At 68.1% G+C, this 52568-nt stretch carries 45 protein-coding genes and 1 pseudogene (1 of these 46 running past the window's edge); 18 read left to right on the top strand and 28 right to left on the bottom strand.

Going from position 1 to position 52568, the window contains the following annotated elements:
• Window positions 1–13 precede the first annotated feature (13 nt).
• From C4B30_RS09270 to C4B30_RS09260, 3 genes are read right to left on the bottom strand one after another with little or no spacing between them, the layout of a single operon-like run.
• Window positions 14–325, bottom strand: a complete 312-nt coding sequence (locus C4B30_RS09270) for an AtuA-related protein (RefSeq protein WP_027784161.1) — start codon at window positions 323–325, stop codon at window positions 14–16.
• Complete coding sequence (locus C4B30_RS09265) at window positions 325–1683, bottom strand: acyclic terpene utilization AtuA family protein (protein WP_105132428.1); 1359 nt, start codon at window positions 1681–1683, stop codon at window positions 325–327. Before C4B30_RS09265 ends, C4B30_RS09270 begins: the two co-directional genes overlap by 1 nt.
• A gap of 40 nt (window positions 1684–1723) precedes the next feature.
• On the bottom strand, window positions 1724–3022 hold the full coding sequence (locus C4B30_RS09260) for a CitMHS family transporter (protein WP_105132427.1): 1299 nt from the start codon (window positions 3020–3022) through the stop codon (window positions 1724–1726).
• 98 nt (window positions 3023–3120) lie between these two features.
• Here C4B30_RS09260 and C4B30_RS09255 point away from each other — a divergent pair, with 98 nt between their 5' ends.
• A complete protein-coding gene (locus tag C4B30_RS09255) occupies window positions 3121–4017 on the top strand; it encodes a LysR family transcriptional regulator (protein WP_105132426.1) in 897 nt (298 codons plus the stop codon).
• A gap of 33 nt (window positions 4018–4050) precedes the next feature.
• Here C4B30_RS09255 and C4B30_RS09250 read toward each other — a convergent pair whose 3' ends face one another.
• Entirely contained in the window at window positions 4051–4635 is a 585-nt protein-coding gene (locus C4B30_RS09250; RefSeq protein ID WP_105132425.1) for a flavin reductase family protein, read from the bottom strand.
• Between the two features lie 132 nt (window positions 4636–4767).
• On the bottom strand, window positions 4768–5193 hold the full coding sequence (locus C4B30_RS09245) for a VOC family protein (protein WP_105132424.1): 426 nt from the start codon (window positions 5191–5193) through the stop codon (window positions 4768–4770).
• A gap of 112 nt (window positions 5194–5305) precedes the next feature.
• Between C4B30_RS09245 and C4B30_RS09240 the strand changes: the two genes are divergently transcribed.
• The gene (locus C4B30_RS09240) at window positions 5306–6196 is read left to right on the top strand and encodes a LysR family transcriptional regulator (RefSeq protein WP_105132423.1); all 891 of its coding nucleotides are present in this window, start codon (window positions 5306–5308) and stop codon (window positions 6194–6196) included.
• Window positions 6197–6210: 14 nt separating this feature from the next.
• On the opposite strand, the gene C4B30_RS09235 is transcribed toward C4B30_RS09240, so the two are convergent.
• From C4B30_RS09235 to C4B30_RS09220, 4 genes are read right to left on the bottom strand one after another with little or no spacing between them, the layout of a single operon-like run.
• Window positions 6211–6960, bottom strand: coding sequence for a hypothetical protein (locus tag C4B30_RS09235; protein WP_105132422.1), 750 nt, complete (start codon window positions 6958–6960; stop codon window positions 6211–6213).
• A gap of 56 nt (window positions 6961–7016) precedes the next feature.
• Complete coding sequence (locus C4B30_RS09230; RefSeq protein WP_105132421.1) at window positions 7017–9584, bottom strand: TonB-dependent siderophore receptor; 2568 nt, start codon at window positions 9582–9584, stop codon at window positions 7017–7019.
• Between the two features lie 53 nt (window positions 9585–9637).
• A complete protein-coding gene (locus tag C4B30_RS09225; RefSeq protein ID WP_105132420.1) occupies window positions 9638–10621 on the bottom strand; it encodes a FecR domain-containing protein in 984 nt (327 codons plus the stop codon).
• Between the two features lie 3 nt (window positions 10622–10624).
• Window positions 10625–11134, bottom strand: coding sequence for a sigma-70 family RNA polymerase sigma factor (locus C4B30_RS09220; protein ID WP_105132419.1), 510 nt, complete (start codon window positions 11132–11134; stop codon window positions 10625–10627).
• 480 nt (window positions 11135–11614) lie between these two features.
• On the opposite strand from C4B30_RS09220, the gene C4B30_RS09210 reads away from it, so the two are divergent.
• Both C4B30_RS09210 and C4B30_RS09205 read left to right on the top strand, forming a co-directional pair.
• Complete coding sequence (locus C4B30_RS09210) at window positions 11615–12775, top strand: porin (RefSeq protein ID WP_105132418.1); 1161 nt, start codon at window positions 11615–11617, stop codon at window positions 12773–12775.
• 405 nt (window positions 12776–13180) lie between these two features.
• Window positions 13181–14404, top strand: coding sequence for a lytic transglycosylase domain-containing protein (locus C4B30_RS09205; protein ID WP_105132417.1), 1224 nt, complete (start codon window positions 13181–13183; stop codon window positions 14402–14404).
• A gap of 31 nt (window positions 14405–14435) precedes the next feature.
• On the opposite strand, the gene C4B30_RS09200 is transcribed toward C4B30_RS09205, so the two are convergent.
• The 3 genes from C4B30_RS09200 to C4B30_RS09190 all read right to left on the bottom strand — a co-directional run bounded on the left by C4B30_RS09200 (window position 14436) and on the right by C4B30_RS09190 (window position 16374).
• Complete coding sequence (locus tag C4B30_RS09200) at window positions 14436–14915, bottom strand: DUF3304 domain-containing protein (protein ID WP_105132435.1); 480 nt, start codon at window positions 14913–14915, stop codon at window positions 14436–14438.
• Between the two features lie 86 nt (window positions 14916–15001).
• Window positions 15002–15337, bottom strand: a complete 336-nt coding sequence (locus tag C4B30_RS09195; protein ID WP_105132416.1) for a hypothetical protein — start codon at window positions 15335–15337, stop codon at window positions 15002–15004.
• Between the two features lie 290 nt (window positions 15338–15627).
• Complete coding sequence (locus C4B30_RS09190) at window positions 15628–16374, bottom strand: MipA/OmpV family protein (RefSeq protein WP_105132415.1); 747 nt, start codon at window positions 16372–16374, stop codon at window positions 15628–15630.
• Between the two features lie 245 nt (window positions 16375–16619).
• Between C4B30_RS09190 and C4B30_RS09185 the strand changes: the two genes are divergently transcribed.
• Window positions 16620–17345, top strand: a complete 726-nt coding sequence (locus tag C4B30_RS09185; protein WP_105132414.1) for a response regulator — start codon at window positions 16620–16622, stop codon at window positions 17343–17345.
• Window positions 17346–18731 (top strand): ATP-binding protein, encoded by a 1386-nt coding sequence (locus C4B30_RS09180; RefSeq protein WP_105132413.1) that lies wholly within the window; start codon window positions 17346–17348, stop codon window positions 18729–18731.
• 46 nt (window positions 18732–18777) lie between these two features.
• Here the strand turns inward: C4B30_RS09180 and C4B30_RS09175 are convergent, their stop codons facing one another.
• From C4B30_RS09175 to C4B30_RS09150, 5 genes are all read right to left on the bottom strand, one after another.
• On the bottom strand, window positions 18778–19818 hold the full coding sequence (locus C4B30_RS09175; RefSeq protein WP_105132412.1) for a FecCD family ABC transporter permease: 1041 nt from the start codon (window positions 19816–19818) through the stop codon (window positions 18778–18780).
• Window positions 19815–20819 (bottom strand): ABC transporter substrate-binding protein, encoded by a 1005-nt coding sequence (locus C4B30_RS09170; protein WP_105132411.1) that lies wholly within the window; start codon window positions 20817–20819, stop codon window positions 19815–19817. The genes C4B30_RS09175 and C4B30_RS09170 overlap by 4 nt, the downstream gene beginning before the upstream one ends.
• Window positions 20816–21601 carry an ABC transporter ATP-binding protein gene (locus C4B30_RS09165; RefSeq protein WP_027784141.1) on the bottom strand — a complete coding sequence of 262 codons (786 nt, stop codon included), beginning with the start codon at window positions 21599–21601 and terminating at the stop codon, window positions 20816–20818. Before C4B30_RS09165 ends, C4B30_RS09170 begins: the two co-directional genes overlap by 4 nt.
• An 11-nt stretch (window positions 21602–21612) precedes the next feature.
• A complete protein-coding gene (locus C4B30_RS09160) occupies window positions 21613–23703 on the bottom strand; it encodes a TonB-dependent receptor (protein WP_105132434.1) in 2091 nt (696 codons plus the stop codon).
• 521 nt (window positions 23704–24224) lie between these two features.
• Entirely contained in the window at window positions 24225–25148 is a 924-nt protein-coding gene (locus C4B30_RS09150) for a LysR family transcriptional regulator (protein WP_105132410.1), read from the bottom strand.
• A 118-nt stretch (window positions 25149–25266) separates the two neighbouring features.
• Between C4B30_RS09150 and C4B30_RS09145 the strand changes: the two genes are divergently transcribed.
• Window positions 25267–26148, top strand: a complete 882-nt coding sequence (locus tag C4B30_RS09145) for an intradiol ring-cleavage dioxygenase (protein WP_105132409.1) — start codon at window positions 25267–25269, stop codon at window positions 26146–26148.
• Between the two features lie 14 nt (window positions 26149–26162).
• A pseudogene (locus C4B30_RS09140) lies at window positions 26163–26345 on the top strand (Dabb family protein); the annotation flags it as partial.
• 83 nt (window positions 26346–26428) lie between these two features.
• Here C4B30_RS09140 and C4B30_RS09135 read toward each other — a convergent pair.
• Both C4B30_RS09135 and C4B30_RS09130 read right to left on the bottom strand, forming a co-directional pair.
• Window positions 26429–26869 carry a nuclear transport factor 2 family protein gene (locus C4B30_RS09135; RefSeq protein WP_089499967.1) on the bottom strand — a complete coding sequence of 147 codons (441 nt, stop codon included), beginning with the start codon at window positions 26867–26869 and terminating at the stop codon, window positions 26429–26431.
• A 46-nt stretch (window positions 26870–26915) separates the two neighbouring features.
• Window positions 26916–28940, bottom strand: coding sequence for an oxidoreductase (locus C4B30_RS09130; protein ID WP_105132408.1), 2025 nt, complete (start codon window positions 28938–28940; stop codon window positions 26916–26918).
• Window positions 28941–29092: 152 nt separating this feature from the next.
• Between C4B30_RS09130 and C4B30_RS09125 the strand changes: the two genes are divergently transcribed.
• On the top strand, window positions 29093–29629 hold the full coding sequence (locus tag C4B30_RS09125; protein ID WP_027784134.1) for a PadR family transcriptional regulator: 537 nt from the start codon (window positions 29093–29095) through the stop codon (window positions 29627–29629).
• 158 nt (window positions 29630–29787) lie between these two features.
• On the opposite strand, the gene C4B30_RS09120 is transcribed toward C4B30_RS09125, so the two are convergent.
• The 3 genes from C4B30_RS09120 to wecB all read right to left on the bottom strand — a co-directional run bounded on the left by C4B30_RS09120 (window position 29788) and on the right by wecB (window position 34166).
• Window positions 29788–30768: an NADPH:quinone oxidoreductase family protein gene (locus C4B30_RS09120; protein WP_105132406.1), complete on the bottom strand. Its 981-nt coding sequence runs from the start codon at window positions 30766–30768 to the stop codon at window positions 29788–29790.
• A gap of 142 nt (window positions 30769–30910) precedes the next feature.
• A complete protein-coding gene (locus C4B30_RS09115) occupies window positions 30911–32740 on the bottom strand; it encodes an acyl-CoA dehydrogenase (protein WP_105132405.1) in 1830 nt (609 codons plus the stop codon).
• A 208-nt stretch (window positions 32741–32948) separates the two neighbouring features.
• On the bottom strand, window positions 32949–34166 hold the full coding sequence (gene wecB / locus C4B30_RS09110) for a non-hydrolyzing UDP-N-acetylglucosamine 2-epimerase (RefSeq protein ID WP_105132404.1): 1218 nt from the start codon (window positions 34164–34166) through the stop codon (window positions 32949–32951).
• Between the two features lie 1184 nt (window positions 34167–35350).
• Between wecB and C4B30_RS09100 the strand changes: the two genes are divergently transcribed.
• The 9 genes from C4B30_RS09100 (at window position 35351) to C4B30_RS09060 (ending at window position 47867) form a co-directional block, all read left to right on the top strand.
• Window positions 35351–36904 (top strand): glycosyltransferase family 2 protein, encoded by a 1554-nt coding sequence (locus C4B30_RS09100; RefSeq protein ID WP_105132403.1) that lies wholly within the window; start codon window positions 35351–35353, stop codon window positions 36902–36904.
• A 3-nt stretch (window positions 36905–36907) separates the two neighbouring features.
• Complete coding sequence (locus C4B30_RS09095) at window positions 36908–37903, top strand: polymer-forming cytoskeletal protein (RefSeq protein WP_105132402.1); 996 nt, start codon at window positions 36908–36910, stop codon at window positions 37901–37903.
• Between the two features lie 10 nt (window positions 37904–37913).
• Complete coding sequence (locus tag C4B30_RS09090) at window positions 37914–38927, top strand: YaiO family outer membrane beta-barrel protein (RefSeq protein WP_105132401.1); 1014 nt, start codon at window positions 37914–37916, stop codon at window positions 38925–38927.
• A 13-nt stretch (window positions 38928–38940) separates the two neighbouring features.
• Window positions 38941–39711 (top strand): hypothetical protein, encoded by a 771-nt coding sequence (locus C4B30_RS09085; protein ID WP_105132400.1) that lies wholly within the window; start codon window positions 38941–38943, stop codon window positions 39709–39711.
• Between the two features lie 334 nt (window positions 39712–40045).
• Entirely contained in the window at window positions 40046–42190 is a 2145-nt protein-coding gene (locus C4B30_RS09080; protein WP_105132399.1) for a polysaccharide deacetylase family protein, read from the top strand.
• A 93-nt stretch (window positions 42191–42283) separates the two neighbouring features.
• Window positions 42284–43372 carry a hypothetical protein gene (locus C4B30_RS09075; protein ID WP_105132398.1) on the top strand — a complete coding sequence of 363 codons (1089 nt, stop codon included), beginning with the start codon at window positions 42284–42286 and terminating at the stop codon, window positions 43370–43372.
• 49 nt (window positions 43373–43421) lie between these two features.
• Window positions 43422–45242 (top strand): glutamine--fructose-6-phosphate transaminase (isomerizing), encoded by a 1821-nt coding sequence (gene glmS / locus C4B30_RS09070; protein ID WP_105132397.1) that lies wholly within the window; start codon window positions 43422–43424, stop codon window positions 45240–45242.
• 254 nt (window positions 45243–45496) lie between these two features.
• A complete protein-coding gene (locus C4B30_RS09065; RefSeq protein ID WP_105132396.1) occupies window positions 45497–46573 on the top strand; it encodes a glycosyltransferase family 2 protein in 1077 nt (358 codons plus the stop codon).
• Window positions 46574–46589: 16 nt separating this feature from the next.
• Window positions 46590–47867, top strand: a complete 1278-nt coding sequence (locus C4B30_RS09060) for a glycosyltransferase family 87 protein (protein WP_442778455.1) — start codon at window positions 46590–46592, stop codon at window positions 47865–47867.
• Here C4B30_RS09060 and C4B30_RS09055 read toward each other — a convergent pair.
• The 6 genes in view from C4B30_RS09055 to C4B30_RS09030 are tightly spaced (each overlapping or abutting the next) and all read right to left on the bottom strand, a layout consistent with a single transcriptional unit that may run on beyond the window.
• The gene (locus tag C4B30_RS09055) at window positions 47831–48871 is read right to left on the bottom strand and encodes a TadG family pilus assembly protein (RefSeq protein ID WP_105132395.1); all 1041 of its coding nucleotides are present in this window, start codon (window positions 48869–48871) and stop codon (window positions 47831–47833) included. The genes C4B30_RS09060 and C4B30_RS09055 overlap by 37 nt on opposite strands.
• Window positions 48864–49292 carry a TadE/TadG family type IV pilus assembly protein gene (locus C4B30_RS09050; RefSeq protein WP_027784120.1) on the bottom strand — a complete coding sequence of 143 codons (429 nt, stop codon included), beginning with the start codon at window positions 49290–49292 and terminating at the stop codon, window positions 48864–48866. The genes C4B30_RS09055 and C4B30_RS09050 overlap by 8 nt, the downstream gene beginning before the upstream one ends.
• The gene (locus tag C4B30_RS09045) at window positions 49289–50146 is read right to left on the bottom strand and encodes a tetratricopeptide repeat protein (protein ID WP_105132394.1); all 858 of its coding nucleotides are present in this window, start codon (window positions 50144–50146) and stop codon (window positions 49289–49291) included. Before C4B30_RS09045 ends, C4B30_RS09050 begins: the two co-directional genes overlap by 4 nt.
• Window positions 50143–51087 (bottom strand): type II secretion system F family protein, encoded by a 945-nt coding sequence (locus C4B30_RS09040; RefSeq protein WP_105132393.1) that lies wholly within the window; start codon window positions 51085–51087, stop codon window positions 50143–50145. The genes C4B30_RS09045 and C4B30_RS09040 overlap by 4 nt, the downstream gene beginning before the upstream one ends.
• Complete coding sequence (locus C4B30_RS09035; RefSeq protein WP_105132392.1) at window positions 51084–52061, bottom strand: type II secretion system F family protein; 978 nt, start codon at window positions 52059–52061, stop codon at window positions 51084–51086. Before C4B30_RS09035 ends, C4B30_RS09040 begins: the two co-directional genes overlap by 4 nt.
• On the bottom strand, window positions 52058–52568 hold the final stretch of the coding sequence (locus C4B30_RS09030; protein ID WP_442778454.1) for a CpaF family protein. 941 nt of this gene lie beyond the right edge of the window; 511 of the gene's 1452 nt are visible here — the last part of the coding sequence; its start codon lies off the right edge, out of view; its stop codon occupies window positions 52058–52060. Before C4B30_RS09030 ends, C4B30_RS09035 begins: the two co-directional genes overlap by 4 nt.

Raw genomic sequence — 52568 nt, 5'->3', positions numbered from 1 at the left:
CACTACGCCAGCGTCACGCCGGATCGGGCACCTCGATCGCCAGCAGCGCCGAACTGACCGACTTGCCGTGCGCGTCGAGCGCGAGCGAGCGCGTCACGCCGCCGCCGAGCGCATCGCGCAGCACGAAGTTGAACGCGCCGAGCGCCGGCAACTCGTAGCGCACGACGTCGCCGTGCACGATGCCCGCAAGCCATGTCTTCACCGTTGCCGCATCCAGATGCGTGCGCAGATGGTCGTAATGACGCGGATCGCGGCAGATGACCGACACGTTCAGCGTATTGCCCTTGTCGCCGGTGCGCGCATGCGCGAGTTCACGCAGTTGCATCAGGCCTCCACGAATGAAAACGACGGCGTCACGGCCGCGCGCGGCAGCAGCACCGACTGCACGGCGATGACCTCGCGCGTCGACTTGAACGCGCCGCCGCCGCCGGCCGGCCCGTTCGTATAGAGCGTCTCGACTTCGTTGCCGATCCGCGCGGCTTCCGCCGCGTTCGCCGCCCGGCCGGCCACTCGCACGCGCACCTCGGCCGGCTCGCCGCGTACGGCCGGCGTCGCGTCGCCGTACAGCGCATCGACGCCGATCAGGTCGAAGCGCAGCTCGCTCGCGGCGACGCCGGTCAGCGCGAGCCGCTCGCGAACGATGTCGAGCGCAAGACGCGCACGCGCGAGCGCGCCCGGGCCGCCGTACGAGATCTGGCCTTCGCCGATGTAGCCGTCGATATAGGCCACCGACACCTTCAGCGTATCGGGCCGCGCGGCGCCGCGCCCGCCCGTCACGCGCACACGATCGGCCGCCTCCTCGGCGACCGCCACGCGCGTGAAATCGGCCACGACGTCGGGCTGCAGATATCGCGCCGGGTCGTGAATCTCGTAGAGCAGTTGTTCCTTGCAGGTGGCCGCGCTCACGCGGCCGCCCGCATGCGGCACCTTCGTGATCACGACCGAGCCGTCGGCCGCGACCTCGCCGATCGGGAAGCCGAGCCGCGCGAGATTCGGCACGTCCTTGTAGCCGGGATCGGCGAAATAGCCGCCCGTCACCTGCCCCGCGCATTCGAGCAGGTGGCCGACGACGGTCGCCTGCCCGAGCGTGTCCCAGTCGTCCATCCGCCAGCCGAACGCATGGATCAGCGGCGCGGCGAACAGCGACGGGTCGGCGACGCGCCCGGTCAGCACGACGTCCGCTCCGGCCGCGAGCGCGTCGACGATCGGCGCGGCGCCGAGATACGCGTTCGCGGATACGATGCGGTCGCGATACGCGGCGACTGCGTCGCCCGATTCCTCGAAACGGAACGCCCCGCGCAACACGACGTCGAGCACGTCGTCGCCTTCGACCGCCGCGACTTTCAGCCCCGCGATGCCGAGCGACCGCGCGATCTCCGCGGTACGCCGCGCGGCCGCGCGCGGGTTCGCCGCGCCCATGTTCGACACGATCCGCACGCGCCTGGCCGCCGCGACCGGCAGCACCGCCTGCATCCGCGCGTCGAGCAGCGGATCGTAGCCGCGCGCGGGATCGTTGCGGCGCGCCTGCTGCGCGATCGCGATCGTGCGCTCGGCCAGGCATTCGAACACCAGATAGTCGAGCTGCCCGTGTTCGGCGAGTTCGACCGCGGGCTCGATCCGGTCGCCCGAGTAGCCGGCGCCCGCGCCGATGCGCACGCGCCGTTCAGGTTGCTTTGCTGTCATGTCCGTACCGTCGTCCGGCGGCGCGCACCGCCGGGAAGAATCAAAAGATGCCGAGCACGACGCAGGCGATCGTCATCACGATCGACGCGCCGAACAGCAGCGGAAACGTGAATTTCTGGTGCTCGGCCAGCTCGATCCCGCACAGGCCGACGACGAGGAACGTCGCGGGCGTGAGCGGGCTGACCGGGAACCCCGTCGTCATCTGGCCGAGCAGCGCCGCCTGCCCGACCTGCACGGCCGGCACGCCGAGCTGCCCGGCTACTTCCGCGATCACTGGCAGCACGCCGAAGTAGAACGAATCGGGATCGAACAACATGCTGAGCGGCATCGATGCGAGGCCGAGCACGACCGGAATGTGGCCGGCCATCGACGGCGGCACGAAGCCGACCGCCGCCTGCGCCATCGCCTTCAGCATCCCGCTGCCCTGCATGATCCCGGTGAACACGCCGGCCGCGAGCAGGATGCCGGCCATCATCAGCGCGGCGCGTGCATGCGCATCGATGCGCTTTCGCTGCATGTCGACGTCGGGGTAATTCACCATGAGCGCGATGCACAGCCCGACCATGAACATGATCGCGGGCGGAACCTTCTCGCCCATCACGACCATCGTGCCGAGCACGACGAGCGTCAGCACGAGGTTGAACCAGAAGAGATGCGGCCGACGCAGCGCCTGCTCGTCGGCGGTCAGCTCGCGTTTGGGCAACGGAATCGACGCATCGTCGCGCGACAGCCCGAGCCGCTTCTCCTCGCGCCGCCCGAGCCAGTATGCGACGCCGAACACGAACACGAGCCCGATCGCCTGCACCGGGATCAGCGGATTGAACAGCGCCGACACCGGCAGGTGCAGCGACGCGGACGCGCGGATCATCGGCCCCGTCCACGGCAGGAAGTTGATGCCCGCGGCCATCGACACGGCGGCGGCCAGCACGCGCCGGTCCATCTTCAACCGGTCGTACAGCGGCAGCACGGCCGGAATCGTCACGAGAAAGCAGACGGCGCCCGAGCCGTCGAGATGGATCAGCAGCGCGAGCAGCGTCGTGCCCATCACGATGCGCGTCGGCCGCGTGCCGACCGCGCGCAGGATGCGGTCGATGATCGGGTCGAGCGTGCCGGCGTCGGTGATCGTCCCGAAATACAGGATCGCGAACACGAACATCCCGACGACGGGCGCGAGCCCCTTCAGCCCGTCGACGACGAACTTGCTGGTGTGCAGCCCGAAGCCGCCGAGCAGCGACGCGGCGATCGGCACGATGATCAGCGCGACGAGCGGCGACATCCGCTTCGACAGAATCGCGGCCAGCAGCACGACGATCGTGCCCAGCCCGAGTAACGGCAGCATCGGTTGTCTCCTACCTTGTCTTTTGTTGGAGACCAGCGTAAGGTCGGCGCAGCAATAGCACAATTGAAATGATTTGATCGCAGCAATCACGAACCATTATGGATCTGAATCTTCGCGACATTCGCGCGTTCGTTACCGTCGCGCACGCCGGCAACTTCACGCGCGCCGCCGCGCGGCTGCACCTGTCGCAACCGGCGCTGACCGTGCAGATCCGCCGGCTCGAGGAAATCGTCGGCGCGCGCCTGTTCGACCGCAACAGCCGCAGCGTCGCTCTCACGCAGACCGGGCGCGCACTGCTGCCGTTGTTGCAGCGCTCGCTCGACGACATGGAACGCGTGCTGCGCGATGCGCGCGCGCTCGGCGAAGGCACGAGCGGCACGGTACGGCTCGCGTGTCTGCCGACCTTCGCGTCCAGCGTGCTGCCGGAGCTGATCCAGTCGTTCCGGCGCGACGTCCCGCGTGCGGGCTTCGAGATCCGCGACGGCGTCGCGAGCCTCGTCACCGCGCTCGTGCGCAACGAGGAAGCCGATCTCGGGCTGACCGGCGGCGACGTGTTCGATGCGTCGCTGGAGGTGCTGTATGCGGGCGCCGACCGGCTCGTCGCCGTGTGTCCGAAGGATCATCCGCTCGCGCGCAAGCGCCGCGTGACCACCGCCGACGTCGCCGGCGTACCGCTCGTGCTCACCGCGCAGGGCACGAGCGTGCGCAGCGTCGTCGATGCCGCGCTGGAAGCGGCCGGCTGCACGCCCGACATCGCATGCGAGCCCACCTACATGATGACGGCCGTCGCGATGGTGCGCGGCGGCCTCGGCGTGACGATCCTGCCCGCGACCGCGCGCGAGGTGCGCGCCGAGCCCGACCTCGTCGCGAAGCCGATCGACGATCCCGCGTTCGTGCGGCCGATCGCGCTCATCGCGAAGCGTGGACGCACGCTGCCGAGCGTCGCGCAGGCCTTCGCCGACATCATGCTCGCGGAATTGAAAAAGCGCGCATGAAGCGCGCCCGGTTCGGGACCGTGCGTCCGGCGCTTACTGCGCGTCCGGATCGACGTGCAGCGATTCGCCGATCGCATAGAAATTGCCGCCCGCGATGTAGTGCAGGCTGCGCAGCGCGGGATCGGCCGATTCGAAATACCAGTGGCCGTCGCGGAACACGCGCGTGTCGGACCACGCAGCGACCACCTCGCCGATGAACAGGTCGTAGGTCTGCTGGTTGTGCGGCTCGGGAATCAGCTTGCACGCGAGCCACCCCGAGCATCCTGCAACGAACGGCAGGTCGTGGCCTTCGACGTCGAACAGCGTGACGCCCGCTTCGCGCAGCTTGGTCGGCCGCTCCGCGAGGCTGCGGCTGCCGACCGCATGCGTGAGCTGCAATTGCGCGACCGTCGGCACCTGGATCACGAACGTGCCGCTGCGCTCGACGAGTTCGCGCGTCTTCGCGGATTTGTCGAGCACCACGGTCAGCTTCGGCGGCAGGAAATCCAGCGCGCACGCCCAGGCGGCGGCCATCACGTTGTCGACGCCGTCGTGGCGGGCCGATACGAGCACGGTCGGGCCGTGATTGAGGAGACGGTAGGCTTTCTTCAGCTCCACCGGAGCGATGTGACTGTCCATACGGGTTCCTTGGAGAACGGCGCGCACGGACGGTTGCCGTGCGACGCGACGCCGGCCGTCGCACCTGCGCGCGCTTGGGCCGCCGGCCGCATTCTCGCACCCAATTTCAATCGGCGCTGGCGCCGCTGCCGGTTACTTCGCGAACAGCTGGCCGATGTCGCGGAACGCCTTGAATTCGAGCGCATTGCCGCACGGATCGAACAGGAACATCGTCGCCTGTTCGCCGACCTGCCCCTGGAACCGTACATACGGCTCGATCACGAACGTCACGCCGAACGCGCGCAAGCGTTCGGCCAGCGCTTCCCAGCTCGCCCAGTCGAGCACGACCCCGAAATGCGGCACCGGCACGTCGTGACCGTCGACCGCATTCGTATGCGCGCCTTCCTGCGATGCGGTTTTCGGATGCGCGTGGATCACGAGCTGATGCCCGTAAAAGTCGAAGTCGACCCACTGCGCACTCGAGCGCCCCTCTTCCAGCCCGAACACGCGGCCGTAGAAATCGCGCGCGGCCGGCAGGTCGTAGACCGGAATCGCCAGGTGAAACGGGGAAAGACTCATGATGGCCTCGTGAAGAAACGCTCGCGTGGCGCGAGGACGGCACCATGGTAGACAAGGCCGAGCAAAAATTAAATCAATATATAATTTCGCGATTCACAAACGGAATCGATGAATGATCCGCGAGCTGAAAACCCTCGTCGCCGTCGCCCGTGAAGGCACCTTTGCCGCGGCCGGCAATCGGATCGGGCTCACGCAGGCGGCCGTGAGCGCGCAGATGCAGCGTCTCGAAGCCGAACTCGGCTTCGCGCTGTTCGACCGGCAAGGGCGATCGGCGCGGCTCAACGAGCGGGGCCATCACGTGCTCGACCAGGCGCAGGCGCTGATCGGCCTGTACGAGAACCTGAGCTCGACCGCGCCCGGCGCGCCGGCCGTCGTACGCGTGACGATCGGCGCGATCGCGTCGGTGCAGAGCGCGCTGCTGCCGGCCGCGCTGGCCGATTTCCATCGCCTGCACCCCGCGTGCCGGACGCGCGTGATCCCCGGGCTGTCGATCGAGCTGGTCAACCGGGTCGACGCGGGCGAGATCGACATGGCCGCGATCATCCGGCCGCCGTTTGCGTTGCAGAGCGACCTGCACTGGACGACGCTCGCGCAGGAACCGTTCCGCCTGATCGTGCCGCGCGGCGTGAAGGGCAAGGACTGGGCCGCCCTGCTCGCGAACGAGCCGTTCGTGCGCTACGACCGCGCGTCGTTCGGCGGCCGCCAGGTCGACCGCTTTCTGCGCAAGATGCACATCGCGGTGCGCGACACCTGCGAACTCGACGAGCTCGACGCGATCGTCAAGCTGGTCGAGAACGGCGTCGGCGTCGCGATCGTGCCGCAGACCGCCGTGTATCGCCGCTGGCCGGCCGGCGTGCGCGCGATCGACCTCGGGCATCACACGTTTCACCGCGACATCGGGCTCGTGCATCGCGCGCGGCGCACGATGTCGGAGCCCGCGCAAACGCTGGCGCAACTGATCGACGCGGCGTCGCGACGGCGCCCGCCGCCGCGGGCCGCGTGATCGCGCGCGGCGGCTCAGCGCCGCCCGGCCGCCCAGTCCACCGCCGCGTCGAACAGCGCGACACCGGCCGGCGACAGGTTCGTGAACGTGTCGTTGTCGAGGAAGAACATCACGCGGCGCGCCGGCGCGAGCGTTTCGTAGTCCATCGTCGCGCCCTTCTCGTATGCAAAGATCGCGGCCTTGTCGGGCTGGCCGTACACGGTCGCGATCGTGATCGCGCCGAGCCCCGGCTTGCCCCAGCTCATCGGCGCCTGCTTGCCGTACGCGTTCGTCGCGCCGGCCGGCAGCCCGGCCGCCATCGGATGCGGCGCATTGACGAGCCACAGGTAGCGCTCCTTGCCCGTTTCGCCGAAGTCGACGTCGTGCCGCTTGCCCGTCATCGCGAGATCGTCGAGCAGGTCGTTTTCCCACGTCACGAGCGGCTTGTCGAGCGTGCGCCAGCCGGGCCGCACGTTCTTCGACGATACCGTCGACGAGATCACCACCAGATCGGCGTCGCGCGCCGCATCGGGCGTTGCCGCCTCGTCGATCAGGCGCACCGCGTAGCCGCGTTCGCCGAGATGCTGGCCGATGCGCTCGTCGACCTTCAGGTTCGGGCCGTGCAACTGCACGAGCATCGCGACGCGCGTCGCGGCCTGCGGCGCATCGGCGGCGAATGCGGGCGCCGATACGCCGGCGCCGAGGCCCGCGGACAGCGCGAGCACCGCACCCGCGATCATGCGCAACAGGCGGCGACGCGCACCGGTCTTCGTCTTCAGATTCATCTGGATTCCTCTCCGAAGCCGCGCACCGGCGTAACGGCCGCGCGGCGATTGCATGGTCAGAACTGCAGCGTGGTCAGCAGCGACACCTGCCGCGCGTCGCCGATCGCGACGAAGTAGCGGTTCGCGCTCGACGGGTAGTACGTGCGGTTGAACAGGTTCTTCACGTTGAGCTGGAACGAAAGCTTCTGCTTGCCGATCCGCGTGTCGTAGGTCGCGAACGCATCCGCGAGCACGTACGACGGCAGCGTGAAGCTGTTCGCCGAATCGCCGGGGCGCGCGCCGACGTAGCGCGCGGCCGCGCCGATGCGCAGGTCGTCGCCGCCCGCCACCGTGCCGAAGTCGTAGACGGCCGCGAGCGATGCGGTGTGGCGCGCGACGTTCCACAGCTGGTTGCCCGCGTACAGCGGATCCTCGGTCGTCTTCGCGTCGATGTACGCGTAGCTCGCGATCACGTTTACCCGTTCGCCGATCTTGCCGGACACGTCGAGTTCGACGCCGCGCGAGCGCGCCTTGCCCGACGTGCGCCAGTCGGTCAGCTTCGTCGCGTCGTTGTACTGCGACACGAGCACGTTCTTCTTGTCGATGTTGAAGAGCGCGAGCGTGCCGGTCATTCCGCCCGGCAGGTCGAGCTTGCCGCCCACTTCCCACGCGGTCGCTTCCTCGGGCGGCGTCGCGCCGTCGATCACGTAACCCGTCATCGGCGCGATCGACGACGACGGTTTCAGCGACTGCGAATAGCTGCCGTACAGCGAGAACGCATCGGTCCACTTATAGACGACGCCCGCGCGCGGCAGCCACTTCGAGCCGCTGAGATCGGTGTTCGCGGTGAACGGCCGGCCGCGCCCCGCGACCTGGTTGTACGTGATGTAGCGGATGCCGCCCGACACGATCCACTTGTCGGTCAGGTGAACCGTATCCTGGAAGAACGCGGACGCATCGTGCAGCGTGTCGGTCTGGTCGCTGTCGCTCGCGGACACCGTGCTCGACGGCGGCAGCAGCCCATACACCGGGTCGACGTAGCTGAACGGCGTCTTCACGGCCTGGCGCAGCATGTCCTTGCGATAGATGCGGCGGTATTCGGTATCGAAGCCGACCTGCACGTCGTGCCGCATCCCCGCGAGCGTCAGCTTGCCCGTCACGTAGCCGATCCCGTAGCTGTCGGTGCTGAGCGCCCCGTGCGTCGCATCGTTGCTGCGCGTCAGCGTGCCTTTCACCGGATCGACGCCGGTCGTGCGCAACTGGTTCGCATCGTAGGTCTCGCGGTTGTAGCTGTAGCCGAAATGCGCGCTCCAGTCCGCGTTGAACTGGTGATCGACGCTCAGTTGCGCGAGATGCGATTCGCCGTCCATGTCGTTGAACGGCTCGTCGATGCGCCGCCGCGCGGGAATGTCGAGCGGCGCATTGGTGCGCGGGTCGAGCGCGGTGCCGCGATCGAACGGCGCATGGAACTTGCGGTACTGGTACGACACCGCGACCTGCGTATCGCGGCCGTACCACGCGAGCGACGGCGCGACGAAGGTCTGCCGGTACTCGCCGAAGTTGCGCCAGTACTGCTCGTTCGACTGGTCGACGATCAGCCGGTACGCGAGCCGCGAATCGCCGACCGGCCCGGTCGAGTCGAAGGTCGCGCTGCCGCCGTTCTTGCCGTGCCCGAACGTCGACGCGCCGAGCGAGATCGCGTTGTAGCGCGTGAGCTGCGGCTGCTTGCTCACGACGTTGACGACGCCGCCCGGGTCCATCAGCCCGTACAGCAGCGACGTCGGCCCCTTCAGCACCTCGACGCTGTCGGTCGCCGCGTTGAACGCCCGGCCCTGCACGAGCGGCATGCCGTTTTGCATGATCGAGCCGTCGCGATTGCCGCCGAAGCCGCGCTTCATGATCGTGTCCTGCGTACCCGCGAGCGTGTTGCCCTGCGTGATGCCGCTCACGTTGCCGAGCGCGTCGTCGAGATTGCGCGGCCGCTGGTCGCGCAGCACCTGCGCGGGCACGATGTTGACGGCCTGCGCGGTGTCGAGCAGCGGAATGTCGGAGCGCAGCACGCCCGCCTCCTTCGGCGCGCGATAGCTTTCGGCGCGCAATGCGCTGGACCGCACGTTGATCGTCGGCAACTCGCCGGCCGGCGCGGCGCCGGCCGCCACGGACGCGGCCGCCGAACCGTCGGCGCGCATCAGCGTGTAGCCGCCGCCCGGCTGGCGCAGCGCGACAAGCCCCGTGCCGGCCAGCAGACGGTCGAACCCGCCGTCGACGTCGAACCGGCCGTGCACGCCGCCGCTCGTCAGGCCCGCCGTCAGCTCGGCCGGGAACGCGAGCAGGATCCCCGCGTCGCGGCCGAACCGGTTCAGCGCCGCTTCGAGCGGGCCGGCCGGAACGTCGAACGCACGACGCGACGCACGCTGCGCGGCGGGCGCCGCATCGGCGTCGGTATCGGCCAGCGCGGGCAACGGCAACAGTGCCGACAACAGGACGGCGCCGGCGAGCCGGCGGGCAAGACGGCCGGACGCGGCCGGGCGCGATCCGCGCGGCAGATGACGGGCGGGCGCCGGACGGCGCCGATACGTGAGACGGATGGAAGCCATGATCGGGGAGTCGGTGGACGATGAGCCAGTGCTGCTTTCATTACCCATGTCACGCGAACATCGGGAAACAGCTCAAGTCGGCGAAAAATTTTTCGGCGCGCTCACGAACGGGCCGGCACGACGGTCGCCCAGTAACGCGTCAGGTAGTGGACGTCGATCGGCAGCATCGCCGTCAGCGTATCGAGCACGCGCGCGGGATCGTCGAGCGGATAGGTGCCCGACACGCGCAGATCGGCCACGGCCGGATCGCAGCGCAGGCTGCCGCGCCGATAGCGGTCGAGCTCGCCGACGAGATCGGTCAGCCGCATGTGCGACGCGACGAGCATGCCGCTCGTCCACGCGGACGCATACGGATCGAGCGGCGCCGGCGCCCCGATCGCATCGCGCGAGAAATCCGCGCCCTCTCCGGCCGCGATCACGCGCGTGCCGGCCGACGCATCGACCGGCTGCACCTGTACGGCGCCGGCAAACACCTCGCAGCGCGTCGCACCGTCGCGCTGCCGCACCGCGAAGCGCGTGCCGAGCGGCCGCAACTCGCCCTGCGCGGTCGCGACCACGAGCGGCCGCGCGGGCGCACGATCGTCGTGACCGCTGGTGACCATGATCGTGCCGCGCAGCAGACGCAGGCGCCGCGCCGCGTCGTCGAAGCGCAAGTCGAGCGCCGTGTCGGTGTCGAGCACGACGACCGTGCGATCCGCGAGCGTCACCGTGCGCCGCTCGCCGACCACGGTGCGCAGGTCGGCCGGCCAGACCGCCGCGCGCCGCGCGGGCTCGGCCATCCATGCGGCGCCGCCCGCGAACAGCAGCACGGCCAGCGCCTTCACGGCCGCGCGGCGGCCTGCCCGCTTCGGCAGCAGCGCCGCTTGCGCGGCCTGTGCGTCGAGCCCGGCCGCCAGTCGGCCGAACCTGCCCTGCATCGCTTCGATGTGACGCCACGCCGCGTCGTGCGCCGGATCTTCCGCGCGCCAGCGCGCGAGCGCGGCGACGAACGCGTCGTCGGTCCGGCCGGATTGCCGGTCGACCCACCATTCGACCGCGCGACGTGCAACGTGCGGCGGCACTGCCGGCGCTCCCGGGGCGGCCATCGGTCAGGCCGCCATCGCGAAGAAACACTGCGTGCCGGCCTTCACGAGATAGCGCTTCACCGTCGCGAGCGACACGCCGAGTTCGCGGGCGATCTCGGCTTGCGTCAGGCCGTCGAGCTGCGCGAGCAGGAACGCGCGCTTCGCCGTGAGCGGCAAGCCGTCGAGCAGCCGGTCGATGTCGAGCAGCGTCTCGACGACGACGGCCCGCTCTTCCGGCGACGGCGCAACCGCTTCGGGGCGCTGCGCGAGCACGTCGAGATACGCGCGCTCGATCTGCTCGCGCCGCCAGTGGTTGCTCAGCACACGCTGGGCCACCGTCGTCAGGAACGCGCGCGGCTCGTCGGCGCCGATCGGCTCGTCGCGTGCGAGCAGGCGCATGAACGTGTCGTGCGCCAGATCGGCCGCGCGGTGCGCGCAACCGAGCTTCCGGCTCAGCCAGCCGCGCAGCCACGCGTGGTGGCCGGCATAGAGGGCGTCGATTTCTCGATGCAGGGACAGCTTGTCAGCGGACATGGCCGGGTTCCGGGTGCGCGGGCGTCAACGATTCTGTAAATGAGAATGATTATTATATACAAAAATAAGCTGGCGACCGCGGTTTCGGTGCGCGGGCGACGACCCAGCGACCGGATGGCGGCGTCGCGATACCGGCCGCCGGACGCGATCTGCACGCGTTTATCACCCTCGTTCCAGCCCGGTCAATTCAACTCGTTAAATAATGATTTAACGGATCGACAACAATATTGAGATAACGATAATTCGCCCGAAAATCGCGCCGAATTATCACGACATACGCAAAGCGCAATGAAAAACCGGCGGAATGACAACCCATTGATACGCGGCTATCAATAATGCAGATCCCTCAATGGTGAATTTCCAGCAACATCCCCGTCTGCATCAGGCCACAACGGAGAATTTCATTTTTGCCGTTTTATTGCGGCTCTGTAGTCTCCTGCCATTCGAATCACGAACACACGCCAATGCGCAGGAGATGAAATGAAACGCACGACCCTCTCGCTGATTTCGCTCGCGTCGTTCGCGGCGATGCCCGTCGCGCATGCGCAGTCGAGCGTCACGCTGTATGGCGTGATCGACACGTCGATCACCTATGTGAACCATGCGCAAGGCAAGGACAACGCGTGGATGCTCGGCAACAGCAGCGCGGGCAACCTGGCCGGCAGCCGCTGGGGCCTGAAAGGCACCGAGGATCTCGGCGGCGGGCTGAAGGCGCTGTTCCAGCTGGAGAACGGCTTCGACCCGAGCAGCGGCCGGCAGGGCCAGGGCGGCCGCCTCTTCGGCCGGCAGGCCTTCGTCGGCCTGACGAGCGACCGCTACGGCACGCTCACGTTCGGCCGCCAGTACGATCCGCTCGTCGATCTCGTGCAGGGCATCACCGCCGACAACTACCTCGGCAGCGTGTTCGCGACGCCGGGCGACGTCGACAACTACGACAACAGCTTCCGCGTCGACAACGCGGTGAAGTACACGTCGGCCGTCTATGCGGGCCTGCAGTTCTCGGCGATGTATTCGTTCGGCGGCATCGCCGGCAGCACCGGCGCCGCGCAGTCGTATTCGGCCGCCGTGTCGTACAACAACGGGCCGTTCAGCGTCGCGGGCGGCTACTTCCACGCGACCAACGGCCCCGCGTCGAACGGCGTGCGCAACGGCTGGACCAGCTCGTCGGACGGCACGTTCGACGGCCCGATCAACAGCGGCTATGCCAGCGCGCATTCGATCGGCATCGCGCGTATCGCGGGCCAGTACGTCGCCGGCCCGTTCACGTTCGGCCTCGGCTACAGCAACGCGCAGTACCGCCGCGACGCAAGTTCGGTATTCGGCTCGAACGAGCACTACAACACGGGGCAAGGTTTCGTGAACTACCAGGCGACGAATGCGCTGCTCGTCGGCGTCGGCTACAGCTACACGCGCTCGGGCGGCGACACGTCGGCGACCTATCACCAGGTATCGGCCGGTGCCGACTACAGCCTGTCGAAGCGCACCGACGTCTATCTGACCGCCGCGTACCAGCACGCGAGCGGCCAGACCGGCGACGGCAACGGCGGCTCGATGGCCGCGCAGGCGTCGATCGGTTCGTACGGTTATGCGGGCACGGGCTCGCAGACGATGGTCAACCTCGGGCTGCGTCACCGCTTCTGATTGCGATTCGGGGATACGGCAGGCTGCGCGCCGCGCGGCCGGTCGTGTCCGCAATGCGCATGCGGCGGCTTCGGCCGCCGATTTTTTCGTCGCTTTCTTTTGCCCCGCCAATGGCTGCCGGGCGATTTTCCCTTTCGTCCGCTCCATCGCGGTTTTCATCGCGCGACTGACGTAATACGTCAGGTTTCCGTCGCCGCCATTGCATTGGCATTCGCGTAAATACCGGCCATTTTTACCGCTCGGGCATCGCTCCGACCCGTGATCCGGCGCGATAAAAATGCGCGGCGCAAGCGCCGGCAAATGCAAAGGAAAGTTTGACGCGAGCCATTTGGCCGCCTGCTATGGCACACTGCGCGTCTGCGTAATTTCCTTGCACCGGGCGGCCGGATTCCGCCCCATCCTGCCATGCCGCGTCATACCACTCGCCCGCTCAGCCGCGACACGCTGACCATTGTCTCGACGATCGCGCTCTCGTGCGCGCTCGGCGGCGTCGCGCGGGCCGACTGCCTGGACGACGCGGCCACGTTCCAGCACGTGAGCGTCAGCCTGATGCGCGGCATCGCGCAGGTCGAATCGGGGATGAATCCGAACGCCGTCAACACGAATACCAACGGCACGGTCGACATCGGGCTGATGCAGATCAACAGCACGTGGCTGCCGACGCTCGCGCGCGAGGGCATCACGCGGGAAAGCCTGTTCGATGCGTGCACGAACGCGTATGTCGGCGCGTGGATCCTGTCGCAGAACATCCGTCAGCTCGGCCCCAACTGGAACGCGATCGGCGCGTACAACTCCGCGTCGCCCGACAAGCGCCTCGCGTATGCGCGCAAGGTCTATGATGCAATCCGGACCATGCCGGATTCGCCGGATACTCCCATGCCCATCCTTCCCCCCTCCTTCACGCCGCCGCAACAGGCGCAGACGTACAACCCGTTCGCGAGCCTGAGCGTGTCGGCGCCGCCCGTCACGCGGGCACGTACGATATCGCCGGCCTCGCCGCCTCCGCCGACGCAGGGCGGCCCCGCCGGCCCGGCCGGTACGTACAACTTCGGATGGACGGTCACGGGCGCCGACCAGGCCAAGCCGACCCAGGTGTTCGACGACGGCGCGCGGATCTACGTGCAGTTCAGCGACATGAAGCACGTGCCGGCGATCTTCACCGAAACGTCGTCGGGCCGCGTGCTGATGTCGTGGGAGCTGCAGTTCCCGTATGCCGTTCTGACGCGCCCCGCGCAAACGTTGATCTTCCAGCTCGGGCCGTTCGAAGCGCGGGCGCAGCGCGGTGCGGCGGCCGCGGGCATGACCGCGCAGGGCGGGACGGCGGGTGCGGCTGGTACGGCGACGGCCGGCGCATCGGCGTCCGCCTCGAAGAAGTCGGCCAATACGGCAGCGAATACGGCGACGAATACGACGGCGAAACGCACCGCCTCGGCCGATGCGCTGTGGTACGTGAATACGCCGTCGACGTCGGGAACGGCGGCGGCTTCGCCTTCGACCGCGAATATTCCCGCCACGCTGCCGACGGCCATCACGTCGAACGCGCCGCCGCCCGCGCCGGCTCAAGCACCGGCTGCGACCGCTCAGCCGTCGCGCGCCAGCGCGGACGCGCTGTGGTACATCTCGAAGTAACGCGCGTCCGATCGCACGCGCATCGCGGCGCTCATTGGTCCGCGGTTGGCCGCAGTTCGGGCGCGTTCATGTCGTCCACCCATTGCAGTTCGGCCGTGCCGTTCTTCCTGAAATACACACGCAGGTAACGCGACGTCGGCGATTCCGGCTGCGGAATCGTCACGTCGATCGTCTCGTGCTCCGCCGGGACGCCGCGCTGGATCTCGTCCAGCGGCTGCGCGAATGCCCAGTACAGCTTCACCTTCCGCCCCGGCGTGACCTTGCAACCGCACGCGAATCCACCGCCGCCGCCGAATGCCTCGCTCGCGTCCCGTGCCGACGGATTGCCGAAGCATCCCGACCGGTGTTCGTTGTCGAGCCAGAATTCGTGAAGCTTGCGCGCGTACTCGTTGTATCCGGTGACGCACACGGTACGCGCCTCGGCCGACGCATCGCCGTCATGCTGCCCGCATCCGGCAAGCACGCCCGGCACCGTCAGCGCCCATGCGAGCGCCCGCGCCCTGATCCTCATCGACGGCCCGGCACGCGTGGCGATGCCGTGCAACGCGTGTCGGGCCACGGCATACAGGGGTGGGTCACCCCGGTGTGCCGAATCTGTCACCCGCGCCGCACCCAGATCACTTTCCCGTCTCGAATGCCGAGGTTGCGACGCTCCTGCCGGTAGTCCATCGTGCCCGGCAACGACTTGCCGTCGCGCTCGAGTACGCGCCACAGGCAACCGTCGAGCAGCGCGCCCGCATCCGCCTCGGTCTTGCCGACCAGCGCATCGTCCGGCGCGGCATCCGCCTTGCATACCTGCGCGGCGCCCGGCTCCAAAGGGGGTCTGGCCGCGCCGCCCGCAGTGGCGTTGGGGTGCTTCGTGTCCATGTCGGCACATCCTGCAAAGGTTGCGCTCGCAACGAGTGCAGCGAGCATCGCGATCGTGTTCTTCATCGGTTTCTCCCTGTCGCGGCCCAGCGGCCCGGCGGTCTATGTGCGGCATTCGTGCACGACCGGGCATCGCATGCGTGATCGGTTCCGCACGCTGCCGGCCGTTTCCCGATGGAGCCGGCCGGCGAATGGCGGCCTTTCGCGACCCGGCCGAGCCGCCTCGGCGCACCGGCGTCGCAGGCCCGGCCTGACGCCGAACCCGTCGGCATGTTACCGCACGCGGCTCGCAGCGGCGGTGCGACGCCGACGCATCGTGTGCACCCTGCGCGCGCCGACCCGCGTCGGCAATCCGCTCAGAACTTGTACGTCACGCCCGCGATGCCGTAGTAGTTGTTGCGCGACTGCACGATCGGGCTGTCGCCGGCGCGGCCGAGCAGCCGCGTCACGCCGCCGGTGGCGAGCACCGACCAGTGCCGCGACAGCGTCCAGTTCCACGCCACCGCCATCGCTGCGCTGTCGATCCCGCCGCTCGCCGAATACGGCCGGAACCGGCTCGTCATCGACTGCGCGTCCGTCACGCCGTAGAAGGTCTGCATGTAGCGTCCCGAGCCCGCGTGCACGGTGCCCGTCACGATGATCTCGTGCTGCGACGTCTTGAGCACCGGCACCGCAAGATCCACGTGCCCCGACACGCCGCGCGACGTGTGTGTCACGGGCGTATCGATCGTGACGCTCAGTTCCGCCGCATCGAAGAGCGTCACGCCGGCGCGCACGCCCACGAGCACCGAGCCCGGAATCCGGCCCATCCCCTTCAGATAGTCGGAGCCCGGCAGGTCGAAGCGGTTCTCGTCCGCGCGGCCCGCGTCGTAGCTCACCGCCGCCGACACGAACGCACCGTGCGGCAGATTCAGCCGGTAGCCGGCGCCCTGCGTGCTGTCGACGAAGAAGCCATTGCCGAACGTGGCGGAAAACGACGGCGCCACGACGCCGCGATACTGGTTGCTGCCCTGATAGCGCGGTGCGAACCCGCCGCCGAGCGACAACGAATACTGGTTTTCCGCGTGGGCGGCGGCGGCGAGGGTCAGGCCGGCGAGCGGCATGCAATAGCGGTAGCGGCGAAGTGATGGGCGCACAATATTGAGATATGAGTGACGAAGCCCGCAGTCTAGGTGCCGCCCTGCGCCGAGACTGTCCTGAATGTGCGGAGAATCTGTGCGCAATTGTGTTCGATTGTTCGAGATTGTCGCCCCGGTGCCCCGGCAGCCGGCCCGCCGGATAGAATTCGCGTGCCGCGCCGCGCATCGGTCTGCCAGGAGTGAGATGGCGCGTGCATCCTGAGGAGATCATGAACGAAGTTCCGCTCAAATACCGTGTGCTGCTGATCGAGGACGACGATCGCCTCGCGCAGCTCGTCCGCGAATACCTCGACGGCTATGAATTCGCGGTGACGGTCGTGCGGCGCGGCGACCTCGCCGTCGCGGCGGTGCGCGAGCACCAGCCGGCCCTCGTGATACTCGATCTGATGCTGCCGAATCTCGACGGCATGGAAGTCTGCCGGCGCATCCGCGCGTTCACCAACGTCCCCGTGCTGATCCTGACCGCGCGCGCCGACGTGTACGACCAGGTCGCCGGGCTCGAGACCGGCGCGGACGACTACGTGACGAAGCCGATCGAGCCGCGCGTGCTCGTCGCGCGCGCCCGCGCGCTGTTGCGCCGCGCGCAGCCGGCCGCGGCGGAAGCGCCCGTCGCCGCGCCCGACGCGCTCGTATTCGGCGAACTCACGATCTCGCCGCCGAACCGCACCGTCACGTGGCGCGGCGAGCCGGTCGATCTGAAGACGGCCGAATTCAACCTGCTGCTGATCCTCGCGCGCGCGGCCGGCACCGTGCTGAGCCGCGACGACATCCTCAAGCAATTGCGCGGGATCGAATTCGACGGGCTCGACCGCTCGGTCGATTCCGGCATCTCGAAGCTGCGCCGCCGCTTCGAGGATGCTTCATCGGAGCCGCACAAGATCAAGACGATCTGGGGCCGCGGCTACCTGTTCAGCCCTTCCGCGTGGGACGAATAAATGCTGCGCCCGTTGCTCCGGTTGTACCTCGTCGTGATCCTGTTCGTGGGCGCGTCGATCATCTTCATCCAGTTGTCGTTCGACCGGATCTTCTACGAGCGCGTCGCGCAGGCGCAACGCGACTCGCTGACGACCTACTCGTTCGTGCTGAACGACTACCTCGAACGCCATCCGGGCGCGCAGCGCGAGCTCGCATTGCGCGAACTCGCGCTGCACGGCCGCGAAGGGTTCGGCTTCATGTCGATGGCCGACGCGCGTGCGCAACTGAGCGGCGCGCCGCTGCGCGATCTCGACGCCGGCAGGATCGCGATCAGCTACGACGGCAAGGATTACTACATGCCGCTCGCGGACGGCTCGGTGCTGCATGCGCGGCCGATCGAGGCGCCGGACCTCGACATCCGTATCTATGCGTACCTGCTGCTCGCGCTCGCGACGCTGTTCGCGGTGGCGCTGTGGATTCACTATCACTGGCGCGACATTCGCCGGCTGCAGGACGCCGCGCGCGCATTCGGCGCCGGGATGCTGTCGACGCGCGTGAAGCTGTCGGGCAAGTCGAACATTGACGAGCTGTCGCAGCAGTTCAACGACATGGCCGCACGCATCGAGGCGTCGATCAAGCAGCAGCGCGAAATGATGCACGGCATCTCGCATGAACTGAAAACGCCGCTCGCCCGACTCGAATTCGGGCTCGCGCTGCTCGCCGATCCCGACGAAACGGGCCGGATGCGCGAGCGCCGCGACGCGCTGCGGCGCGACGTGCGCGAACTCGACGAACTCGTCACCGAGCTGCTGACGATCGGCCGGCTCGAACAGGGTGCGAGCGAACTCGCGCCGATGGAAGTCGTCGTCGACGCGCTGATCGACAGCGTCGCCGGCAACGTCGCGGAGGACATCGCCGATCGCGGCATCGCGCTCGACGTGTCGACGCTCGACGCACCCGCGACCCACGTATGCGATCCGAAGCTCGTCGCCCGCGCACTGCTGAACCTGATCCGCAACGGCGCACGCTATGCGTCGCGCAAGGTCGTGCTGGCCGCCGCGCGAGATCGGTCGGGTGCGCTCGTGCTGAGCGTCGACGACGACGGGCCGGGCATTCCACCGGCCGAGCGCGCCCGCGTGTTCGAGCCGTTCCAGCGGCTCGACTCGAGCCGCGACCGGCAGACCGGCGGCTTCGGGCTCGGGCTCGCGATCGTCCGACGCGTCGCGCAGGTGCACGGCGGCGACGTGCAGCTCGAGGATTCGCCGCTCGGCGGCGCGCGCTTCGTAGTCACGCTGCCCGTGCGCACGCTGCCGGACAGTCTGTTCGACGTCGCGCGGGACGTCGCGAACCCGCACGCCGATGCGCGCCGCGGCAGCGGTACGGGTACGGTCATCCCGCTTCGATGAAACGGGCGGCCGGGCTCAGGCCGCCCTCGCCTGAGCGCGCCTTCGCTCAGCGCCGACGCAGCAGCGCGACGAAGAACAGGCTGCCGAACAGTGCGGTCACGATGCCGATCGGCAGGTCCTCCGGCGCCGCGAGCGTGCGCGCGGCTACATCGGCCCATACGAGCAGGATCGCGCCGGCCAGCGCGGCGACCGGCAGCAGCCGGCCGTGCTCGGCCCCGACGAAGCGACGGCACAGATGCGGCGTCACGAGCCCGACGAAACCGATCGCACCGCTCACCGCGACCATCGCGCCCGTCGCGAACGACGCGACGACGAACACCTCGCGCCGCATCCGCGCGCTCGGCACGCCGAGCGACGCGGCGGCGACATCGCCCGACATCAGCGCATTCAGTTCGCGCCGACGCGCATAGAGCGCACCGCCGGCGAGCACCGCGCACACGGCCGGCACCGGCAGCAGGTCCCAGCGCGCAAGCCCGACCCCGCCGAGCATCCAGAACAGCACCGACGACGCGGCGCGTTGATCGCCGAGGTACAGCAGCAGGTTGCCGAACGCGGCCATCATGAACGACACCGATACGCCCGCGAGCAGCAGCCGGTCCGATTCGAGCCGGCCGCTGCGATAAGCGAGCGCGATCACGCAGGCGGTGGCCGCGAGCGCCCCCGCGAAAGCGGCGGCCGACAAGGTGAACGGGCCGAACGCCGCGCCGGCCACCACCGTGACCGCGATCGCGCCGAGCATCGCGCCCGCGCTCACGCCGAGCAGGTGCGGATCGGCCAGTCGGTTCGCGGTCGCCGCCTGCAACGCGACGCCGACCGCCGCCAGCGTCGCGCCGACGATCGCGGCCAGCAGCGCACGCGGCATCCGGATCAGCCAGACGATGCTGTCGTCGCCCGCGGCCGCCGCGAACGCATCGGCGCCGCCAAACGCCGACGCGACGTGCGCGGCGACGATCCGCAACGCAGCCGGCACCGTGATCGGTGCCGGACCGAACGCGGCCGACACGGCGATCGACACGATCAGCAGCACGGCCAGCACCGGCACCACCACGCGCATGCCGGGCCGCGCCGCCCGCCCGCGCACGCTCATCGTGCCGCTCCGGCAAATGCGGCCGGATACAGCGCGCGGGCGAGCGTCTCGACCGCCGCGACGTTCTCCGGGCCCGGCGTCGCGGCATCGTACGGAATCGCGACGAAGCGCCGGTCGCGGATCGCGGCCACGCGCGCGAGCGCCGGCTGGCTCGACAGGAACTGCCGCTTCTGCGCGGCCGTGATCGCCGAATAGTCGACGATCACGATCACCTGCGGATCGCGCGCGACCACGCTTTCCCAACTCACCTGCGTCCAGCTGCGCGGCAGGTCGCCCATCACGTTGCGCGCGCCCGCCGCCGCGAGCAACGCGGTCGGCATCGCGAGCCCGCCCGCCGTCATCGGCTTGTCGGTGCCGCTGTCGTACACGAACACGCGCAGCGGCGCCGGGCGACCGATCGCGCGCGACACCGCCGCGAGCCGCGCACGCATCCCGGCGACGACCTGCGCGGCGCGCGCCTCGACGCCGAAGATCCGGCCGAGATTGTTCAGGTCGCGGAACACGTCGTCGAACGATGCGGCCGACTGTTTCATCACGTGCGAACACGATTCGGTCAGTTCGTACGTGAGGATGCCGAACGGCGCGAGCGTCGCCGGCGTCACCGCCCCGCCGACATGCATCCCGTAGTTCCAGCCCGCCAGATAGAAGTCGGCGCGCGCGGCGGCCAGCACTTCCAGCGACGGATACTGGCTCGCCAGTTCGGGCACGCCGCGCAATGCGTCGCGCACGCGCGCGGTGCCCGTCTTCCAGCCGCCGATGCCCGTATAGCCGACGAGCCGGTCCTTCAGGCCGAGCACGAGCATCATCTCAGTGAGGTTCACATCGTTGCTCACCGCGCGCGTCGGCGCCCGCTCGAACGTCACGTCGCGATCGCAACTGCGCACGGTCACGGGATGGGCCCCCGCGTGAACGGCCGCACCGCCGAGCACGGCAGCGGCGAGCAGCCGGCGGGAAATGGAGGACAAAACGGAGGACAAGACAGGAAACGGCATGGCGGTCATTCCGGATGAAGCGGCGTGATGCGCGGGCGGCCCGTGACGGGATGGCGATCGACGAGCGCGGCGACGCCGAACACGTCGCGCAGCAGCGCTTCGGTGAGCACGTCGTCCGGCACGCCGGACGCGACGACACGGCCATGTGCGAGCACATGGATCCGGTCGCAATACGCGGCCGCGAGATTGAGGTCATGAATCGTCGCGAGCGTCGCGATGCCGAGGCGGCGCACGCGCGCGAGCAGTTCGAGCTGGTGACGCAGGTCGAGATGGTTGGTCGGTTCATCGAGCAACAGCAATTCGGGCTGCTGCGCGAGCGCACGGGCCAGCAGCGCGCGCTGCTTCTCGCCGCCCGACAGCGACGCGAAGCGTTGCGCACGACGCTCGACGAGACCGACATCGTGCAGCGCGGATTCGACGATCCGGCGATCGTCGGCCGACTCCGCATCGAACGGCCGCTTGTGCGGCGTGCGGCCCATGCCGACCAGTTCCTCGACCGTCAGCCCGAAATCGTCCGGCGTTTCCTGCTGCAGCACCGCGATGCGCTGCGCGAGCGCGCGCGGCCGCATCCGCCACACGTCCTGCGCGTCGAGCGCGACGCGGCCCGCGTCGGGGCGCGCGTAACGGAACACGCAGCGCAGCAGGCTCGTCTTGCCGCTGCCGTTCGGTCCGACCAGGCCGACGAATTCGCCTTCGGCCACCGTCAGCGTCACCGAATCGAGCACGTCGACCGCGCCGCCGGGAGACCAGCTCACGCGTTCGATGTCGAGCATGTGTGTAACCGGACGCATGCCGTACCGCCCTAGAAGCGCATCGTCGCGACGAGCTCCGCCGAGCGCGATGGACCGAGCAGCCATTGCTCGCCGCCGTTCGACGTCGTCACCGCGTATGTGCGGTTCGCGAGATTGCGCAGATACAGTGCGAGCTCGGTGCGCGATGTCGGCTGCCAGCGCAGCGACGCATCGAACACCGTATACGACGGCACCTGCACGCGATTCGCGTCGTCGCCGTAGGTCGCGCCGACGTAACGCACGCCCGCATTCGCGTGCCAGTGCTCGGCGAACGCCCAGCCGAGCCACAGGTTCGCCGTCTGCCGCGGCACGCCGGACGGCACGTTGCCGGCCCGCGACACCGTCGCGCCGCCGGCCGTCTGGTTGAATGCGTCGTAGCGCGCACGCAGCAGCGCGACGTTCGCATCGATCGTCCAGCCGTGCGGCAGCCGTGCGCCGCCGGTCAGCTCGACGCCGCGCGACGATTGCCGGCCGACCTGCTGGCGCAGCGCCGGATTGAACGGATCGGTGCTGAGCAGGTTGCGCTTCGTGATGTCGTACATCGCGAACGTCCAGTACGCGCGACCGTCGAGCAGCGTCTGCTTGAGCCCGGCTTCCCACTGTTCGCCGGTTGCGAGCCGGTAGTTCATCTGCGACGCGGACAGCGTCACGAGCGAGCCGACGCCCTCCGCCCCCGTCGTGTACTGCGCATACGCGCTGAACGTCGGCGCGATGTCGAATACGAAACCGGTGCGCCAGCCGACGTTCGCGAACCGCTTGTCGAAGCCCGTGCCGGTCGCCGCCTGCTCGCGGCTGAACGCGATGTGGTCGTAGCGCAGACCGCTCACCCACGCGAGCCGCGGCAGCACCTCGAGTCGATTCTCCGCGAATACTGCCGCCTGCCGCGCGCGCGTGCCGAACTGCGGCACGGTCGGGTCGGGGCTCGTGAAGACACCGGGATCGAAGCCGTGCGCCGGCACGATCGTTTCGCCGCCGTACGGCGAATTGTTGATGCCGCTGAACGTGATCTGGCTGAATTCCGTGCCGACGACGAGACGGTTCGCGCGACCGAACAGCATCCCGTCGAAACGCGCGCTCAATCGGTCACCGATCTGCCGCTGGTGGTGGCCGATGTCGAGATAGTCGCCGCGCGTGACGCGTCCCGTTGCAGGGTCGAGCACATACGACTCGGCGTTGCGCCAGTGGCGGTTCGACGTCAGGTAGTAGAGCTGATTGTCGATCGTCACGCCGGCCGCGGGGCGATAGCGGGCGGACAAGCGTGTCCACTGGTCGTAGTACGAAATCGTCGCATCGCCGACGGTGTAGTTCAGCTTGCGCAGCGACGGATCGAGCACGCCGTTCGGCGCGGGTACGCCATAGTACGTCGCGGGCATCTGCCGCCCGTAGTCGTAGTCGAGCGTCAGCGTGAGCTGCGGGCTCACGTCGAACGTCAGCGCGCCGCCGACGGCCGTCGTATGCGTATCGGCCCGCTCGGCGAGACCGTTCGCGCGCGCATCGCTCGCGTAGAAGCGATACGACAGCCGCGGACCGAGCGCGCCCGTCGTATCGAACGCGAAGCGCTTCGCGCCGTCGGGGCCGACACCAACCTGCAGCGTCGTCTCGCGCGTGCGCTGCGGCCGCTTCGGCACCACGTTCACGACCCCGCCGATCGCGCCTTCGCCGTACAGCACCGATGCCGGGCCGCGCAGCACCTCGATGCGCGCGACCGACCACGTGTCGAACGGAAACGTGCTCGTGCCGGCCGCCGGCATCAGCCGCACGCCGTCGAGCAGCGTCATCACCGATTCCTGCCCGCTGAAGCCGCGCACGCTCAACGCGGTGCCGCCGGTGCCCGGCGCGATCGCGCTCGACAAGCCGGCCGTACGCGTGACCGCATCGAGCACCGTGCGATCGCCGCGCGCCTCGATCGTGTCGGCCGTGACGGTTTCGACGCTCGCGGGCGTGTCGAGGCTGGCGAGCCCGAGCCGCGAGCCCGTTTCGAGCGGTTGCGTCAGCGGGTCGGCCGGGGCGGACGAAGCGGTGACGTTGATTGCCGGGAGCGCGTGCCGGTCGTCCGGCGCCGATGCGGCGGCTTCGGCGGCCAATGCACCGGTGGTGGCCATCGCGCAGCCCACCAAGGTCGTGCAACCGCGTGCCGCGCGTGCGCGCCAGATGCCCGCGTTCCGGCGCGGCGCGGCGTGGCGCCGCTCCCCGCGCGCCGGGGTGTGTCCGGTTCTCGTCACGTCGTATCGATCTTCGTAGGTGGCGTCGCACGCGGCCGACCCGGGCACCCCCGGCCGGCCGGCGACGAAAGCGTCAGATGATACAATATATCAACTTGATCCGTCAGGGTTTTGACAGCTTGGGTTCTCGCCCGCGCATCCATACCCGGAAACAGAACTGCACCCGCACCCCAGCTAGTCGCCCTGCGGCCGGTTGCGCACCGCGAATGCGGGCCGGTACCTCATGACCGCGCCCGACGCCGGCCCCCACATGTCGCGCAACTGCGACCGATAACGACCGTTTGCCCGCCAAAGCCGCCTGCTCCGACCGTCACGCCGTCCTGCGTATCGTTCGTGAACGGCTTCAGGAACGGTTCTCCGTTACACGGGGAAATGCGCGACGACGCAGCGCCGGCCGTTACTCAGCAGCCGACCTCCTTCCATTTGCGCGCGAGCCCGAGCCGCTCGAAACGCTCGATCAGGAACTCGGTGAAGACGCGGATCTTCGCCGGCTGGTGTCGGCGGCTCTGGTACGCGATGTTGACGGTGAGCGCCGGCAGTTGCCAGTCGGTCAGCACCGGCACCAGCTTCCCCGCGACGATATCGTCGTGAACGATGTAAAGCGGCTGAATCAGGATGCCGAGCCCCGCGAGCGCCGCGGCGCGGATCACCTGCCCTTCGTTCGCATCGAGCACGCTCTTGATCGTGACCGACTGCTTCTTCGCCCCGTGGCGGAAATGCAGCACGTACGGGTCGTTCGCGAGGTTGTAGACCAGCAGCTGGTGATCGCCCAGCGCGTCGGGCGTCTTCGGTGTGCCGTGCTTCGCCAGATACCCGGGCGACGCAGCCAGCACGCGCCGCGTCTCGGCGAGCTTGCGCACGGTGATGCCCGAATCCGCTTCGTGTTCGCGCGTGCGGATCGCCACGTCGATGCCGGCCTCGATGAAATCCGGGTAGCGGTTCGCCGCGACGATCTGCACGTTCAGGTTCGGGTAGCGCCGGTGAAACTCGGGCAACGCGGGCGCGATGTAGATCGACGCGAACGACACCGACGCGGTCACGCGCAGTGTGCCGGCCGGATTGACGCTCGCTTCGTTGACGGCCGCGTCGGCTTCCGACAGCTCCGTCAGGATCGCGACGCAACGCCGGTGATACTCGTGTCCGGCGTCGGTCAGCCACAGCCGGCGCGTGGTCCGCTCGACGAGCCGCGCGCCCAGCCGCTCTTCCAGCGCGTTCAGGCAGCGGCTCGCCGCCGCGCTCGACATGCCGAGCCGCTCGGCGGCCTTCGACAGGCTGCCGAGCTCCGCCACCTGTACGAAAAACTCGATCTGCGCCCACTTGTCCATGCGTTCGATTCTTCCACCTGGCGGAGAACAAAACTCCTCCAAACCTACTTTTTTACGATTCGAGGAGAAATTAATGTTACGTCAACGCGCCATCGAACGACATCAGGAGACACCCCCCATGCGCAATCTCGACGAAGACACCATCACGCAGGCCGTGATCGCGTCGCTCTCCGGCTGTCGCGACGAGCGGCTGCACGCCGTGATGACGAGCCTTGTCCAACACCTGCATTCGTTCGCCCGCGAAACGAAGCTCACCGAGGCCGAGTGGCAAGCCGCGATCGGCTTCCTGACGGCCGTCGGCCACATCACCGACGACAAGCGCCAGGAATTCATCCTGCTGTCCGACGTGCTCGGGCTGTCGACGCTCGTGACCGCACAGAACCATGCAAAGCCGGCCGGCTGCACGGAGGCGACCGTGTTCGGGCCGTTCTACGTCGACGGCAGCCCCGAATTCGGAATGTTCGACGACATCGCGAACGGCGCATGCGGCGAGCCGTGCTTCGTGTCGGGCCATGTACGCGGCATCGACGGCACGCCGGTCGCGCATGCGTCGCTGGAAGTGTGGCAAGCCGACGAGGACGGCCACTACGACGTGCAGTTGCCGGACGACGACGGTTCGGTCACGCATCGCGCGCGCGGCCGGCTGCGCAGCGACGTCGACGGCCGCTATGCGTTCCGCTCGATCCTCGCCGAGCCGTATCCGATTCCGCACGACGGCCCCGTCGGCGCGATGCTCGATGCGCTCGGCCGGCATCCGTGGCGCCCCGCCCACCTGCATTTCATGATCGAAGCGCCCGGCTACGAAACGCTGATCACGCACGTGTTCCGCGACGGCGACCGCTACCTCGACTCCGATGCGGTCTTCGGCGTGCGTTCGACGCTCGTCGCCGACTGGGTTCGACACGCGCCCGGCATCGCGCCCGACGGTTCGCGGATGGACACGCCGTTCTACACGCTCGACTACGACTTCGTGCTGAATCGCGCGCAGCGGGCCTTGTGATCCGGCACGTCGTGATGGGGAAGGTTGCAGGCGCACCCGATCGCGAGCGCGCGAAAGCGTGCGCCGGTGTCAACAAGGTTTTCGAAAGCCCGCGCGGCCGGATTCCGGGCATGACGCAACTCGAGGTCGGCGCGGATTTCAGCGCCACCGATTACGCGAGCGACCTGATCCTCGTCGCCGGCTTCGAGTCGCGCAAAGCGCTCGACGGCCATGCGACGCAACCCGAACACGCACACGTACGCGACGCACTGACCCGGCCGCGCGGCAACCGCCGCGCCGCTCAACCGCCGGTCTTGAACGCCGGCAACTGCTGCCCGAGCCGCGCGCCCATTTCCGCGCCGAGCGCCTGCAGCGCATTGAACGGCCGGATCATGACCTCGAACTCGACGATCCGACCGTCGTCGTCGAAGCGGATCATGTCGATCCCCTTCAGCGCCTTGTCATCGACGGTCGCGCCGAACTCCAGCACGACGCTCTTGCCGTCGTCGGTCACGAACTGGCGGTGATACGTGAAATTCTCGAGAATCGTGATCACCGTGCGCAGCGCCATCAGCAGCGCGGGCGCCGGCCCGTACGGCCTGAACGCCATCGGCGAACGGAACACGGCGTCCGGATGGACGATCGATTCCAGCGCGCCGAAATCCTTGCGCTCGACCATCTCATGCCATGCATCGAGCGATTTCGCGACAGCGGGATGAAGAGGCAGCGGGGAGTGTGTCATCGAAGTCTCCAGCATCGTGGTTGAACGGAACAGAAACGAATCGGTATCAAAGGGTCGCGGCCAGCGTCGTGCCCTGGTGAATCGCACGCTTCGCATCGAGTTCGGCGGCCTCGTATGCACCGCCGATCAGATGCACGCGGCATCCGGCGGCCTGCAGTTGCTCCGCCAGCTCGCGCGACGGCTCCTGCCCCGCGCAGATCACCACGTTGTCCACCGGCAGCGTCTGCTCGACGCCGTCGATCGTCACGTGCAAGCCGTCGTCGTCGATGCGCCGGTACGTGACCGCCGACGACATCCCGACACCGCGCGCCTTCAGCGCCGTGCGGTGAATCCATCCGGTGGTCTTGCCGAGCCCGTCGCCGACCTTCGACGCCTTGCGTTGCAGCAGATGCACGTGCCGCGCCGCCGGTTCGGGCCGCGCGCGGCCGAGCCCGCCCGCATTCGCATACGACCGGTCGACGCCCCATTCGCTGAAGAACCGATCCGCATCGACACGCTCGGCGCCGTCGCGATGAACGAGATACTCGGCGACGTCGAAACCGATGCCGCCCGCCCCGACGATCGCGACGCGGCGGCCGACGGCCTTATCGTCGCGCAGCACGTCGAGATAGCCGAGCGTCTTCGGATGCCCGATGCCGTCGATCGGCGGCGTGCGCGGCACGATGCCCGTCGCGATCACCACTTCGTCGAATTCGCCCTGCAACAGCATCTCGGCGGTCGCACGTGTGTCGACGTGCAGCGCGATGCCGCGCAGTTCGATCTGCCGGCGGAAATAGCGCAACGTTTCGTTGAACTCTTCCTTGCCGGGCACCTTCTTCGCGATGTTGAACTGGCCGCCGATCTCGGCGCCGGCTTCGTACAGCGTGACCGCGTGACCGCGCTCGGCCGCCGTGACCGCGAAGCCGAGGCCCGCCGGGCCGGCGCCGACCACCGCGATCCGCTTGCGTCGCGGCGCGGGTTGGATCACGAGCTCGGTTTCATGGCACGCACGCGGATTCACGAGGCACGACGTGATCCTACCGCTGAACGTATGGTCGAGGCACGCCTGGTTGCAGCCGATGCACGTGTTGATTTCGTCCGCGCGCCCTTCCCGCGCCTTGCGGACGAACTCGGCATCGGCGAGGAACGGCCGCGCCATCGACACCATGTCGCAATAGCCGTCGGCGAGCAGTTGCTCGGCGACTTCCGGCGTATTGATCCGGTTGGTCGCGACGACCGGAATGCCGACCTTGCCCATCAGTTGCCGCGTCACCCAGGCGTATGCGGCGCGCGGCACCTTGGTCGCGATGGTCGGGATGCGCGCCTCGTGCCAGCCGATGCCGGTATTGAGGATCGTCGCGCCGGCCGCCTCGATCGCCTGCGCGAGCCGAATCACCTCGTCGAGCGTCGAGCCGCCTTCGACGAGATCGAGCATCGACAGCCGGTAGATGACGATGAAGTTCGCGCCGACGCGCTCGCGCACGCGCCGCACGATCTCGACCGCGAAGCGGATGCGGTTGTCGTACGCGCCGCCCCACGCATCGTCGCGATGGTTCGTGCGCGCGGCGATGAATTCGTTGATCAGGTAGCCTTCGGAGCCCATGATCTCGACCCCGTCGTAGCCGGCGTACTGCGCGAGCGCCGCGCATCGCACGAAATCGGCGATCGTCTCGTCGACCTCGTCGCTGCTCAGCGCGTGCGGCGTGAACGGGTTGATCGGCGCCTTCAGCGCGCTCGGCGCCGCAAGCGCCGGGTGATACGCATAGCGTCCGAAATGCAGGATCTGCAACGCGATCCTGCCGCCCTCCGCATGCACCGCACGCGTCACGACGCGATGACGTTCGGCTTCCGCTTCGGTCGTCAGCATCGCGCCGCCCGGCGCCGGACGGCCGCGCTCGTTCGGCGCGAAGCCGCCCGTGACGATCAGGCCGGCCTCGCCTCGCGCACGCTCCGCATAGAACGCAGCCATCCGCTCGAAGCCGTTCGGCGCTTCCTCGAGGCCGACATGCATCGACCCCATCAACACGCGGTTCCTGAGCGACGTGAAGCCGAGTTCGAGCGGGGTCGTCAAATGCGGATAACGGGATGTCATCGGGCGTCTCCATTTTTTATGCAACAAGTTGCACGGATGGTAGCTCGTCGATCTCGTTTATGCAACATGTTGCAGAAACATGCTTTCGCCGTTTGTGCTACGGCCCCGATATGGCAAGATGCGGTTCATTGCGCAGCCTTCTTCGATCCGACATGTCCCTGCCTCACGCGCTTCTCACCGCTCTCGCCGAACGCCCCGGTTCGGGGTCCGAGCTCGCCGACCGTTTCGACCGCTCGATCGGCTATTTCTGGCAGGCGACGCACCAGCAGATCTATCGCGAACTCGGACGTCTCGAGGAAACGGGCTGGATCGAATCGCTGCCCGCCGAGTCCGGCCGCGGCCGCAAGCGCGCGTACCGGATCCTGCCGGCCGGCAAGAAGGAATTGCGACGCTGGATCGCCGAACCGGAAGATCCGACACCGCTGCGCGAGGCGTTGATGGTGCGCCTGCGCGCGGAAGCCGTGCTCGGGCCGGCCGGCCTCGAGGACGAGATCCGGCGGCGCATCGCACTGCATCAGGAAAAGCTGGACGTGTATCTGCAGATCGAGGCGCGCGATTTTTCGACGGCCGACGATTCACGCACGAAGCGCCTGCAGCATCTGGTGCTGCAGGCCGGCATCGCGAACGAGCGGTTCTGGGTCGAGTTCTCGCAGCATGCGCTCGATACGCTGCGTCTGCCGAAGGACTGAAGGCGCCGACGCAGGACCGGCGGCGTTCGTTTCAGCACCGCCCGGCATCGTGCGCCCGGGCTACCGGATCGCCACGCCTTTACAACGGTCGCGCCGTGCCGCTTTCTTGAAGCACCGCCGCGCGGCTTGCGTTGAACCCGCCGCGCGCCGAAACCGGATCACGCGTCCGGAAAAATCACCACCTTGCCCTTCACCTGCCGGTTCGCCATCCGCGCGATCGCGTCGGCCGCGCCGGCCAGCGGCACACGCTCGGTGATCGCGGGCCGAACCTTGCCGGCCGCGAACCATTCGGCGAGCGTCCGCATGTTCGCGGCATGCTGCGCCAGATCGCGCCGCACCGCGTCGCCCCAGAACACGCCGAGAATGTCGCGCTCCTTCAGCAGCGCAAGGTTCAACGCGATCTTCGGGATCTCGCCGGCCGCGAAGCCGACCACGAGAAACCGGCCGCGCCACGCGGTCGCACGCAGCGCCGCTTCGCTGCTTGCGCCGCCCACCGGATCGTAGACGACGTCGGCGCCGCGCCCGCCGGTCAGTTCGTCGACGCGGCGGCGCAGGTCTTCGGTCGCATAGTCGATCGTCTCGTCGGCGCCCGCTTCACGGCACAGCGCGAGCTTGTCCGCGCTCGACGCTGCCGCGATCACGCGCGCGCCGAGCGCTTTCGCGATCTCGATCGCGGCGATCCCGACACCGCCGGCCGCGCCCAGCACGAGCAGCGTCTCGCCCGCCTGCAGGCGCGCGCGCTGCTGCAGCGCGTGCAGCGACGTGCCGTAGGCAAGCACGAGCGCCGCGCCCTGCTCGAACGTCATCCCCGGCGGCAGCGCGGCGAGCTGGTGCGCATCGGCCACGCACTGCTGCGCGAACCCGCCGTGCCCGGTAAACGCCATCACCGAATCGCCGGGGCGCCACGCGGTGACGCCCTCGCCGACCGCGTCGATCACGCCGGCAAACTCGGCGCCCGGCGAAAACGGCAGCGCCGGTTTCGCCTGATACAGACCCTGGACGATCAGCGCGTCGGGGAAATTGAGCGACGCCGCCTTCACCTGGACCCGGACCTGCCCGGCAGCCGGTTCAGGAATCGCGACATCCTCGATGCGCAGGCGATCGATCGGGCCGAATGCAGTACACAACAGGGCTTTCATGCGCTTCTCTCTCCTTGCGCGGCATGGCCGCGCATCGGTATGGTGTGCGGGATACCCCCGCGCGGCCGGTTCACGACGCGTATGCGATGGCCATCGGCATCGGCAAGATCGTCGGCATTCCGGAATATCGTCGAAGTCACGTTCAGAACCACGCGTCGCGCATGTCGAGCGTCGTCGTGTCGACGCTCGACAGCAGGTCGAGCTGCGCATCCACCTTCGGCAGCTCCCAGCGGAAAAAGTAACGGGCCGCCGCACGCTTGCCGTCGTGGAAATCGCCGCCGTGCCCGTGCGCCGCGAGCGTCACGTCGAGCCACAGCCATGCGACGACGAGATGGCCGAACGCTTCGAGATACACGCTCGCGTTCGCCAGCCGCGTCCGCGGATCGCCGATCGCGCTCAACTGGCGTGTCACGTCGCACAGCCGCGCCCAACGCCGCGCCAATGCATCGGCTTGCTCGCGCATGCCGGCATCCGGCGCCCGTGCACGCTCGACGGTCGCATCGATCCGCGCATCGAGCGCGCGCAGCGACGCGCCATCGTCCTGGCCGACCTTGCGGCCCAGCAGGTCGAGCGCCTGGATGCCGTGCGTGCCTTCGTGAATCGGATTCAGGCGATTGTCGCGATAGAGCCGTTCGACCGCGTAATCGCGCGTGTAGCCATAACCGCCGTGTACCTGGATCGCGAGATCGTTCGCGGCAAGACACCACTGCGACGGCCAGCTCTTCGCGATCGGCGTCAGGATGTCGAGCAGGCGCGCGGCATCGGCGCGTATCGCGGCATCGTCGTGCGCGCGCGCTTCGTCGACCTGCTTCGCGCAATACAGGATCAGCGCGAGACCGCCTTCGACATAAGCCTTCTGCGCGAGCAGCATGCGCCGCACGTCCGGATGGTCGACGATCGGCGCCTGCGGCGCGGCCGCATCCTTGCCGGCGGGCCCGAGCGGGCGGCCTTGCGGACGGTTGCGCGCGTAGTCGAGCGCGTGCAGATAGCCGGTATAGCCGAGCGCCACCGCGCCCGCGCCGACGCCGATGCGCGCTTCGTTCATCATGTGGAACATGTATGCCAGCCCGTGATTCGGCTGGCCGACCAGGTAGCCGATCGCACCCGCACGCCCTTGCGGCCGATAACGCGTCCCTTCGCCGAAATTCAGCAGGCAGTTGGTCGTGCCGCGATAGCCCATCTTGTGGTTCAGCCCGGCGAGCACGACGTCGTTGTGCTCGCCGTTCGCGTCGGCATCGGCGCCGGTCAGGAACTTCGGCACGATGAACAGCGAGATGCCGCGCGTGCCGGGTTGCAGCCGGCCGTGTTCGTCGGGAATCTTCGCGAGCACGAGGTGGACGATGTTCTCCGCCAGCTCGTGCTCGCCGCCGGAAATCCACATCTTGTTGCCGGTCAGCCGGTAGCGCGCGCCGAGCGGCGAGTCGCCATCGAAATCGGCGCGCGTCGCGATGTCGGACAGCGACGAACCGGCTTGCGGTTCGGATAGGCACATCGTGCCGAGGAAACGCCCTTCCAGCTCCGGGCGGGCGAACGTGTCGATCTGAGCGGCGCTGCCGTGCGCGACGAGCAGGTTCGCATTGGCGACGGTCAGGAACGGGTACGCGGCCGTCGCGATGTTCGCGGCCTGGAAGAACAGGAACGACGCGGCTTCGACCAGTTTCGGCAAGCGCATGCCGCCGAGCGCTTCGTCGTGCCCCGCGGCGATCAGCCCGGCGTCCGCGAACGCGCGCACGGCCGGTTCCACCTCCGGGATCAGCGTCACGCGTTCGCCGTCGAATCGCGGCTCCTCGCGGTCGCCGCGCGCCGCGTGCGGCGCGAACAGCTCTTCGGCAATCCGCTCGCTGGTGTCGAGCACCGCGTCGAAGGTCTCGCGACCGTGCTCCGCGTAGCGCGGCAGCGCGGCGAGCGCTTCGGCGTCGAGCCAGTCATACAGCAGGAACGCGAGATCGCGTCGCGACATCAACAGGCTCATCGTGCCGTCTCCCGGGGTGCCGGCCGTGTCAGCCGAATGAAGGGTTGCGTGACTGCAAGTGCTGGCAGGAATTTAGCACGGTCGTTCGCAACCGACAACGGCGAACATCGGGGTCGTACATGCGCAAGCATCCGGCCGACCTTGCGGCCGGACTGGATGCCTGACGTCGACGCCGAACGCGCGGGAGCGGGCTACCGCGCGATCCGCCTCACGGCGACCGCAACGCCTGCAACCCGAGCGTGAGCGCGTTGAACGACATCTCGGCGGCGCCCATCGAGAAACTCGTCGTCTTCGCGGGCACCCCGGGCGTACGCATCAGCGCGTGAACGATCCGCTCGCTCGCATGGCCGTCGCCGTACGGATTGCTCGCCCGCGACATTTCCTCGTACGCGCTCTCGCTGTCGAACAGCCGCGACGCCTCCCAGACGATCCTGTCCTGATCGGTACCGACGAGCCGCGCGGTGCCGGCCTGAATCGCTTCGGGCCGCTCGGTCGTCTCGCGCGTGACGAGCACCGGCTTGCCGAGCGCCGGCCCTTCTTCCTGAATGCCGCCCGAATCCGTGATGATGAAATGCGCACGCGACATCAGGAATACGAACGAAAGATATTCCTGCGGCTCGATCAGGTAAATATTGGGGATATCGCCGAGACGCGCGCGCGCCGGCTCCCGCACGTTCGGGTTCAGGTGCAGCGGATAGACGAACTGCGCATCGCGATAGCGGCTCGCCAGCGTGCATAGCGCTTCGCAGAAGTGCCGGAACGGTTCGCCGAAACTTTCCCGGCGGTGGCCGGTGATCAGCACGACGCGCCGCGACGGTTCGAGAAACGGGAAGTACGCGGCGATCTTGTCCGACAGCGCGGCGGTGCGATCCAGCATGCGCTTGACCTCGTGCAACGCATCGATCACGGTATTGCCGGTCAGCGAGACCGCCCCGCCCGGCACGCCCTCGCTCAGCAGGTTGTCGCGTGCCTGCCCGGTCGGCGCGAAATGCCACGACGACACCGCATCGGTCACGCGGCGATTCAGCTCTTCCGGCCACGGCGACCAGATGTCGCCGCTGCGCAAGCCGGCCTCCACGTGACCGACCGGCAGATAGCGATAGAACGCCGCAAGGCTCACCGCGAGCGTGGTCGTCGTATCGCCGTGCACCAGCACGACGTCCGGCCGGAATTCGTCGAAGACCTTGCCGATCGCCTGAAGAATGCCGGTCGTCACGTCGGTCAGCGTCTGGCCTTGCCGCATCAGGTTCAGATCGTAGTCGGGCTTGATGTCGAACAGCGTCAGCACCTGGTCGAGCATTTCCCGATGCTGCGCGGTCACGCATACCCGGGCGTCGACATCCGCGTGCGCCTTCAACGCGCGCACCAGCGGTGCCATCTTGATGGCTTCCGGCCGAGTCCCGAACACAAGCAAGATCTTCTTCATCGTTATCCTCGTTTTTAGCCGCTTCGTGCCCGGCGATCCTGCACGTGGCGCGAAGCATGTATTCGGGCGGCGCATCCCGTACTCGCGCGCGATCGACACGCGGCGGTGTGGCGGGGCGAGCGTGCTGCCTCGTCCGCGCGGTCCGGGCCGCGCGAATCGTCGTACTACCGGCGTCCCGTTGCACTGAATCATTCACGTCATGAGCGTTCCTCGCTGTGTCGAGCGTCGTCCTTCCACTACAGCAATATTCAAACCAACCGGCCTGCATCCCGGCCCGCTTCGCTCCACGGCAGGCGCGTGCAAACGGCGCGTGACGGAATGTTTCACAACTGCTACGGACGCTCGCAGCGCCGGATCGACGCGACAACGAGAAACAGCCGTACGCTCGCGCGATCCGTCTGACGACGTCGTCCGATGAATCGCGCATGCGTGTCGAGCGCCGATGACGACGCAAATCGCGTGTCTCTTTCGATGCGCTTTGCGTCGCCTCGATTCGCCACTTTCGTCTGTGCAGTGCGCGGCACGCACTCGAGCATCGGCCACCATCGCGCGCGAGGAATTTCCCCGCCACCCGACGGTGCTTGCGTCACAGGAATCACGGGTGTGGGAAATGTTGCGCTTGTGTAACGCGCAGCCGAAACCGGCAAATACATCGGAGTCCGGTCTATTCGTCTCATGTAACGGCGGTGCCCGTTTCAATCGCTGGACCGATGCACACACCACGAATGACACACGACGGCCAGTCATGCCGAGCCGCACACCGGCAACGCGGCATCGCCGGGTTGGGCGCCCCCGGTCGCCGCGCGACCTGCTCGCTGCGAACGACCGATCGTACGGGGTCGAATGCGGCGCCCGCACGCTGATTCGTCAGTGAATCAAAACGCGTCGCCCACACGCCCGTCGCATCCGCTCCCCGTGCGCGGCCCCTTGCTGCGCGGGGCATCGCGGCAGATGGCTCACGCCTTGCTTGATGTCGGACAGGTGCGTCCCGAAGCACTGGCATGGCAGCAGACGAAAGGGGCGACAAAGCAACGAAGCCGGGAAGCGACGCGACGCATCCGTCCGGGGCAACCGATGACCGCCCCTATGCGACGAACGCCCCACCGCTTCCCATTGACATCCGCACGATCCACGGAGCGTCTTCGGCTCTCATCGGTCGTCGTTGCGGGCACGGGGACCAGGACATGAAGCAAACGCGGATGGCGTCATTCTGCGAGCAAGGCATCCTGCTGCTGATCGTGCTTGCCTGCTCGCTGATCGTGCGCGACACCGCATCGCGGGCGATCGCCGAGCCGGCCCGGTTCGGCGTGTCCGCCACGAACGTCGCAACCGCCGGGATCGCGATGGAGCGCACCGCGCTCGACAGCGCGACGCTCTCGCTCGCCGCACAGGCCTCGCCCGATCCCGATGCGTCGCTCGAGCCGCCGCCCGCCGACACGCCGGGCATCGCGTTCGATCCCGAGACGCTGCTGATACCGTGCGTCGCGTACCTGTGGCTGTTCACGCTGTTGACATGCGGGTATGCCGCACGGCATTACGTATTCAGCCTCGACCGCCTGTTCAAGCCGCAACACGCGCCCTACCGGAAGATGACACACGGCGACTGGCCGCGGCTCACGGTATTCGTCGCCGCGCACAACGAGGAAACCGTCATCGTCGATTGCCTGACGGCGCTGCTGGCCACGACCTATCCGCGCGACCGGCTGACGATCATCCCGGTCAACGACCGCTCGACCGACAACACGCGCGCATTGATCGACGAAGTCCGGGCACTCGCGCCCGAACTGATCCAGCCGTTTCACCGCGAGACCGGCAAGCCGGGCAAGGCAGCCGCGCTGAAGGATGCGCTGCGTTTCATCCGCGGCGACATCATGGTGGTATTCGACGCCGACTACCTGCCACGCCCTGGGCTGCTGAAGGAACTGGTCGCGCCGTTCTTCGATCCGGAGGTCGGCGCGGTGATGGGCCGCGTCGTGCCGCAGAACGCCGACAGCAACCTGCTCGCGCGGCTGCTCGATCTCGAACGCGCGGGCGGCTACCAGGTCAATCAGCAGGCCCGCAACAATCTCAATCTGGTGCCGCAGTACGGCGGCACGGTCGGCGGCATCCGCAAGGGCGCGCTCGACGCAGTGGGCGGCTGGTGCGACGACACGCTCGCCGAAGATACCGACATGACCTACCGCCTGCTGCTGAGCGACTGGCGCACGGTCTATCTGAACCACGCCGAATGTTATGAGGAAGTGCCGGAGCGCTGGGCCGTCCGCGCGCGGCAGCTGACGCGCTGGGCGAAGGGCCACAATCAGACGATGCTGCGCTATCTGGTCCCGGTGCTGCGCAATCCGCTGATCTCGCGTCGCTGCCGGCTCGACGGCGCACTGCTGCTTGGCGTGTTCGCAATGCCGGCGCTGCTCGCGCTCGCGTGGAGCGCCGCGCTCGCGCTCTACCTGTTCAACGGCGTCAACTCGACCGCGCTCGGCCTGCTCCTGTCGCTGTTCGCGCTGTTCTCGTTCAGCACCTTCGGCAACTTCGGCGTGTTCTTCGAGATCGTCGTCGCCGCTCGGCTCGACGGCCGCGCGACGCGCCTGCGGCTCGTGCCGGTCAACGTCGTCGGCTTTTGCGTGACGATTGCGGCGGTCGTCTCCGCACTCTGGGGACTCGCGCTCGACGCCGCGTTCCGCCGCGAACTGAAGTGGGACAAGACCGAGCGTTTTCGCCGGCAATTGAAACCGGAGCGATGAGCGATGACGACCTTCAACGTGATGGTGCCGGTGGCCGGCGTGCTCACCCTGCCGTTCCTGCCGATGCTGCATGAAATGATCCGGCGCAGCGACGTCGCGGCGCTGCCGATCGGCGACGGGCCGTTCGTCGATCAGGCGCTGCTCGCCGCGCGCTGGCACGACGCACTGCGCGCGCACGTGGCCGGCACGCCGCGGGCGGATGCATCGGCCGCGCCGCCGTGGCAAGCGCTGGGGCTGACCGTCCAGCATGCGGACGCGATCCATGTCGAACGCGACGCGCATCGCGACGACGTGCTCTACGCCGATCGCGCGATCACGCTCGACGATGGCGCGCGCGCCGCTTACGCGTTCGCCGACGAGCACATCGACATCCGCGCCGGCGCGACGATCGGCACGCTCGCGCATGCGCCGCTGATCGACGTCGACGACGCGGTAATCCGTGGCGTCGTGGTCGGCGACACGGTGCGCCTGCGCGGCGCCGGCGGCTTCGCGTGCCTCTATGGCGAGCCGATCGTCTTCGGCACGCCGCCCGGCGCGCGCCCCGCGGACACACCGGCCGCCCCGCGCCGCGCGATCTCGCTCACCCGCCACTTCGCGTCGCTGCCGCATCGCTTCCTGCACGGTCGTTACCTGCTGCCGTGCGACGTTCGCCTGCCCGCGCACACGGTCGTGCAAGGCAACCTGATCGTCGAAGGGACGCTCGTGCTCGGCGAAGGCTGCGTGCTGCGCGGCAGCGTCAAGGCGCATCGGGTCGAACTCGAACGTCACGCCTTGCTGCACGGCGCGGTATTCGCGCGCGACGACGTGTTGCTCGCCAACGCGAGCTGCGTCGACGGCGTCGTGTCGGCCGGCGGCCTGCTGCGACTGACCGGTGCGCGCATCGGCGTCGCCGGACATCCGGTCAGTGCGTGTGCGCGCGACGTCTCGGTCGTCAATCACGCGTGCGTGCATGGCGATCTCGTTGCGTGGCGCAGCGGCTGGTTCCACACATCCCGTTAAGGAGCGCCCCATGTCCGATCGCCCCAGCCATCGCGGCCCGCGCGTGCCGGTTGCCACCCTCGCGATGCTGTGCGGCGTCGCCTTCGGCGCGCCCGCGGCGCTGGCGGAGCAGCCGGACGATGCCGCCGCCGTACCGGCCGTGCAGCCTCCGGACCCCGCGACCGTCATCACGCCACGGCTGCGCGACGAATCAATGTTCGTGCGCGTGGACGCCGAAGGCCTGCCGGACGGCATGGCACTCGCCGAGTTTACGCCCGAGGATACGAACCGGCCGCCGCTGCCCGATGCAGTCGTCACCCATGTCCAGGCGCCGCAGGAATCGCACACCGAATTGTCGCTCGGCTATTCGAGCGCACACCTGACGCACGGCTACGGCGACTGGTACGGCGTGCATCTGCGCGGCGTCTATCAGGATGGCGGGCGCACCGTGCTCGGCGAACTGGCGCAATTGCATCGCTTCGGCGAGAACACGCAGCTCGGCGCGCTGACCTACGTGCAGGACCTCGGCCCCGACTGGTTCGGCGGGATCGGCTTTTCCGGCACCACGTCGGGCACGATCCTGCCGAGTGCGCGCGTCGACGTGTCGCTCAACCGCAAGCTATTGTCCGATCGTTCGCTGATCGTGTCGCTCGGCGCCGGCTACGCATGGAACCGCAGCGGGCACCGCGATCAGCTCTATCACGCGGGCGTGATCTGGTATGCATTGCCGAAGTGGATTTTCGAGGCGGGCGCGAACTATACGGTCGATTCGCCCGGATCGGTGAAGGCGCCCGCCTATTACGGCGCCGTCACCTACGGCGAGGTCGGCAAGAGCGTGATCGTGCTGCGCGGCGGAGTCGGCCGCGAGGCGTACCAGGTCACCGGGGCCGGCGCGCAGATCGCGGATTTCCGCAGCCACGAGATCACCGCGAAATGGCGCTACTGGTTCACGCGCAAGTGGGGCACGCAAGTCGAATTCGACTATTACCACAACCCGTACTACTCACGAATCGGCGGCGAGCTCAGCGTCTTCTATCGCTGGTAACCGGGCGGGCGCCATGCACACGCATCCCGTCCGTCCTCCCGTCGATCGTTCACTGCGCACCCACGCGCACCCGCAACGCTGGCTTGCGTCGATTGCGCTGCTGACGCCCGCGCTGTACGCGTCGCTGTGGTTCGGATTGCCGCTGGCCTGGCGCTACTGGCAGGCGGTCATGGCGTGGGGCGCGCAGCAGATCGATCCTGCGCTGCACGTGATCGTGATCGGCTATCCGAGCGACGCACCGCGCGTGCCGCTGCTGTCGATCGACGTCGCGGCCCGCATGCCGGGCGGCATGCTGCTGGCCGCCACCGCCGCGCTCTGTGCGATCGGCTTCGCCGCATCTTTCATCCGGCGGACGCGCTGGCTGCCCGTTGCATATCTGTTACGTATCGCGAGCTTCACCCAGCTGCTGATTTGCGCGTACTTCTGGCTCGCGCCCGGCACGTTCCCGTATGTCCCGCGACTGCATCTGCGCGACATGTTCGTGCTGCATGGCGCGGCGATCGCGCTGATCCCGCTGGTGATGGCCGCGCTGTACTATCCGCTCGATTTCTCGCTGCCGCAGAAAGCCGGCGCGTCGCTGCTGGTGCTCGGCTACTTCGTGTTTGCGCTGCCGTTCGTAATGCTGCTGCATGCGACGATCATCCATCACGGCTCGCTGCTGTTCTTGCCGTTCTGCTATTTCCTGCTCGGCGGGCCACTGCTGATCGGCTTGCTGGTCACGCTCTATACCTACTGCGCAAGCTGGCCCGGCGCACTGACGCGCGATCGCGATTCCGTCTGCTGATAGCGCGTCCAAACGCGCCGTATCAGCGATGAAACGAATCCGTCGTGTTTTCGAACGCGCCGCCCGACCCGCATCGCAGGAAGCCCGCAGAACCGGGCTTCCCGCGCCAATGGCACGTTGTTCGCTTCTTTCAAACCGTCGCATCGAGTCCTCTCATCGGCGAACGCAGCGCGTCAGACCGGCGCATTTGCGCAATTCGGCCGCCGTCGACACGCACCGCTCGATACCCGACGAACCGGACAGCCGCACACACCTACGGGGCTGGATTGGTCGACCTGGCGGCACGCGCATCGCGGCTGCCGCACGCCCCCATTCCTTGAGCGAGGAGCACACCATGTTGGCAAAGTCAGGCAAGTTCTTGCGGATCCTGTTCGCGCTGTTCGCGCTCGCGTTCGCATTCAGTCCGGGCGGCGTTCAGGCGGCCTCCAACCAGCTTCTCCTGTTGGTGCCAGACGCGCTGACGCTGCCCGATTCGCGCGTGTCCGCATGGCTCGACAGTGCGCAGGAGGAAGGGCTGCAGATCAAGGTGATGACCGACAGCCAGTTCATGGCGGCCGGCGCATCGCTGTCGCAGTATCCGGGCCTGATCCTGCCCGACCAGGTGCATACGACGGCCGACGATACGCTCGTGACGGCGATCCAGAACTATGCGCTGAACGGCGGCAAGGTGATGCTCGTCTACGATTTCGGTGTGCTGAATTCGGCCGGTTTCTACGTCAGCCCGAAATCGCGCTTCAGCAGCATGGTCGGTGTGGACTATGTGCTGTATGACCAATACGGCGGCAACATGATCGGCCTCGGCAACGTGACCGGCATGAGCAGCTGGCTGCGCACGCTCCAGGTTCCTCCCGGCAAGTCGATGGCGTGGACCACGACTTCGTCGGCCACCACGACCGCGACTGCGCTCGCGTCGACGAGCACCGCCGGCACCTCGACGAATTCGACGTCGACGTCGGGCAGCGCCCTGTTTCTGGCCGCCAGCCCGTCGAATCCGGGCGGCCTCGCCAATTACAACCACGGGGCATGGTTCCAGTACACGACGCCGTCCACGGGCAGCGGCGTGCTGAGCCAAACGCTTCCGAAGCTGACCGGCACCGTGACCGGCAAGCTGAAGAAAACCACGACGTATACCGCCAACTCGCTCCTGAGCACGTCGACCGGCAAGAAAGCCAACACGCTCGCGTCGACGCTGGCCACCAGCACCGATACGCTCGAAGGCATCTCCGGCTACGTCTACGGCTTCCTCACCTATCCGAGCTTCGTCACGCAAGGCACGTACACCGGCACGACGATCCTGACCTCGCCGACCTTCGGGCTGGTGTCCGGCTACAACACCTACGGCAACGGCGGCGTGCTGTTCGTCAACCTGCCGCTCGCCTATCTCGACGGCCAGACCGACGGCATGCTGATTCACGGCTATCTGCATTATTTCGGCACGCAGATGCTGAACCTGCCGTCGCTGTCGCCGCTGCCGAAGGCGATCGCCGGGCTCGTGTTCAACTGGCACTTCTGCGCAGGCGACCAGATCCAGCCGGCGCTTTACCTGAAAAGCCTCGGCGTCTGGAACAACGGGCCGTTCTCGCTCGTCATCACGGCCGGCCCCGATGAAGCGACATTCGGCGACGGCAACGGCATCAATCTTGCCAACAACCCCACCGCGCAGAATCTCGTCAAGTATTTCCTGACCAAAGGCCAGCACGTCGGCAGCCACGGCGGCTGGATTCACGACTACTGGGGGGCGAATGCGAGCGAGACGAACGCGAGCACGTTCACGCAGTACCTGGTGATGAACCACCAGGCCGTTCAGGCCGCGACGGGCTTGCCCGATGTCGAGTACGCGGCGCCGGAAGGCAACACGCCGACCTGGTCGGTCAACTGGCTCGAAAGCAACGGCTTCAACGGCTACTACTTCACCGGCCACACCGGCTCGGCGCCGACCCGCGCATACCGCAACGGCGTACTGCTGAACCCGGGCCTGTGGGCATACCCGGTGATGCCGTTCGGCAAGTACGCGACATTCGAAGAGTTCCAGCAGTACGCGGTGCCGACGAGCGACGTGAACAACTGGTACGCATCCCTGATGAACTTCGTCGTCGCGAACCGCACGAGCCGGCTGATCTATGCGCACCCGCTCGGCGCGTCGTCCTACACGTCGACGCTGTCCGCGATCTTCACGCAAGCCAACATGCTGAAACTCGCGGGTCAGTTCAAGTGGTACACGATGAGCGACATCACGATCTTCGACCGCGCACGCCTGAACGTCACATGGTCGGCCACGGACACGGGCAGCGGCTGGACATTCGCCGCCAGCCACCCGACCAGCCTCGCGAACATGACGTGGCTGTTGCCGAAGAAGGGCTTCGCACTGCCATCGATCACGCAAGGCAACGGCAACGTCGTCATCACCGATGCGACGTACTGGCTCGTAACCGCGAACGGCGGCACCAGTCTCACGTTCACCAGCGCCAAGGTGCACTGAGCCGCGACATCGACACACCCGCCGGCGCGCGACGCGGCCAACGCCGCGCCCGGCGGGATTTGCGCAGGACCACCGCGCAGGAGCCCCCCGATCATGAACCGGCCCGCGCTTTTCCCGGCCGCACGCGCACGCGTGGCGGCCACCGCCCGGCTATGCCGCCTGTGGTACGTCGCCTGCTGTGTCGCCGCATGCGGCGTCGCGCTGCATGCGAGCGCCGCCGAACTCCAGCTCAACGGGCTCTACCAACGCCCCGACGGCGCGATCACCGTGCGCCTGAACGGCGCCGGCATCGATCCTTATTTCGCGGCGAAGGCGCTGCTCGGCGCCGCCGATGCCGGGCTCGACGCCCATCAGGCCGCGCTCGCATGGATCGCGTGGCTGTTGCCGCGCCAGCGTCCGGACGGCGGCTTCGATCGCTACTGCATGAAGAGCGGCCAGTACAGCGCCTGCGCCGAAGCCGACGCCGACGACGCGATGATGGCGACCTGGATCGAACTGCTCGCCCGCTTCGCGCCGCCCGACGGCCTGCCTGCCGCATGGGAACTCAGCCTCGATCGCGCGGGTGCGCATCTGGACACGCTGCTCGGCAAGCCCACGGGCGTTTACCAGATCTCGTCGACGCTGCACGTCGCGCTGCTGATGGACAACGTCGAGGTACACAGCGCATTCCAGGCGCTCGCGGCGTATTACGTCCGGCATGCCGACTACACGCACGCCGGCCCGTGGAGCCAGCGCGCCGACCGGCTCGCGTCCGCGATCCTGAAGGTGTTCTGGCGCGGCATGCAGACCGGCTTTCGCGCGAGCACGCAACGCATTAGCGACACGACGTTCTATCCGGCGAAAATCGCGCAGATCTTTCCCCTCCTGTCCGGTATTCAGGTTCCCGCGCAATCGAACGAAACGATCTACGCGCAGTGGATGCAGAAGTACGGCAAGACGTGGCTTCAACTCGCCGGCTCCGATTATCCGTGGGGCTTGATCGCGCTGGTCGCATTCAAGATGCACGACATGAACACGGTCGCGTGCTGGCATGCGCGATCGGGCCCGTACCGGCACGGCGCACACTGGAACGTACTGGAGGAGGCGCTTTACCTGGCATTCGAAAGCCGGATGGCCGACCCCGTCGCGCCCGCTCAATGCGGCTTCACGACGGCGGCGACAACGGAGACCGTGTCGCGCTGATCCGCGCGTGCGCACGGTCCGGGGGCATCTACAGGGAAGGAGACGTGTCATGTGTGGCATCGTCGGCGCGGTCGCGCAACGGGATATCGTCCCGATTCTGATCGAAGGTTTGCGCCGCCTTGAATATCGCGGCTACGATTCATGCGGGGTGGCGACGGTCGTCGACGGTCAGGCGCGCCGCGAACGCAGCATGTCGCGCGTCGCCGATCTCGACGCCCACGTGCGCAGCGCCGGCCTGACCGGCAACACCGGCATCGCCCACACGCGCTGGGCAACCCACGGCGCGCCTGCCACCTGCAACGCGCATCCGATCTTCTCGCGCGACGAAATCGCGCTGGTTCACAACGGCATCATCGAGAACCACGAAACGTTGCGCAAGCAACTTTCCGACGAACATTACGAGTTCGACGGTCAGACCGACACCGAAGTGGTCGCGCATCTGATCCACAGCAAGTATCGCGGCGACCTCCTCGCCGCCGTACGCGATGCGACCTCGCAGCTGCACGGCGCCTATGCGATCGCGGTGTTCAGCAAGCACGAGCCGCAGCGGCTGATCGGCGCGCGCGCCGGCTCGCCGCTCGTCGTCGGCGTGAAGGACGGCGAATGCTTTCTCGCGTCCGATGCGCTCGCGCTCGCCGGCATCACCGACCGCTTCATCTTTCTCGAGGAAGGCGACATCGTCGAACTGACCGCCGGCGGCGGCGTGCGCGTGCTCGATCGCACCGGCGCGCCGATCGAACGGGCGATACAGACCGTTTCGTCCGCGCAGGGCGTGGTCGAGCTCGGGCCATACCGGCACTTCATGCAAAAGGAAATCTTCGAGCAGCCGCAGGCCGTGGCCGCGACCATTCCCGATGCCGGGCTGTTCGATCCCGCGGTATTCGGTCCGGACGCCGCGCGTGCGTTCGAGCAGATCGACAACGTGCTGATCCTCGCGTGCGGCACGAGCCATTATTCCGGCCTGACCGCACGCCGCTGGCTCGAGACGATCGCGCGCATCCCCGCGCAGGTCGAGATCGCGAGCGAATACCGTTACAGCGACGCGCTCGCGATGCCGAATACGCTGGTGGTCAGCGTGTCGCAATCCGGCGAGACCGCCGACACGCTCGCCGCGCTCAAGTATGCGCAGGCGCTCGGCCACGTCGACACGCTGGCGATCTGCAACGTGCCGACCAGCGCGATGATGCGCCAGACCGGCCTGCGCTTCCTCACGCGGGCCGGCCCGGAAATCGGCGTCGCGTCGACCAAGGCGTTCACGACGCAGCTCGTCGCGCTGTTCATACTCGCCGTCACGCTCGGGCGGCTGCGCGGCTACGTCGACGACGCGCAGCTCGCGCGCTATACGATGCAGTTGCGACGCCTGCCTGGCGCGCTCGAGGACGTGCTGGGGCTGGAGCCGCAGATCGCGCGCTGGGCGGCGGAATTCTCGCAGCATGAAAACGCGCTGTTTCTCGGGCGCGGGCTGCACTATCCGATCGCGCTCGAAGGCGCGCTGAAGCTGAAGGAAATCTCGTATATCCACGCGGAAGCGTATCCGGCCGGCGAGCTGAAGCACGGGCCGCTCGCGCTCGTCACGCATACGATGCCCGTCGCCACGATCGCGCCGAACGACGCGTTGCTGGAAAAGCTCAAGTCGAACATGCAGGAAGTGCGGGCCCGCGGCGGCCAGCTTTACGTGTTCGCGGATGCCGATACGCGGATCGACAACGGCGAAGGCGTGTCGGTGCTGCGAATGCCGGATTACTACGGGTTGTTGTCGCCGATCCTGCACGTCGTGCCGTTGCAGTTGCTCGCGTATCACGCGGCGTGCCTGCGGGGCGCGGACATCGACAAACCGAGGAATCTGGCGAAATCGGTGACGGTCGAGTGACGAGGGGTTCCTTGACGCGGGCGGGTCCATGAAGGTCGTCAGCCGATCAAACTGGCCCGCCCCGCACGATTCAAGCTAAATTCATGCGTCGACTCCCGAATACTTCCTACAATATCTAAACCATATGTCGTCCAGTCCCCGCTGGAAAAGCTGGCCGGGACCGCCGTCGCCGACAATCGGGTAACGGCCGACCGGCGGACGACAACGGAAACCTACGGTGCAACGCAGGCCGAATCTCTCCGGGGGGCCGCAACGTGTCGACGCATGCCAGGAAGCCGCTGATATCGCTCGTCGTGCCTTTTCACGACGAGGAAGAAACGATCGACGCATTCTTTGCCGAAACGCTGCCCGTTCTCGAGTCGCTCGCCTCGGTGCGCTTCGAGATCGTCTGCATCAACGACGGCAGCCGCGATCGCACGCTGGACCGGCTGCTTTCGGTCGCCGCCGGCGACGCGCGCGTGCACGTCGTGGATCTCACACGCCGCTTCGGCAAGGAAGCGGCGCTCACTGCCGGCCTCGACGAAGCCGCCGGCGCGGCCGTGATCCTGATCGACGCCGACCTGCAGGATCCGCCTGCGCTGATCCCCGCGATGCTCGAACGCTGGCACGCGGGCGCCGAGGTCGTCGCCGCGAAACGCACCGACCGCAGGTGCGATCCGCTGATGCAGCGCGTGGCAGCCGCGCTCTACTACCGCGTGCACAACCGGCTCTCCGAAGTCGGGATGCCGGAGAACGTCGGCGATTTCCGGCTGATGGATCGCGAGGTCGTCGACGCGCTGCGTGCGTTGCCGGAACGGCGGCGCTTCATGAAGGGGCTGTTCGCGTGGGTCGGCTTTCGCACCGAGATCGTCGAATACACGCGTGCGCCGCGCAGCGGCGGCCGCTCGAAATTCTCCGGATGGCGGCGCTGGAATTTCGCGCTCGAGGGCATCACGAGCTTCAGCACGGTGCCGCTACGCGTGTGGACCTACGTCGGCGTCACGTTCGCGATGCTGTCGCTCCTGTATGGCGCCTTCATCGTGGTGCGCACGCTGCTGTACGGCAATCCGGTGCACGGCTACCCGTCGCTGATTTCCGTCGTGCTGTTCGTCGGCGGCGTCCAGCTGATCGGCATCGGCGTGATCGGCGAATACCTCGGCCGGATCTATCACGAGTCCAAGCAACGCCCCGTCTATCTCGTGAGGCGGCGCTACCGTGCCGAGCGCGATACCGCCGCGCGACCGGCATCGAAGCTGCTGCAGTTTCCGCTCAAGCGTGCGCACTCGGCGCGCCGCCGGGCCATGACGCCGGCGGCCGACGGCATCGCGGCCCGCAAGCCGTCGTTCAAGTAAAACCGGGCCGCGTCAATTGGACCTCCCCCGGCAATCGGCACGCCCCCCGGAGCGGCCGGCCGGCGCGTGGCTCACGTCGCGACGCGTCGTCCTGTACAGCACGCTGATGCTGGCGTTGTACGCGCTGTTCATTGCCATCTGGGTGACGGTCGTTCGTCATGCGTCCGGCAGCGGCAGCGTCCTGCCGCGTCCGGGCGCCGACTTCTCGGTGTTCTGGTCCGCCTCGTACCTCGTGCTGCACGGCGCGCCATCGCAGGCGTACGATTTCTCCGCATTCTCGCGGCTGACGTCCGGGCTGTTCCCGAATCTTCCCCGCGACGTCTTTGCGCCGTGGCTCTACCCGCCCACCTATCTGCTGCTCGTGACGCCGCTGGCGCTGTTCCCGTTCGCGCTCGGTTATCCGCTGTTCGTCGCGTTCGGCGTGTGCATGCTCGGCCTCGCCGCGTGGCGCGTATCCGGCCTGCGCGCGATTCCCGGCGCATCGCGCACCGGCACGCTTGCGCTGGCCGCCGCGCCATGCGTGTTCGTCACCGCGACGCTCGGGCAAAACGCGTTCCTGACCGCATCGTGTGCGGCGCTGGCCGTTTACTGGGCCGATCGGCGGCCGCTGTGGGCCGGCGTCTGCATCGCACTGCTGTCGGTCAAGCCGCAGATGGCGATGCTGTTCCCGTTCGTGCTGGTCGCCGTGCGCGCATGGCGCACGATCACGTGGGCCGCGCTCGCGACCGGTGCATTCGTCGCGCTGAGCATCCTGATCTGCGGCGTCGAGTCGCTGCGCCTGTTCGCCGGCAGCATGGGCCTCGCGCGCTCGATCGTCCTCGAGCACGGCATCGTGTTCTGGCTCGCGTCGCCGGCGCCGTTCGCGACGTTCCGCCTCGCGGGCGTGCCGCTCGGCGCCGCGTATGTCGCGCATGCGGGGATCGCCGCGATCGCGATCGCGGCCGCTTGCGTCGTATGGATGCAATCGCGCGATACCCGCGTGCGCGCGGCCGTGCTGGCGGTCGCGACGCTCGTGGCGAATCCGTACGTGTGGCACTACGAGCTCGCGTGGCTCGCCATCGCAATCGCCTGCATGCTGTCGATCGGCTGGCACGACGGCTGGCTGCGCGGCGAACAGGCCGCGATCGCGCTGATGTGGGCGCTGCCGCTTGCCGAATACCTGAATCCGTGGCTGCAGCTGCCGCAGTTCGGCCCGGCCGTGACGCTCTTCGCGCTGCTGGTGCTGCTGCGCCGCGCGCGGCACGATGCCCGCAACCGTCACAACGCCAGCCGCGGCGGCACGTACACGCCGTAGTATGGCCCGACGCCCGTCGCGACGCCGGTCATCTTGACGCCGGCGACGAAGTGCCCCTGAATGTACTTGTAGGTGCCGCCCAGCGACACGTCGATGTGGAACGCCGCGAACGCGACGATCGGCACGTAGGTACTGCTCGACGTCTGCGTGACGACCGGCAGCACGACCGTCGCGCCGACCGGCACCGACGTATAAAGCGTCGCCTTCACGCCGGTCGCGAGATAGATGCTGTCGCCGATATTGAGCGTGGTCGGGTTGCCGCTCACCATCAGGCCGCTCATCGTCGTCGTGTCGGTCGCGGTCGACTGGAACGACGTCCATTGGCCGCCCATGCATAGCAAGCCATACGTCTGGCCGTTCGTGATCGAAAACTCGTACGGCAACCCCGTGAGCGGATTGATCAGCGGCTGGTTGGTCAGCGGGTTCCAGTACTGGTTGTACACGCACTGGTCGATCGCGATCGGAAAGAGCCCGCCCGCCGCGACGCCGCCCGGCGCGGCGAGCACCGCGATCGCGGTCGCGCCGCCGGATGCGCCGGGGATGCCCAGCAGCCCACCGAGCAGCAGCGGAATCGAGCCGCCGTTGACGCCCGGCGCGCGCGATACGGTCACCTGCACCGCAGGCACGTCGTAGGGGCCGGGCGTGATCGTGATCGGCTGCATCGACGCGGGCGTGCGCGTCACGTTCCAGTAGCCGGTCGTCACCGTGCCGCTCGCCAGCGGCGCGCCCGCCGCCGAATTCCGCGCGATCACGCCGTTCGCCGCCGGCGCGGCCTGCGACCAGTTCAGCGCCCCGCCGGTCGGCGACATCATCGCATCGGCCGCCGCGAGCGCGGCCGCATCCGCGGCATTCTGCAGCTGGTTGCGCACCGCGGCGACCCACGCGATGTCGATCGCCAGCGCACCGAACGACAACAGCGGAATCAGGAACATCAGGAAAAACAGCGCGACGGAGCCGCGTTCGCGCGCGGCGCCGATGCATCGCGTGCCGAGTGCGTCATTCATAGAGCATCACCGAGCTGGCCGAGATCGTCACCGGGCCGGTCAGCGCGCTGAACGCCGAACCGAGCACCAGCCCCGAATACGTGTAGGTCACCGTGACCGTCAGCGCGGTGCCCGACGTCGTGCCGTTCGCCTGCGTCACGGTCACGACCGGCGTGGTCGGCGTGCCGCCGGTGATCAGGCTGTTCTGCGTATAACTCAGCGCGACGTTGGCAATCTGCGTCGTGGTCAGCATCGGCACGCGCAGCACGACGCCGGCCCGCGCGGCTTCGCGACTCGCATTCGTGATCACGGCCTTGTCGCACAGAAGCAGGCTCGTGTCGATGATGCCGATCAGCACCATCAGCAGGAACGGCAGCATCAATACGAATTCGAGGGATACGACGCCGCGCGCGTGGCGCGCGCCCATCGCCCCGCGTGTCATTTTGCGGCCCCCTCGGCGGGCGGCGCGGTACGCGGCTCGAGCGCGGCGCCCCTCGACGGCCGCGACGCATCGGCGACCGGGCGCGACGCGAGCCGCGCACGCACCGCCTGGTACACGCGCAGATTGTCGGTCACCGCCGACGCAGGCAGATCCGCGGACAGCAGCTTCTTCGCCGAATCGGTGTTGCCGAGCACGCCATACGCGAACGCGAGGTTCTGGCGCGCCTGCCACGGCGCATCGGGCAGCCCGGCCACGTCGAGCAGCACGTTCACGCCCTCGCGCGGACGATTGCTCAGCACGAGCGACAGCCCGAGGTCGATGCGCAGCCCCTGCGCGTCCGGATGGGCGCGCAACGCGTCCTGGTACACGGCCTGTGCGTCCTCGTGGCGGCCCTGCAGATCGAGCACCGTGCCGAGCCCTTGCGCCGCAAGCGGCAGGTTCGGCTGAGCGGCGAGCAGGTCGCGATAGCGGCGGCCGGCCTCGTCGAGCCGCCGCTGCCGCAACGCGACGCGCGCGAGCCCGACCTGCGGCCCGAGTTCCGCGGGCGCTTGCTGCCGTGCCTGCTCGTAAAGGATGCGTGCGCGCTCCAGATCGCCGGCGCGATAGTTGACGTCGGCGAGCCCCAGTTGCGCCGCGAGCGAGTCGGGATGCCGCGCGAGCACCTTCCCGTACAGCGTCGACGCGAGATCGATGTTGCCGCCGGCAAGCGCGCTGTCGGCAATGCGCAATTCGGCCTGCGGGTCGTCGCTCCGGTGCGACAGCGCCGCCCTCGTCTGGATGCCCGGCGCGCAGCCGCCGGCGAGCAGCGGCAGCACGACCGCGAAAGCGAACGCGCGCATGACGGAGCCTGTCATTTGAACACCTCGAGCAAACGGATGGCCGCCGGGCCTGCCGCGATCAGGCCGACCGTCGGCAGGATGAACAGCATCATGGGCAGCGTGATCTTCGGCGCGAGCTTCGCGGCCTGCTCCTCGAGCGCGACGATCTGCTCGGTGCGCTCGCTGCGCGACAGGGTCCTCAGCGCCTGCGTGATCGGCGTGCCGAACCGCTGCGATTGCGTGAGCGTCGTGGCGAGCGAACGCGCCGACGCGAAGTCGACACGGAGCGCGAAATGCGTGAGCGCTTCGGACACGTTGCCGCTCAGCGTCAGCTCGTCCGCGCATACCGTCAGCTCGTCCGCGAGCGGCGGGCAGATGCGATCGAGTTCGCGCGCGACGCGCCGCACGCCCGATACGAGGCTGTTGCCGGCCATCGTGCAGATCACGAGCAGGTCGAGCGCATCCGGAAAGCACGCGGCGATGATCCGCCGGCGGCGCCGGATCATCGCGCCGAGCACGTATTCCGGCACGATCACGCCGACCACGAACGCGGCGACCATCGCGACGGCCCGGATCACGAAGTATTCGCCGAAGCGCGGAATATACGGACTGAACACGATCGCGACGCCGGCGAACAGCACGCCGCAGCTGAGCTTGATGCCGATCATCGACGACACCGCGCGTCGCTCGCGAAAGCCCGCGCGCGTCAGCTGCAGCCCGAGCTTCGCGCGCTGCATCGGATCGAGCACGGGCAGCCGCTCGCCGAGCTGCGCGAGCCGCCGCGTCAGATCCTGACGCATGTCGCCCGGCTGCAGGCGCCCCGCTCCCAGCGACGGCGGCCGTTGTCCCGCGGCCTGCTGCACGCGCGTGGCGATCCGCCGGCGCGTACCGCCGCCCGGCTTCGCGAGCGCCGCTGCGACGCACGCGATCAGCAGCAACAGTTCGAGGCCGCGGGCGGCCAGCATCGACATCGTCATCGCGCGGTATCCAGTTTCGAGATCTTGTGAATCGTCACCAGTCCGATCGTCAGCAGCACCGCGGCGATCGTCAGCATCACGCGTCCGGCATGCGTGTCGAACAGCAGCATCACGTACGTGCGGTTCACGAGGAACAGCGCACCGATCATCACGAACGGCACCGCCGAGATGATCTTCGTCGTGATCCGCCCTTCGGCGGTCAGCGCGCGTGTCTTCAGGCGGATGTCGCGGCGCGTGCGAATGATGCTCGACAACTCGTCGAGCGTCTCGCCGAGGCTGCCGCCCGTCTCGCGCTGCAGCAGCAGGTAGACGGTGAAGAACGAGAAGTCCGCGATCATCAGCCGGTCCGCCGCCTGCGTCAGCACGTCCTTCAGATCCGCGCCGACGCGCAGGCTGTCGCCCATCGTGCGGAAAGTCGAGCGCACCGGCTCGGCCGCGCTGTCGCCGACCGTGCTGATCGCCTGCGTGACCGGAATGCCCGCGCGCACCGCCCGCACGATCAGGTCGATCGCGTCGGGGAACGCCTCCAGAAAGCGCAGCCGGAAGCGCTCGACCAGCGCGCGGTAGCTCGTGCGCATCGCGATCAGCGGCAGTCCGACGTAAATCGCCGGATGCACCACGCGCGGCACCGTCACCAGCTTCACCGCGACGATCGCGGCGATCGCGCCGAGGATCGTGCTCGCGACGACGATCCGCAACCCGCGCTCGCCGCCGACCGCGCGCACGCGCGTCACGTAGCGCTGCACCCATGCCCGCACGCGGGTTTGCCGGCGCGGCAGGTTGAACAGCGCGACACCGGCCCCGGCGGCCGCACCGGCGTCCCGGCCCGCCAGCGATGGCGCAACGCGCTGCATCCGCGCGCGGATGCGCTGCTCCGGCGTCTGGCGCGCGCGGTCCAGCAACGCGGACAGCGCGAGTCCCACCGCGAGGATCACGGCGAATGCGCCGAGCGCGAACAGGTCCGCCGTCCTCATTGCCGGAATGCCTCGGAGAGCGCGTCCTCGACGCCGTAGTACGCGGCCCGCGGCGCGAAGGCCGGCCGCAGCGACGACGCCTCGAACACGCCCTTCACCGCGTCGCGCGTCGTGTCGCCTTCCTGGCGGAACGCGAACAGGTCCTGCGTGATCACGACTTCGCCTTCCATCCCGACGATCTCGGTGATCCGCGTCACGCGGCGCACGCCATCGCGCATCCGCTCGACCTGCACGAACAGATGCACGGCGCTCGCGATCTGGCGCCGGATCGACAGCAGCTGCAGATTCGCGTTCGCCATCATGACCATGCTTTCGAGCCGGCTGATCGCGTCGCGCGGCGAGTTCGCATGGATCGTCGTCATCGAGCCGTCGTGGCCCGTGTTCATCGCCTGCAGCACGTCGAACGCCTCCGCGCCGCGGATTTCGCCGAGGATGATGCGATCCGGCCGCATCCGCAGCGCGTTGCGCACGAGATCGCGCTGCGAGATGCCGCCGAGCCCTTCCGTG

The sequence above is a fragment of the Burkholderia sp. BE12 genome, assembly GCF_002959955.1.
Lineage (GTDB): Bacteria > Pseudomonadota > Gammaproteobacteria > Burkholderiales > Burkholderiaceae > Burkholderia.
This window is presented reverse-complemented; position numbering and strand designations above follow the sequence as displayed.

What these genes read in the sequence shown, in the direction of transcription:
- C4B30_RS09115 (WP_105132405.1), bottom strand. Translation starts at nt 32,740, where the DNA reads ATGAGCCTGTTGATGTCGCGACGCGATCTCGCGTTCCTGCTGTATGAC.
- C4B30_RS09045 (WP_105132394.1), bottom strand. Translation starts at nt 50,146, where the DNA reads ATGACAGGCTCCGTCATGCGCGCGTTCGCTTTCGCGGTCGTGCTGCCG.
- C4B30_RS09240 (WP_105132423.1), top strand. Translation starts at nt 5,306, where the DNA reads ATGATCCGCGAGCTGAAAACCCTCGTCGCCGTCGCCCGTGAAGGCACC.
- C4B30_RS09210 (WP_105132418.1), top strand. Translation starts at nt 11,615, where the DNA reads ATGAAACGCACGACCCTCTCGCTGATTTCGCTCGCGTCGTTCGCGGCG.
- C4B30_RS09040 (WP_105132393.1), bottom strand. Translation starts at nt 51,087, where the DNA reads ATGACGATGTCGATGCTGGCCGCCCGCGGCCTCGAACTGTTGCTGCTG.
- C4B30_RS09160 (WP_105132434.1), bottom strand. Translation starts at nt 23,703, where the DNA reads ATGGCCACCACCGGTGCATTGGCCGCCGAAGCCGCCGCATCGGCGCCG.
- C4B30_RS09250 (WP_105132425.1), bottom strand. Translation starts at nt 4,635, where the DNA reads ATGGACAGTCACATCGCTCCGGTGGAGCTGAAGAAAGCCTACCGTCTC.
- C4B30_RS09145 (WP_105132409.1), top strand. Translation starts at nt 25,267, where the DNA reads ATGCGCAATCTCGACGAAGACACCATCACGCAGGCCGTGATCGCGTCG.
- C4B30_RS09260 (WP_105132427.1), bottom strand. Translation starts at nt 3,022, where the DNA reads ATGCTGCCGTTACTCGGGCTGGGCACGATCGTCGTGCTGCTGGCCGCG.
- C4B30_RS09095 (WP_105132402.1), top strand. Translation starts at nt 36,908, where the DNA reads ATGACGACCTTCAACGTGATGGTGCCGGTGGCCGGCGTGCTCACCCTG.
- C4B30_RS09080 (WP_105132399.1), top strand. Translation starts at nt 40,046, where the DNA reads ATGTTGGCAAAGTCAGGCAAGTTCTTGCGGATCCTGTTCGCGCTGTTC.
- C4B30_RS09055 (WP_105132395.1), bottom strand. Translation starts at nt 48,871, where the DNA reads ATGAATGACGCACTCGGCACGCGATGCATCGGCGCCGCGCGCGAACGC.
- C4B30_RS09175 (WP_105132412.1), bottom strand. Translation starts at nt 19,818, where the DNA reads ATGAGCGTGCGCGGGCGGGCGGCGCGGCCCGGCATGCGCGTGGTGGTG.
- C4B30_RS09135 (WP_089499967.1), bottom strand. Translation starts at nt 26,869, where the DNA reads ATGACACACTCCCCGCTGCCTCTTCATCCCGCTGTCGCGAAATCGCTC.
- C4B30_RS09170 (WP_105132411.1), bottom strand. Translation starts at nt 20,819, where the DNA reads ATGACCGCCATGCCGTTTCCTGTCTTGTCCTCCGTTTTGTCCTCCATT.
- C4B30_RS09255 (WP_105132426.1), top strand. Translation starts at nt 3,121, where the DNA reads ATGGATCTGAATCTTCGCGACATTCGCGCGTTCGTTACCGTCGCGCAC.
- C4B30_RS09235 (WP_105132422.1), bottom strand. Translation starts at nt 6,960, where the DNA reads ATGAATCTGAAGACGAAGACCGGTGCGCGTCGCCGCCTGTTGCGCATG.
- C4B30_RS09035 (WP_105132392.1), bottom strand. Translation starts at nt 52,061, where the DNA reads ATGAGGACGGCGGACCTGTTCGCGCTCGGCGCATTCGCCGTGATCCTC.
- C4B30_RS09265 (WP_105132428.1), bottom strand. Translation starts at nt 1,683, where the DNA reads ATGACAGCAAAGCAACCTGAACGGCGCGTGCGCATCGGCGCGGGCGCC.
- C4B30_RS09100 (WP_105132403.1), top strand. Translation starts at nt 35,351, where the DNA reads ATGAAGCAAACGCGGATGGCGTCATTCTGCGAGCAAGGCATCCTGCTG.
- C4B30_RS09220 (WP_105132419.1), bottom strand. Translation starts at nt 11,134, where the DNA reads ATGTCCGCTGACAAGCTGTCCCTGCATCGAGAAATCGACGCCCTCTAT.
- C4B30_RS09075 (WP_105132398.1), top strand. Translation starts at nt 42,284, where the DNA reads ATGAACCGGCCCGCGCTTTTCCCGGCCGCACGCGCACGCGTGGCGGCC.
- C4B30_RS09225 (WP_105132420.1), bottom strand. Translation starts at nt 10,621, where the DNA reads ATGGCCGCCCCGGGAGCGCCGGCAGTGCCGCCGCACGTTGCACGTCGC.
- C4B30_RS09085 (WP_105132400.1), top strand. Translation starts at nt 38,941, where the DNA reads ATGCACACGCATCCCGTCCGTCCTCCCGTCGATCGTTCACTGCGCACC.
- C4B30_RS09180 (WP_105132413.1), top strand. Translation starts at nt 17,346, where the DNA reads ATGCTGCGCCCGTTGCTCCGGTTGTACCTCGTCGTGATCCTGTTCGTG.
- C4B30_RS09050 (WP_027784120.1), bottom strand. Translation starts at nt 49,292, where the DNA reads ATGACACGCGGGGCGATGGGCGCGCGCCACGCGCGCGGCGTCGTATCC.
- C4B30_RS09090 (WP_105132401.1), top strand. Translation starts at nt 37,914, where the DNA reads ATGTCCGATCGCCCCAGCCATCGCGGCCCGCGCGTGCCGGTTGCCACC.
- wecB (WP_105132404.1), bottom strand. Translation starts at nt 34,166, where the DNA reads ATGAAGAAGATCTTGCTTGTGTTCGGGACTCGGCCGGAAGCCATCAAG.
- C4B30_RS09150 (WP_105132410.1), bottom strand. Translation starts at nt 25,148, where the DNA reads ATGGACAAGTGGGCGCAGATCGAGTTTTTCGTACAGGTGGCGGAGCTC.
- C4B30_RS09200 (WP_105132435.1), bottom strand. Translation starts at nt 14,915, where the DNA reads ATGAGGATCAGGGCGCGGGCGCTCGCATGGGCGCTGACGGTGCCGGGC.
- C4B30_RS09185 (WP_105132414.1), top strand. Translation starts at nt 16,620, where the DNA reads ATGAACGAAGTTCCGCTCAAATACCGTGTGCTGCTGATCGAGGACGAC.
- C4B30_RS09270 (WP_027784161.1), bottom strand. Translation starts at nt 325, where the DNA reads ATGCAACTGCGTGAACTCGCGCATGCGCGCACCGGCGACAAGGGCAAT.
- C4B30_RS09165 (WP_027784141.1), bottom strand. Translation starts at nt 21,601, where the DNA reads ATGCGTCCGGTTACACACATGCTCGACATCGAACGCGTGAGCTGGTCT.
- C4B30_RS09120 (WP_105132406.1), bottom strand. Translation starts at nt 30,768, where the DNA reads ATGAAAGCCCTGTTGTGTACTGCATTCGGCCCGATCGATCGCCTGCGC.
- C4B30_RS09205 (WP_105132417.1), top strand. Translation starts at nt 13,181, where the DNA reads ATGCCGCGTCATACCACTCGCCCGCTCAGCCGCGACACGCTGACCATT.
- glmS (WP_105132397.1), top strand. Translation starts at nt 43,422, where the DNA reads ATGTGTGGCATCGTCGGCGCGGTCGCGCAACGGGATATCGTCCCGATT.
- C4B30_RS09190 (WP_105132415.1), bottom strand. Translation starts at nt 16,374, where the DNA reads ATGCCGCTCGCCGGCCTGACCCTCGCCGCCGCCGCCCACGCGGAAAAC.
- C4B30_RS09245 (WP_105132424.1), bottom strand. Translation starts at nt 5,193, where the DNA reads ATGAGTCTTTCCCCGTTTCACCTGGCGATTCCGGTCTACGACCTGCCG.
- C4B30_RS09195 (WP_105132416.1), bottom strand. Translation starts at nt 15,337, where the DNA reads ATGAAGAACACGATCGCGATGCTCGCTGCACTCGTTGCGAGCGCAACC.
- C4B30_RS09125 (WP_027784134.1), top strand. Translation starts at nt 29,093, where the DNA reads ATGTCCCTGCCTCACGCGCTTCTCACCGCTCTCGCCGAACGCCCCGGT.
- C4B30_RS09230 (WP_105132421.1), bottom strand. Translation starts at nt 9,584, where the DNA reads ATGGGTAATGAAAGCAGCACTGGCTCATCGTCCACCGACTCCCCGATC.
- C4B30_RS09130 (WP_105132408.1), bottom strand. Translation starts at nt 28,940, where the DNA reads ATGACATCCCGTTATCCGCATTTGACGACCCCGCTCGAACTCGGCTTC.